51 protein-coding genes, 1 tRNA gene and 1 pseudogene (1 of these 53 only partly in view) are annotated in these 57285 nt (G+C 74.1%); 32 read left to right on the forward strand and 21 right to left on the reverse strand.

All coding sequences use genetic code 11. The annotated features are described in order from the left end of the window. Positions 1–4 precede the first annotated feature (4 nt). Positions 5–1261, reverse strand: coding sequence for a serine hydrolase domain-containing protein (locus RM425_RS15425; RefSeq protein WP_311346104.1), 1257 nt, complete (start codon positions 1259–1261; stop codon positions 5–7). A gap of 130 nt (positions 1262–1391) precedes the next feature. Beyond that, on the reverse strand, positions 1392–1679 hold the full coding sequence (locus RM425_RS15430) for an HU family DNA-binding protein (protein ID WP_311346105.1): 288 nt from the start codon (positions 1677–1679) through the stop codon (positions 1392–1394). A gap of 275 nt (positions 1680–1954) precedes the next feature. On the opposite strand from RM425_RS15430, the gene RM425_RS15435 reads away from it, so the two are divergent. Further along, positions 1955–2878 (forward strand): aldo/keto reductase, encoded by a 924-nt coding sequence (locus RM425_RS15435; protein ID WP_311346106.1) that lies wholly within the window; start codon positions 1955–1957, stop codon positions 2876–2878. Between the two features lie 95 nt (positions 2879–2973). Here the strand turns inward: RM425_RS15435 and RM425_RS15440 are convergent, their stop codons facing one another. Both RM425_RS15440 and RM425_RS15445 read right to left on the reverse strand, forming a co-directional pair. Then, positions 2974–3147, reverse strand: a complete 174-nt coding sequence (locus tag RM425_RS15440; protein WP_311346107.1) for a DUF1059 domain-containing protein — start codon at positions 3145–3147, stop codon at positions 2974–2976. Between the two features lie 95 nt (positions 3148–3242). After that, positions 3243–4340, reverse strand: coding sequence for an EAL domain-containing protein (locus RM425_RS15445; protein ID WP_311346108.1), 1098 nt, complete (start codon positions 4338–4340; stop codon positions 3243–3245). 181 nt (positions 4341–4521) lie between these two features. Between RM425_RS15445 and RM425_RS15450 the strand changes: the two genes are divergently transcribed. Further along, on the forward strand, positions 4522–7242 hold the full coding sequence (locus RM425_RS15450; protein WP_311346109.1) for a SpoIIE family protein phosphatase: 2721 nt from the start codon (positions 4522–4524) through the stop codon (positions 7240–7242). A gap of 96 nt (positions 7243–7338) precedes the next feature. Here RM425_RS15450 and RM425_RS15455 read toward each other — a convergent pair whose 3' ends face one another. Together RM425_RS15455 and RM425_RS15460 are read right to left on the reverse strand one after the other, a co-directional pair. Continuing rightward, positions 7339–9414, reverse strand: a complete 2076-nt coding sequence (locus RM425_RS15455) for an acyl-CoA dehydrogenase family protein (RefSeq protein ID WP_311346110.1) — start codon at positions 9412–9414, stop codon at positions 7339–7341. Beyond that, positions 9411–10049 carry a TetR family transcriptional regulator gene (locus RM425_RS15460; protein ID WP_311346111.1) on the reverse strand — a complete coding sequence of 213 codons (639 nt, stop codon included), beginning with the start codon at positions 10047–10049 and terminating at the stop codon, positions 9411–9413. The genes RM425_RS15455 and RM425_RS15460 overlap by 4 nt, the downstream gene beginning before the upstream one ends. A gap of 125 nt (positions 10050–10174) precedes the next feature. Here RM425_RS15460 and RM425_RS15465 point away from each other — a divergent pair, with 125 nt between their 5' ends. The 12 genes from RM425_RS15465 to RM425_RS15520 all read left to right on the forward strand — a co-directional run bounded on the left by RM425_RS15465 (position 10175) and on the right by RM425_RS15520 (position 24245). Next, positions 10175–11470 (forward strand): acetyl-CoA C-acetyltransferase, encoded by a 1296-nt coding sequence (locus tag RM425_RS15465; protein ID WP_311346112.1) that lies wholly within the window; start codon positions 10175–10177, stop codon positions 11468–11470. A gap of 83 nt (positions 11471–11553) precedes the next feature. Continuing rightward, positions 11554–12921 (forward strand): 3-oxoacyl-ACP reductase, encoded by a 1368-nt coding sequence (locus tag RM425_RS15470; RefSeq protein ID WP_311346113.1) that lies wholly within the window; start codon positions 11554–11556, stop codon positions 12919–12921. A 1-nt stretch (position 12922) separates the two neighbouring features. Continuing rightward, positions 12923–13786, forward strand: coding sequence for a MaoC family dehydratase (locus RM425_RS15475; RefSeq protein WP_311346114.1), 864 nt, complete (start codon positions 12923–12925; stop codon positions 13784–13786). A gap of 90 nt (positions 13787–13876) precedes the next feature. Then, positions 13877–15091 (forward strand): acyl-CoA dehydrogenase family protein, encoded by a 1215-nt coding sequence (locus tag RM425_RS15480; protein ID WP_311346115.1) that lies wholly within the window; start codon positions 13877–13879, stop codon positions 15089–15091. 341 nt (positions 15092–15432) lie between these two features. Beyond that, positions 15433–17097: a fibronectin type III domain-containing protein gene (locus RM425_RS15485; protein ID WP_311346116.1), complete on the forward strand. Its 1665-nt coding sequence runs from the start codon at positions 15433–15435 to the stop codon at positions 17095–17097. A 261-nt stretch (positions 17098–17358) separates the two neighbouring features. After that, complete coding sequence (locus tag RM425_RS15490) at positions 17359–18279, forward strand: class E sortase (RefSeq protein ID WP_311346117.1); 921 nt, start codon at positions 17359–17361, stop codon at positions 18277–18279. 14 nt (positions 18280–18293) lie between these two features. After that, positions 18294–18449: a hypothetical protein gene (locus RM425_RS15495; protein ID WP_311346118.1), complete on the forward strand. Its 156-nt coding sequence runs from the start codon at positions 18294–18296 to the stop codon at positions 18447–18449. A 215-nt stretch (positions 18450–18664) separates the two neighbouring features. Further along, complete coding sequence (locus tag RM425_RS15500) at positions 18665–20188, forward strand: ABC transporter substrate-binding protein (RefSeq protein WP_311346119.1); 1524 nt, start codon at positions 18665–18667, stop codon at positions 20186–20188. Next, positions 20185–21126 carry an ABC transporter permease gene (locus RM425_RS15505; protein ID WP_311346205.1) on the forward strand — a complete coding sequence of 314 codons (942 nt, stop codon included), beginning with the start codon at positions 20185–20187 and terminating at the stop codon, positions 21124–21126. The genes RM425_RS15500 and RM425_RS15505 overlap by 4 nt, the downstream gene beginning before the upstream one ends. A gap of 22 nt (positions 21127–21148) precedes the next feature. After that, on the forward strand, positions 21149–22141 hold the full coding sequence (locus RM425_RS15510; RefSeq protein ID WP_311346120.1) for an ABC transporter permease: 993 nt from the start codon (positions 21149–21151) through the stop codon (positions 22139–22141). Further along, complete coding sequence (locus tag RM425_RS15515; protein ID WP_311346121.1) at positions 22138–23217, forward strand: ABC transporter ATP-binding protein; 1080 nt, start codon at positions 22138–22140, stop codon at positions 23215–23217. Before RM425_RS15510 ends, RM425_RS15515 begins: the two co-directional genes overlap by 4 nt. Further along, positions 23214–24245, forward strand: a complete 1032-nt coding sequence (locus RM425_RS15520) for an ABC transporter ATP-binding protein (protein ID WP_311346122.1) — start codon at positions 23214–23216, stop codon at positions 24243–24245. The genes RM425_RS15515 and RM425_RS15520 overlap by 4 nt, the downstream gene beginning before the upstream one ends. Before the next feature lie 92 nt (positions 24246–24337). Here the strand turns inward: RM425_RS15520 and RM425_RS15525 are convergent, their stop codons facing one another. Next, a complete protein-coding gene (locus RM425_RS15525; RefSeq protein WP_311346123.1) occupies positions 24338–25561 on the reverse strand; it encodes an MFS transporter in 1224 nt (407 codons plus the stop codon). Positions 25562–25720: 159 nt separating this feature from the next. Between RM425_RS15525 and RM425_RS15530 the strand changes: the two genes are divergently transcribed. The 3 genes from RM425_RS15530 to RM425_RS15540 all read left to right on the forward strand — a co-directional run bounded on the left by RM425_RS15530 (position 25721) and on the right by RM425_RS15540 (position 29900). Further along, positions 25721–28363: a putative bifunctional diguanylate cyclase/phosphodiesterase gene (locus RM425_RS15530; RefSeq protein ID WP_311346124.1), complete on the forward strand. Its 2643-nt coding sequence runs from the start codon at positions 25721–25723 to the stop codon at positions 28361–28363. Positions 28364–28414: 51 nt separating this feature from the next. Beyond that, a tRNA-Ser gene (locus RM425_RS15535) sits at positions 28415–28501 on the forward strand. 565 nt (positions 28502–29066) lie between these two features. Further along, complete coding sequence (locus RM425_RS15540) at positions 29067–29900, forward strand: hypothetical protein (RefSeq protein WP_311346206.1); 834 nt, start codon at positions 29067–29069, stop codon at positions 29898–29900. A 62-nt stretch (positions 29901–29962) separates the two neighbouring features. On the opposite strand, the gene RM425_RS15545 is transcribed toward RM425_RS15540, so the two are convergent. Further along, a complete protein-coding gene (locus tag RM425_RS15545) occupies positions 29963–30226 on the reverse strand; it encodes an STAS domain-containing protein (protein ID WP_311346207.1) in 264 nt (87 codons plus the stop codon). Then, the gene (locus RM425_RS15550; protein ID WP_311346125.1) at positions 30226–30582 is read right to left on the reverse strand and encodes an STAS domain-containing protein; all 357 of its coding nucleotides are present in this window, start codon (positions 30580–30582) and stop codon (positions 30226–30228) included. Before RM425_RS15550 ends, RM425_RS15545 begins: the two co-directional genes overlap by 1 nt. A 131-nt stretch (positions 30583–30713) precedes the next feature. Here RM425_RS15550 and RM425_RS15555 point away from each other — a divergent pair, with 131 nt between their 5' ends. The 3 genes from RM425_RS15555 to RM425_RS15565 all read left to right on the forward strand — a co-directional run bounded on the left by RM425_RS15555 (position 30714) and on the right by RM425_RS15565 (position 33671). Next, positions 30714–31427, forward strand: coding sequence for a response regulator transcription factor (locus RM425_RS15555; RefSeq protein WP_311346126.1), 714 nt, complete (start codon positions 30714–30716; stop codon positions 31425–31427). 151 nt (positions 31428–31578) lie between these two features. Beyond that, a complete protein-coding gene (locus RM425_RS15560; RefSeq protein ID WP_311346127.1) occupies positions 31579–32952 on the forward strand; it encodes a sensor histidine kinase in 1374 nt (457 codons plus the stop codon). After that, positions 32949–33671 (forward strand): GerMN domain-containing protein, encoded by a 723-nt coding sequence (locus RM425_RS15565; protein WP_311346128.1) that lies wholly within the window; start codon positions 32949–32951, stop codon positions 33669–33671. Before RM425_RS15560 ends, RM425_RS15565 begins: the two co-directional genes overlap by 4 nt. A 728-nt stretch (positions 33672–34399) precedes the next feature. On the opposite strand, the gene RM425_RS21680 is transcribed toward RM425_RS15565, so the two are convergent. The 5 genes from RM425_RS21680 to RM425_RS15585 form a co-directional block, all read right to left on the reverse strand. After that, complete coding sequence (locus RM425_RS21680; protein WP_396137062.1) at positions 34400–34477, reverse strand: SHOCT domain-containing protein; 78 nt, start codon at positions 34475–34477, stop codon at positions 34400–34402. Positions 34478–34486: 9 nt separating this feature from the next. Beyond that, complete coding sequence (locus tag RM425_RS15570) at positions 34487–35299, reverse strand: PH domain-containing protein (protein WP_311346129.1); 813 nt, start codon at positions 35297–35299, stop codon at positions 34487–34489. Positions 35300–35380: 81 nt separating this feature from the next. After that, positions 35381–36496, reverse strand: coding sequence for an NAD(P)/FAD-dependent oxidoreductase (locus RM425_RS15575; protein WP_311346130.1), 1116 nt, complete (start codon positions 36494–36496; stop codon positions 35381–35383). A 51-nt stretch (positions 36497–36547) separates the two neighbouring features. Next, entirely contained in the window at positions 36548–37120 is a 573-nt protein-coding gene (locus tag RM425_RS15580; RefSeq protein ID WP_311346131.1) for an LOG family protein, read from the reverse strand. 58 nt (positions 37121–37178) lie between these two features. Next, positions 37179–37637 carry a MaoC family dehydratase gene (locus tag RM425_RS15585; RefSeq protein WP_311346132.1) on the reverse strand — a complete coding sequence of 153 codons (459 nt, stop codon included), beginning with the start codon at positions 37635–37637 and terminating at the stop codon, positions 37179–37181. 94 nt (positions 37638–37731) lie between these two features. Here RM425_RS15585 and RM425_RS15590 point away from each other — a divergent pair, with 94 nt between their 5' ends. The 5 genes from RM425_RS15590 to RM425_RS15610 all read left to right on the forward strand — a co-directional run bounded on the left by RM425_RS15590 (position 37732) and on the right by RM425_RS15610 (position 41234). Next, positions 37732–38238 (forward strand): NUDIX hydrolase, encoded by a 507-nt coding sequence (locus RM425_RS15590; RefSeq protein WP_311346133.1) that lies wholly within the window; start codon positions 37732–37734, stop codon positions 38236–38238. A gap of 62 nt (positions 38239–38300) precedes the next feature. After that, positions 38301–39212, forward strand: coding sequence for a hypothetical protein (locus RM425_RS15595; protein ID WP_311346134.1), 912 nt, complete (start codon positions 38301–38303; stop codon positions 39210–39212). Positions 39213–39255: 43 nt separating this feature from the next. Continuing rightward, positions 39256–40161, forward strand: a complete 906-nt coding sequence (locus tag RM425_RS15600) for a 1,4-dihydroxy-2-naphthoyl-CoA synthase (RefSeq protein WP_311346135.1) — start codon at positions 39256–39258, stop codon at positions 40159–40161. A 10-nt stretch (positions 40162–40171) separates the two neighbouring features. After that, the gene (locus RM425_RS15605; protein ID WP_311346136.1) at positions 40172–40504 is read left to right on the forward strand and encodes a hypothetical protein; all 333 of its coding nucleotides are present in this window, start codon (positions 40172–40174) and stop codon (positions 40502–40504) included. Positions 40505–40637: 133 nt separating this feature from the next. Continuing rightward, positions 40638–41234 (forward strand): TetR-like C-terminal domain-containing protein, encoded by a 597-nt coding sequence (locus RM425_RS15610; protein ID WP_311346137.1) that lies wholly within the window; start codon positions 40638–40640, stop codon positions 41232–41234. 16 nt (positions 41235–41250) lie between these two features. Here RM425_RS15610 and RM425_RS15615 read toward each other — a convergent pair whose 3' ends face one another. After that, entirely contained in the window at positions 41251–41955 is a 705-nt protein-coding gene (locus RM425_RS15615; RefSeq protein WP_311346138.1) for a TetR/AcrR family transcriptional regulator, read from the reverse strand. 10 nt (positions 41956–41965) lie between these two features. Continuing rightward, positions 41966–42463, reverse strand: a complete 498-nt coding sequence (locus RM425_RS15620; protein WP_311346139.1) for a DUF5946 family protein — start codon at positions 42461–42463, stop codon at positions 41966–41968. Positions 42464–42579: 116 nt separating this feature from the next. Between RM425_RS15620 and RM425_RS15625 the strand changes: the two genes are divergently transcribed. Beyond that, positions 42580–43689: an NDMA-dependent alcohol dehydrogenase gene (locus tag RM425_RS15625; protein ID WP_311346140.1), complete on the forward strand. Its 1110-nt coding sequence runs from the start codon at positions 42580–42582 to the stop codon at positions 43687–43689. Between the two features lie 29 nt (positions 43690–43718). Next, positions 43719–44384, forward strand: coding sequence for an HAD family hydrolase (locus tag RM425_RS15630; RefSeq protein ID WP_311346141.1), 666 nt, complete (start codon positions 43719–43721; stop codon positions 44382–44384). Between the two features lie 44 nt (positions 44385–44428). Here the strand turns inward: RM425_RS15630 and RM425_RS15635 are convergent, their stop codons facing one another. From RM425_RS15635 to RM425_RS15655, 5 genes are all read right to left on the reverse strand, one after another. After that, positions 44429–45271, reverse strand: coding sequence for a glycerophosphodiester phosphodiesterase (locus RM425_RS15635; protein WP_311346142.1), 843 nt, complete (start codon positions 45269–45271; stop codon positions 44429–44431). Between the two features lie 86 nt (positions 45272–45357). After that, on the reverse strand, positions 45358–46332 hold the full coding sequence (locus RM425_RS15640; RefSeq protein WP_311346143.1) for a glucosyl-3-phosphoglycerate synthase: 975 nt from the start codon (positions 46330–46332) through the stop codon (positions 45358–45360). A gap of 109 nt (positions 46333–46441) precedes the next feature. Beyond that, positions 46442–46900 carry a DUF5313 family protein gene (locus tag RM425_RS15645; protein WP_311346144.1) on the reverse strand — a complete coding sequence of 153 codons (459 nt, stop codon included), beginning with the start codon at positions 46898–46900 and terminating at the stop codon, positions 46442–46444. Between the two features lie 82 nt (positions 46901–46982). Next, the gene (locus RM425_RS15650; RefSeq protein ID WP_311346145.1) at positions 46983–49550 is read right to left on the reverse strand and encodes a diguanylate cyclase domain-containing protein; all 2568 of its coding nucleotides are present in this window, start codon (positions 49548–49550) and stop codon (positions 46983–46985) included. Next, positions 49547–51460 (reverse strand): putative bifunctional diguanylate cyclase/phosphodiesterase, encoded by a 1914-nt coding sequence (locus RM425_RS15655; RefSeq protein WP_311346146.1) that lies wholly within the window; start codon positions 51458–51460, stop codon positions 49547–49549. Before RM425_RS15655 ends, RM425_RS15650 begins: the two co-directional genes overlap by 4 nt. A 133-nt stretch (positions 51461–51593) precedes the next feature. Between RM425_RS15655 and RM425_RS15660 the strand changes: the two genes are divergently transcribed. The 5 genes and pseudogenes from RM425_RS15660 to fdh form a co-directional block, all read left to right on the forward strand. After that, positions 51594–52103 (forward strand): GNAT family N-acetyltransferase, encoded by a 510-nt coding sequence (locus tag RM425_RS15660; protein ID WP_311346147.1) that lies wholly within the window; start codon positions 51594–51596, stop codon positions 52101–52103. Positions 52104–52221: 118 nt separating this feature from the next. Further along, entirely contained in the window at positions 52222–52818 is a 597-nt protein-coding gene (locus RM425_RS15665; protein ID WP_311346148.1) for a hypothetical protein, read from the forward strand. Positions 52819–53017: 199 nt separating this feature from the next. Next, entirely contained in the window at positions 53018–53146 is a 129-nt protein-coding gene (locus RM425_RS15670; protein ID WP_311346149.1) for a hypothetical protein, read from the forward strand. A 136-nt stretch (positions 53147–53282) separates the two neighbouring features. Beyond that, a complete protein-coding gene (locus RM425_RS15675) occupies positions 53283–53501 on the forward strand; it encodes a hypothetical protein (RefSeq protein ID WP_311346150.1) in 219 nt (72 codons plus the stop codon). 805 nt (positions 53502–54306) lie between these two features. Further along, positions 54307–57285, forward strand: a pseudogene (gene fdh / locus RM425_RS15680) (formate dehydrogenase) (it continues 324 nt past the right edge of the window).

Below are 57285 nucleotides of genomic sequence, written 5' to 3' on the forward strand. Positions count from 1 at the left end.
GGGATCAGTCGACGAGGGCCTGGTTGACCAGCTGGCGCAGGTAGTTGCGGATCGGCAGCGTGCTCGAGGGCAGCAGCTGCGTGAAGAACTGCACCGTCACGTCCTCCACCGGGTCCACGTAGAACGCCGTGGACGCCGCGCCGCCCCAGCTGTAGTCGCCGGGGCTGGACAGCACGCCGTAGGCCGCCGGGTCCAGCACCATCGAGAAGCCCAGCCCGAAGCCGACCCCACGCATCGGCGTCTCGGCGAACAGCGGCCGGCCGTAGGTCACCAGGTCGACGTTGCCGGGCAGGTGGTTGGTCCGCATCTGCCGGATGGTGCGCGGGCTGAGCAGCCGGCCGCCGTCGTAGGAGCCGCCGCGGCGGAGCATCTCGACGAAGCGCAGGTAGTCACCGGCGGTGGAGACCAGCCCGCCGCCGCCGGAGAGGTACACCGGCTTCTTGTGCGCGCCGCGGTCCATGGCCTCGCCGAAGACCATGCCGGACGACGGGCCGCCGGGCTTGCCCGGCGTGGCGAGGTACAGGCGGGCCAGCGACTCCGGGTCGTCCTCGGGGCGCAGCCCGAACGAGGTGTCCCGCATGCCCAGCGGCGCGAAGATCCGCTGCTCGAAGAACTCGTCCAGCGTCTGCCCGGAGACGACCTCCACCAGCCGCCCCAGGACGTCGGTGGAGACGCCGTAGTTCCACTCCGAGCCGGGCTGGAAGACCAGCGGGGCCGAGGCCCAGTGCCGGCACGCCTCGGCCAGGTCGGCGTCGCGCGGGCTGCCCCACTCGTAGCCGAGGGCGCGGTAGATGGCGTCGACGGGGTGGGCGTGGTGGAAGCCGTAGGTCAGCCCGGAGGTGTGCGTCAGCAGGTGCCAGACGCGGATCGGCTCGATCTGCGGGACGGTCACCGGCTTCTGGGCCGAGCCCGCGACGTAGACCCGGGTCTCGGCGAACTCGGGCAGCCACTTGGTGATCGGGTCGGTGAGCTCGAAGGCGCCCTCCTCGTACAGCATCATCGCCGCGACCGAGGTGACGGGCTTGGTCATCGAGAAGACGCGCCAGCGGGTGTCGTCCTCGACGGGGAGGCCGGCGTCCATGTCGCGCAGGCCGCCGCGGCCGACGTGCACCAGCTTCCCGTGCCGGGCGACGGTGACCAGGAAGCCGGGGAGCTGCCCGTCGTCCACCCAGCGGGACAGCCGCCGGTCGAGCCGCTCCAGCCGGCCGGCGTCGAAGCCGACCTCCGCCGGATCGGTGCTGACGGTCAGATCACTGCCCACGTGGACCTCCGCTGCCCTGTGCGCCGTCCACCGTCGGGCGGCGCCTGCACCCGCATCCTGACCCATGGCACTGTGGCCCGGACCACACGGGTGCGGCGCGACGCCCGACGGCGACGTCAGAGCGCGTCGGTCAGCTGACCGGAACGGCGCTCGCGGCCTTCTTGAGGTTCGAGCCGGCGGTCACCTTGACGGTGTTCGCGGCCGCGATCTCGATCGTCTCGCCGGTCTGCGGGTTGCGGCCCGTGCGAGCGGAGCGCTGCGTGCGCTCGACGGTCAGCAGGCCGGAGACGGCGACCTTGTCGCCGCGGGTGATGGCGTCGACGAGCTCCTCCTGGAGACCGGCGAGGACGGCGTCCACGGTCGAGGCCGGCACGTCGGCGCGCTTGGCGATGGCGGAGACCAGTTCAGCCTTGTTCATCGAGCTTCCTTTCGTGAGGGACGGCGGGGTGCCCGGATTCGGCACCCCGGCCGGCGCCCCGGGCGCGATCTGCGCCGGGGGCGGACCGGATCCGCGCCACGGAGGCGCGGGAGTCCGTGTCCGGCAGACGAGAGCCGGACCGGGGGCACGGTGCCATGTCGGCCCGACAATCCGCCAGTGGGCGGCGTTTTCCGGCCGTCGGATGGCTCCCAGGTCACACCTGCCACAGCCCCGGCCGCGCGCAGGTGACGTCCGGCACCCCTAGCGTGGGGCCCATGCCACAGCTCCCCGGGACCGACCTGACCGTGAGCGATCTCTGCCTGGGCGGCAACGTGTTCGGCTGGACCGCCGACGCACCGACGTCCTTCGCCGTCCTCGACCGGTTCCTCGACGCCGTGAGCCCGCAGCCGGCGTTCATCGACACCGCGGAGATGTACGGCAACGGCGCCTCGGAGCAGATCCTCGGCGACTGGATGGCGACCCGGGGCGTGCGCGACCGGGTGGTGGTGGCCACGAAGGCGTCGCCGGGCACGAAGGAGCACCCGCTGGCGGCGGGGGAGATCCAGGCGGCGGCCGAGCGGTCCCTGCGGCTGCTGCAGACCGATCGCATCGACCTGTACTACGCCCACTACGACGACGCGACGACGCCGCTGGAGGAGACGCTCACGGCGTTCGACGCGCTCGTGCAGGCCGGGAAGGCGCGCCACGTCGCGGCGTCGAACTACTCGGCGGCGCGGCTGACCGAGGCCCGCGAGACGGCCCAGCGGCTGGGCATCGGCGGGTACGCGGCGCTGCAGACGCACTACAACCTGATGGAGCGCAGCGCCTTCGAGGGCGGGCTGCGCGACGTGGTGCAGGCGCAGGGGATGGGCACGCTGCCCTACTTCGGGCTGGCCAAGGGGTTCCTCACCGGCAAGTACCGGGCGGGCGAGCAGATCGACTCACCGCGCGCGAAGGGTGCGGCGGCGTACGTGGGGGAGCGCGGCGACCGGGTGCTCACCGCGCTGGGCGACGTCGCCCGCGAGCACGGCGCGCCCGTGCCGGCGGTGGCGCTGCGCTGGCTCGCCGACCAGCCCACCGTGGTGGCACCCATCGCGTCGGGCCGGACGGTCGAGCAGCTGGCCGACCTGCTGCCGATGCGCGACCTCGTGCTCACCGCGGAGCAGCACGAGCGGCTGGACGCGGCCAGCGCCCCCTAAGGCGCCGACGCCCGGGGCCGGACGCCGGAGCCCCGAAGGCCCTGTCCCGAGGCTCGGCCCGAGCGTACGAGGGCTGCGGGGGACGGGGTCCTTCTTCAGACGGTGGTGATGAGGCTGCGCACCGTCGCCCGCAGCTCCGGGGTCACCTCGGTCATGCCGTGCTCGGCGGCGCCGTGCGGCATGCACTGGGCGAAGATGCCCTCCTCGTCGGCGGCGGTGAAGGTGGCGTTGCAGCCGGGGATGACGTCGCCGCAGGCGAAGCGCTTCATGGGAGTTGCTCCTTCTCGGGGTGGGTGGGTTGTGCGGCTTCCCTGCAGGGCCCCGCCGCGAGCGTGCGAGTGGTGGGGGGCAGGGGGGTCCTTCTTCAGCGGCTCTTCCGGGCCGCGTTGATCAGGTCCTCGACGCGGAGGATCCCGAGGACGTGGCCGGTCGGGTCGGTGCACACCACCGGCTCCCACCGGTGGGCGGGCGCGCGGGTCAGGGCGCGCTCGAGGGCCTGCTGGACGTCGGTCGACGGGTGCACCCGCAGCGACACCGGTGCGGTGTAGACCTCCGCCGTCCGCGGATCGCTGAGCAGCAGCCGGGCCGGCTCGCCGTGCTGACCGACCAGCACCGCGGGTGGCATGCCCGGAACGGCCTCGTCGTGGGCGTACTGGCGCACCGGGCGCAGCAGGCTGGCCACGCTCTCGGTCAGCCGGGCGCGGGCCACCTGGGCACGCACCAGTTGCGTCACCTCCGGTGCCAGCGGGGCGAAGGTGGGGCCGGGGCGGCCCAGCAGCCAGCCCTGGGCCAGCGGGACGCCGAGCTGGGCGAAGGCGGCGAGCTCGGCCGGGGTCTCGACGCCTTCCGCGAGTAGCCACGCGTCGATGCGGCCGGCGAACTCGCCGACCATCTCGGCCAGGGCCATGCGGACGGGGTCGGCGTCGGCGTCGGCCACCAGCGCGCGGTCGAGCTTGACCAGCTGCGGGCGCAGGGCGGCCATCTGCTGCAGGCCCGAGTAGCCGCTGCCGGCGTCGTCGAGGGCGATGAGCGCGCCACGGGCCCGCAGTGCGTCGGTCTGGCCCCGCAGGGCGCCCAGGTCGTCCACGGGGGTGTGCTCGGTCAGCTCGACGACGACGCGGTGCAGGTCGGGGCGGGTGGCCAGCGCGTCCCGGACGGGCGCGGTGCCGAGCAGGTGGGGGCTGACGTTGACGGTGAGGAAGGTGTCGGCGGGCAGCTCCGGGACGGCGGCGAGCGCCTTGTGGATGGCCAGCGCCTCAAGCTCGGCGGCGATCCCCGCCTCGGCCGCGGCGGCGAACCAGACGCCGGGCCCGGCCGCGCCCGGGAAGCGGGCCAGCGCCTCGTAGCCGGCCACCGTGCCGGACTCGAGGGCGACGATCGGCTGGAAGGCCAGCGTCAGGTCGTCGGGGTCGGCCAGCAGCGGACGGCAGTCCGGCAGGCGGGCCGTGCGTGTGCCGAGCATGCCCTGTCATCGGACGGACGGGGCCGGTCCTTGACCGGGTGCGTGCTGCGTCACCCGTCGGGGGGTCCGCGCCCCGGGTCGTGGCGTGGGCCGGTCGTCCGGACGGTGTGCCCCCGGCGTGCAAGCATGATTCCGGCGCGCCCGTTCCGGTGCCGCCGGCCACGGCCAGGGGGGAGCGCGGGTGCCCGGCTCGCAGGTGACCGCCGCGGTCGAGGACGCCCTGACCGACCCGGTGCGCATCGCCGCCGCCCGCCGGCTGCTGGCGGAGGTCCCGGGGCCCGCCTCCTACGACCGGCTGTCCGGCCTGGCCGCGCGGCTGGTGGGGGCCGGCCACGCGAAGGTCACCCTGTTCACCGACCAGGACGTCGTCGTGGGCGGGCACGGTCTGCCGGCGGGCGTGGTCGGCGGTCCGGCGCTGCTCACCGGCCCCCTGTCGGTGATGGTCGTGGCCGGCGGCAGCCCGCTCGCCGTCCCCGATGCGCGGGCGGACGACCGCGTCGCCGGCCTTCCGGCGGTCACGTCGGGACAGGTGGGTGCCTACCTCGGGTCGCCGCTGACGACGGCGGCCGGGCACGTGGTCGGGGTGCTCGCGCTGTACGACGCCGAGCCGCGCCCGTGGACGGTCGACCAGGCGGAGCTGCTGCGGCAGCTGGCGAGCTCGGTGGTGGCCGAGCTGGAACTGGCGGCCGCCAACGCCGCCGTCACGTCGTCCACGCGGCGCCTCGGGATCGCCCTGGAGGCGAGCTCCGTCGGCATCTGGGAGGTGGACCTGCGGCGCGGCGAGATGGACTGGGACGAGCGCAGCGCCGCCATCTTCGGCCACCAGGGCGCGCTCCGTCTGCCCATGGACGTGCTCATGTCCCAGTACGTGCACCCCGACGACAGGGAGTCGGCCGAGCAGGTCATGCAGGAGGCCATCGAAGCCCGCGCGCAGTACACGGTGGAGCTGCGCGTCCTGCGGCGCGACGGCGGCGTGCGCTGGATCGTGTGCCGGGGCCGGGTGCTCTCCGACGCCGGCGGCGCACCCGAACGAATCCTCGGCACCGTCCTGGACGTGACCGACGCGCGGGACCAGGCGGAGTCGCGGCTCGTGGCGGTGCAGCGGGCGGCCGCGATCGCCGCCGTGGCGGCGGAGGTGGCCAACGCGACCGGTATCGGCGAGCTCGCCGACATCACCCTGCGCGGCGCGGAGGTGCTGGGGGCGGTGTCCGGCGGCGTCGCCGTCCGCGAGCCCGGTGCGGACGCGGCCCGGTTGTTCCTGGGGCGCCGGGTCCTGGACGTCTTCCGCGAGGGCGAGGCCGCGCTCCCCGAGGACGGCGTGCTCATCGCCTTCGACGACGCGCTGCCCACGCAGTACACGGCGCGCACGGGGGAGTCGGTCGTGCTGGCGGATCCGGACGAGGCCGTCGCCCGCTTCCCGGCCATGGCCCGGGTCATCGACCTGCTGGGGCTGCGCGCCCTGGCGGCGCTCCCGCTCCTGGTCGAGGGGCGGGTGCTGGGCAGCTTCGTCACCTACTGGACCACCGACCACCCGTTCGACACCGACGAGCTGCGCCTCCTCGAGGGGCTCACCGCGCAGATCGCGCTGAGCGTCTCCCGACTACGGGCCGACGCCGCCCGGGACAGCGCCGTGACCGCCATGACGGAGGCCAACCAGCGGCTCGAGCTGCTGGCCGAGGCCGGCAGCGTCCTGTCGGGCACGCTGGACATCGGCGAGCAACTCCAGCGGCTCGCCTCGCTGGTCGTCCCGCGGCTCGCCGACTGGTGCTGGATCGTGAGCACCGACGACCACGGCCGGCTGCAGGAGACTGCCAGCGCGCACCGTGACCCCGGTCGCGAGGCATTCGTCGCCGACTACGTGCAGCGGATGGTGCGCACGGTGACGCCGGAGGGGGCGCCGCGGCGCGTGTTCCGCACGGGTCAGCCGCTCGTCGTCCGGGACCTCTCCCCCGAGCGGATCGCCTCGGTCGTCAGCGACCCGCAGGCGAAGGAGATGCTCGTGTCGCTCGCGCCGTCCTCGGTCGCGGCCGTGCCGCTGAGCATCCGGGGCCAGACGGTCGGCATCCTCTGCCTGCTTAACGGTGCCGAGCGGGGCCCGCACTCACCGGCCGACGTCGAGACCGCGGTGGAGATCGGCCGGCGTGCCGGGATGGCGCTGCACCACGCGCGCCTCTACGGCCAGCAGCGCGCGCTCGCCGATGCGCTGCAGCGCAGCATGCTCACCGAGCCGCCCCGCATCCCGGACTGCGAGATCGTGGTGCGGTACGTGCCGGCGGCGGAGGGCGCCGAGATCGGCGGCGACTGGTACGACGCCTTCCAGCAGCCCTCCGGCACGACCGTGCTCGCGATCGGCGACGTCGTCGGGCACGACACCCGCGCCGCCGCGGCGATGGGCCAGGTCCGCGGCCTGCTGCGCGGCATCAGCTACTCCAGCGGTGGCTCGCCGGCCGGGGTGCTGACCGAGCTGGACCGCGCGCTCGCCGGCCTGTCGCTGGAGACGATGGCGACGGCGCTGGTGGCCCACCTGGAGCCGCAGGAGGCCGGCGGCATGCGGCTGCGCTGGTCCAGCGCCGGGCATCCCGCGCCCGTCCTGCTCGACGCCGACGGCGAGGTGCGCCTGCTCGACGTCGCGGAGGCCGACCTGCTGCTCGGTGTCCAGCCCGGCTTCGTCCGCGAGGACCGGGCCGTCGCACTCGACCCGGGGGCCACGGTCCTGCTGTACACCGACGGGCTGGTCGAGCGGCGCGACCGCGACATCGACGCGGGCACCGAGGAGCTGCTGGCGGTGCTGCGCGAGTGCGCGGGTCTGCCGCTGGACGAGGTGTGCGACCGGGTGCTGCGGCGGATGATCCTGCCCGACGCCGAGGACGACGTCGCCGTGCTCGCCGCCCGCCTCGGCTGACCCGACCCGGGCCCGCTGTTGATCATCGTCACGTGGCTGCCCGACACGCCGGTGGGGGCAGCCAGATGACGATGATCAACTCAAGGTGGCGCCTGCCTACTGGCCGGGCGGGACGTCGAGGTCGGTCGCGGTCGCTCCCGGCCCTCCCTCCCTCCCGCCCTCGGCGTTCTGCGCGCGCAGCTCGGCGTCCCGCGCGGCCATGGCCTCCTGGCGCTCGGGCTCCTCGACCAGGATCGCCGCGGCCTTCCACCCGTCCGGGATGGCGAAGCCGTCGACCAGCGTGATCAGGTGCGGGCGCAGCTCCTTGAGCAACTGGTTCACCGTGGCCGTGAGCGTCTTGGCCCGGGCCGGGGTGAGCTGGCCGTGCTCGAGGAACCACGCCTTGTCGGCCTCGATGGTCGAGAGCGCGTAGAGGTCGCAGACGCTGTCCAGGAGCTGCCTCGCGGCGGGGTCCGTCGTACGGTCCACGCCCTCGACGAAGGCCTCGAGCACCACCCGGTCGATGTGCGTCTGGGCCGACCTCAGCACGTGGTCCTGGACGTCGTTGAACATGTCGAACGGGGTCATCGGGTGGGTGGGGTGTGACTCCATCGTCGAGTTCTTGCGGAGCCGCCGGATCGCGCCCTCCAGCGAGTGCTTCTCGCGGAACTCCAGCATCTTCAGCTGCCAGCCGCGCTCGAGCATCGGGACGTCATCCACGCCGGGGACGGCGTCCACGAGGCGGGCGATCAGCGCGCGGGCCGCCGTCCGCTCCAGCACCGTCTCGCGGACCATGTCGGCGACGAAGCCGACCTTCCCCCAGCCCTCCAGCGAGCCGAAGTTGTCCCGGTAGCCGGTGAGCAGACCCTTGGCCACGAGCTGCAGCAGGACGGTGTTGTCGCCCTCGAAGGTGGTGAAGACGTCGGTGTCGGCCTTGAGGTGCGGGAGCCGGTTCTCCTGCAGGTAGCCCGCACCCCCGCAGGCCTCGCGGCACATCTGGATCGTGGCGGTGGCGTGCGCGGTCTGGGCCACCTTGAGCCCGGCGGCGCGGGACTCCAGCTCGCGCTGGGCCTGCTCGTCGATCTCCTGGCCGTGCACGTGCACCGCGGTCTGGACGTCGTGCATCGTCGAGACGAGCTCGCCCTGCGCGAAGTGCAGCGCGTAGGTCGTGGCCAGCGCCGGCAGGAGCTTGCGCTGGTGCACGAGGTAGTCGTTGATGACGATCTCGCGGTCCTCGCCGGGAGCGGCGAACTGGCGGCGCACGTCGCCGTAGCGGACGGCGATGTCGAGGGCCAGCTTGGTCGCCGAGCCGGCGGAGCCGCCGACGCTGACCCGGCCGCGCACCAGCGTGCCGAGCATGGTGAAGAAGCGCCGGGTCTCGTTCTCGATGGAGCTGGTGTAGGTGCCGTCCTCGGCGACCTGCCCGTAGCGGTCCAGCAGCATGTCGCGCGGCACGGTCACGTGGTCGAAGCTCAGCCGGCCGTTGTCCACGCCCGCGAGACCGGCCTTCGGGCCGTCGTCCCCGATGGTGACGCCGGGGCAGGGCGTGCCGTCCTCGTCGCGGATCGGCACCAGCCAGGCGTGCACGCCGTGGTTCTTCCCCTGGGTGATCAGCTGGGCGAAGACGACCGCCATCCGGCCGTCCTTCGCCGCGTTGCCGATGTAGTCCTTGCGCGCGGCCTCGTGCGGGGTGTGCAGGTCGAACGTCTGCGTCTGCGGGTCGTAGGTGCACGTGGTGCGCAGCTGCTGGACGTCGGAGCCGTGGCCGGTCTCGGTCATGGCGAAGCAGCCGGGCAGCTCGAAGCTCATGACGTCGCGCAGGTACGTCTCGTGGTGACGGCGGGTACCCAGCAGCTGCAGCGCGCCGCCGAACAGGCCCCACTGGACGCCGGTCTTCACCATGATCGAGAGATCCTTGAACGCGACCATCTCGATCGAGGTGACCGAGCCGCCGGAGTCGTCCTGGCCGCCGTACTCCTTCGGGAAGCCCAGGACGACGCGTCCGGAGTCGGCCAGCTTCTTCGCCGCGCGGGTCACCCGCTCGCGGGCCTCGTCCATCGACTCGCCGTAGACGGGCAGGAAGTCGGGGTCGTGGAGGTGCTCCCGGGCGTCGCGGCGCACGTGTGCCCAGCGGCCGTCCAGGACCTCGCGCAGGACCATCGGGTCGACCGAGGCGTTCGGGGTGCTGCTCACGTCTCCTCCAAGCGGTGCGGTGCGGGTGCCACGACGCCGGAGAGTCCGGCCCAGGCGAGATCGGTCAGGTGTGCGGCCAGTTGTGTGCGGAGCATCGGGCGCCCGGCGCGGAGCCACCAGTCGGCCGCCGAGCGGACCATCCCCACCAGGCCGTGGCCCCAGGCGTCGGCGGGTCCGGGGTCGCGCCCGGCCTGCTCGAGGGCGAGCGCCATGAGGGCCGCGGCCTGGTCGCCGACGAGGTCGGCCAGGTTGGCGATGGGGTCGGCGTCCTCGGCCGGGTGCTGGGAGACGACGAAGCGGTAGACCTCCGGCTCGGCCTCCAGGAAGGCGAGGTAGGTCCCGATGGCGGCGGCGGTCATCCCGCGCGGGTCGGAGCTGCTGCGCATCGCCGTCCGTAGCTCGGCGAGCAGCCGCTCGGCGACCTCGGTGCAGACCGCGACGTAGAGCTGCGAGCGGTCGGCGAAGTGCCGGTAGACGACGGTCTTGCTGGTGCCGGCGGCGGCGGCGATCTCGTCCATGCCGACGCCGGCGCCGTGCCGGGCGACGGCGGTGAGCGTCGCCTGGACGAGTTCTTCCCGGCGCGCGCGGCGGTGCTCGTCCCACCTCGAGTCGCGCCGGTCGCGCGCCTGCGTCACATTTCCGGGGTCCCGCGGGGTGGCTCCACGGGACTGCGAGGAGCGTCTCACCGCCTCGGCTTTCATGTGTTCGACGGTACCGCGTACTCTCAGTACCGGCCACTCACCCGACCCCGGAGGTCCCCATGGCTGACACCGCGAAGCCGGCGACCCGCAAGGCGGCGATCGTCGGCGGGAACCGCATCCCGTTCGCCCGATCCAACTCCGCGTACGCGCAGGCGTCCAACCAGGACATGTTCACCGCGACCCTGGACGGGCTGGTCGCCCGGTTCGGGCTGCAGGGGGAGCAGGTGGGCGAGGTCGTCGCCGGCGCCGTCCTCAAGCACGCGCGTGACTTCAACCTGACCCGCGAGTCGGTGCTCGGCTCGACGCTGTCGGCGACGACGCCGGCCTACGACGTCCAACAGGCGTGCGGCACCGGGCTCGAGGCCGCGATCCTCGTGGCCAACAAGATCGCCCTCGGGCAGATCGAGGCCGGCATCGCCGGCGGCGTCGACACCACTTCCGACGCCCCGCTGGCCGTGGGCGACGACCTGCGCCGCGTGCTCATCTCGCTGAACAACGCGAAGACGCTCCAGCAGCGGCTCAAGGCGCTGGCGAGGATCCGCCCCGGCCAGCTCGTGCCGGACATGCCGCGCAACGCCGAGCCGCGCACCGGCCTGGCGATGGGCGACCACGCCGCGATCACCGCCGGGGAGTGGGCGATCGGCCGCGAGGAGCAGGACGAGCTCGCCGTCCGCTCGCACCACAACATGGCCGCCGCCTACGACCGCGGCTTCTTCGACGACCTGGTGACGCCGTTCCTGGGCCTGACCCGGGACAACAACCTGCGCCCCGACTCCAGCGTCGAGAAGCTGGCGAAGCTCAAGCCGGTCTTCGGCAAGGGTGAGGGCGCCACGATGACGGCGGGCAACTCGACCCCGCTGACCGACGGCGCCTCCGCGGTGCTGCTCGCCTCCGACGAGTGGGCCGAGGCCAAGGGTCTGCCGGTGCTCGCGCACCTGGTCGACGCGCAGACCGCCGCCGTCGACTACGTGCACGGTGGCGAGGGGCTGCTGATGGCCCCGGTCTACGCGATGCCGGTGATGCTGGCCCGCAACGGCCTGTCGCTGCAGGACTTCGACTTCTACGAGATCCACGAGGCGTTCGCGTCCACGGTGCTGTCGACGATGAAGGCCTGGGAGGACCCGGAGTTCTGCAAGGGCAAGCTCGGCCTGGACGCCCCGCTGGGCTCGATCGACCGCTCGAAGCTGAACGTCCACGGCTCGTCGCTGGCCGCCGGGCACCCGTTCGCCGCGACCGGCGGCCGGATCGTCGCCCAGCTCGCCAAGACGCTGCACGAGGCGGGCCCGGGCAAGCGCGGCCTGATCTCGATCTGCGCCGCCGGCGGCCAGGGCGTCGTCGCCATCCTCGAGTCCTGAACCCACCCCTCGTCCCTGCTCTTCCGCGGTGGAGCCGTCTGCTCCACCGCGGAGGAGCAGGATCTCCATCGGAAGGACCCCTCGTGGCTGACTGGTACACCACCTTCGCGAACTCCGGCGTCGGCACCACCCTCACCAAGCAGCTCGGCCTGCCCCGGCCCGGCGTGCTCCGCCGCTACGAGCCCGGCGACCCACTGCTCGAGGGCCCGGCGGTCGTCGGCTCGGCCGGGCAGGGCCGGCTGCGCGACACCGTCACGGGCGTCCTCCGCGACGCCGGCGTGACGGTGCTGTCGCCCGTCGTCGCCGACGGCGACGCGAGCGGCGAGAGGCTCGGCGCGGTGGTCCTCGACGCCACCGGCGTGACGGGCCCGGCCGATCTCGCCGCGGTGCACGACTTCCTCGCCCCGGCGGTCAAGCGGCTGCGCGCCAACGGCCGCGTGGTGATCCTGACCGACCCGCCGGCGGACGCCGACTCCCCGGCGCAGGCCGCCGCCCGGCAGGCCGTCGACGGGCTGACCCGCTCGATCGGCAAGGAGCTGCGCGACGGCTCGACGGCCAACGCGATCTACGTGCCCGAGGGTGCCGAGGCCGGCGTCGCCGGCCCGCTGGCGTTCTTCCTCTCCGGCCGCTCGGCCTACGTCGACGGCCAGGGCGTCACGCTGTCGGCTGCCGACGTGCCCGCCGGTCAGGACGCCGAGAAGCCGCTGGCCGGCAAGGTCGCGGTCGTCACCGGCGCGGCGCGCGGCATCGGCGCCTCGATCGCCGACGTCATGGCCCGCGACGGCGCGCACGTCGTGGCCGTCGACATCCCCGCGGCCGGCGACAGCCTGGCCGCGGTGGCCAACCGCATCGGCGGGACGGCGCTGCAGCTGGACATCACCGCTCCCGACGCCGCCCAGCGCCTCGTGGAGCACCTGCGCGAGCGGCACTCCGCGGACGGGAAGGGCGGCGTGGACGTCATCGTGCACAACGCCGGGATCACCCGCGACAAGCTGCTGGTCAACATGGACGCCGCCCGCTGGAACTCGGTCATGGCGGTGAACCTGCAGGCGCAGCTGGACATCACCCGGGCCCTGCTGGACGGCGACGTCCTCGACGCCGGGGCCCGCGTCGTCTGCGTCTCCTCGCAGTCGGGCATCGCCGGCAACCGCGGGCAGACCAACTACGCGGCGTCCAAGGCCGGTGTGATCGGCATGGTGCGCGCGTGGGCGCCCGCCTTCGCCGAGCGCGGCGCGACCATCAACGCCGTCGCCCCGGGCTTCATCGTCACCGAGATGACCGCGAAGATGCCGTTCGGCACCCGCGAGGTCGGGGCCCGGCTGAACTCGCTGCAGCAGGGTGGGCTGCCGGTCGACGTCGCGGAGACGATCGCCTGGCTGTCGCAGCCGGCCAGCGCCGGGGTCAACGGCCAGACCGTGCGGGTGTGCGGCCAGTCGCTCCTGGGCGCCTGACGTGGCCGATCCCGAGGTGACGGTGCTGGACGCCACCCCGAGCCTGGCGTCCCTGTACGCCAAGGCCGCGCTGACGTCGCGCGGCCGCGGCGGCGAGCTGCCGGACACGCACCTGGCGCGGCACGGCGTGACGGTCGACCGCGACCACCTGGCCGCCTACGCGCGGGTCTGCCGCATGCCGCTGACCGACGTGCTGCCGGCCACCTACCCGCACATGCTCACCTTCCCGCTGCAGATGGCGCTGATGACCGACCGCGCCTTCCCGCTGGGGATGGTCGGGCTGGTGCACGTGCGCAATCGCATCGAGGTGCTGCGCGCGGTCCGCGCCGACGAGGCGCTGGCCCTCGAGGTGTGGGCCGAGCGCTTCGCCACGCACCGCAGCGGCGCGACGGTCGACCTGTGCGCCACTGCGACGGCCGGCGGGCAGGAGGTCTGGCGCTCCCGCTCGACCTACCTGTCGCGGGGGGCGAAGGCGCCGGCGGGCGCGCCGGAGGCCGACGTCGACGTCGCCGTCGGGGCGCTGGAGCGCCCGGCGGCGACCTGGCGGGTGCCCGACGACGCCGGACGCCGCTATGCCAAGGTCTCCGGTGACGTGAACCCGATCCACCTGTCGGGTCTGACCGCGAAGGCGCTGGGCTTCAAGCGGGCCATCGCGCACGGCATGTGGGTGAAGTCCCGGGTGCTGGGCGGGCTGGCCGGCCGGCTGCCCGAGGCGCTGGACGTCGACGTCGCCTTCCGGAAGCCGCTGTTCCTGCCCTCGACCGTCACCCTGTCCACCGCCGAGGTCGCCGGGGGCTGGGACGTCGCCGTCCGGAGTGCGACCAGCGGCACCGAGCACCTGGTCGGAACGATCCGCGCACTGTGAAGGACTGACGGACCCGCATTTCCCCATCCCTCGCGGGGCGGGGTCCTGGACGGGGCCGGCAGACATACCGGAAGAGAGAGGTACCGCCAGATGGCCGTGTCGTTCGGGCTCACCGAGGACCAGATCGAGCTGCAGAAGTGGGTGCACCAGTTCGCCGAGGACGTGGTGCGCCCCGCGGCGCACGAGTACGACGAGCGCGAGGAGACCCCGTGGGAGGTCATCCAGGAGGCCGCGAAGATCGGGCTCTACTCGATCGACTTCTTCGCCACGCAGTCCTTCGAGGAGTCCGGTCTCGGCATCCCCATCGCCATGGAGGAGCTCTTCTGGGGTGACGCCGGCATCGGCCTGGCGATCGTGGGCACCAGCCTGGCCGCGGCGTCGGTGAGCGCGAACGGCACACCGGAGCAGGTCGGCCAGTGGGTCCCGGCCATGTTCGGCACGGAGAGCGAGCCGAAGGTCGCGGCGTTCTGCTCGTCCGAGCCCGACGCCGGGTCCGACGTCGGCGCGATGCGCACCCGCGCGGTCTACGACGAGAAGACCGACGAGTGGGTGCTCAACGGCACCAAGACGTGGGCGACCAACGGCGGCATCGCCGACATCCACGTCGTCACCGCCGTCGTCGACCCCGAGCTCAAGGCCCGCGGGCACGCCAGCTTCGTCGTCCCGCCGGGGACGCCGGGCCTCACGCAGGGGCAGAAGTTCCTCAAGCACGGCATCCGCGCCTCGCACACGGCCGAGGTCGTCCTCGAGGACTGCCGCATCCCCGCCGACTGCCTGCTGGGCGGCCGGGAGAAGCTCGACGAGCGCCTCGCCCGCGCCCGCGAGGGAGCGCGGACCGGCCGTACCCAGCCGTCGATGGCGACCTTCGAGCGCACCCGCCCGGCGGTGGGCGCCCAGGCCATCGGCGTCGCCCGCGCCGCCTACGACTACGCGCTGGAGTACGCCAAGCAGCGTGAGCAGTTCGGCCGCGCGATCATCGAGAACCAGTCGATCGCCTTCATGCTCGCCGACATGAAGACCAGCATCGACGCCGCCCGGCTGCTGGTGTGGCGCGCTGCGTGGATGGCCCGTAACGGCCAGCAGTTCACCGCTGCCGAGGGCTCGATGTCCAAGCTCGTCGCGGGCGAGACCGCCGTCCGGGTCACCGAGCAGGCGATGCAGATCCTCGGTGGAAACGGCTACACGCGTGACTACCCGGTCGAGCGGATGGCCCGCGACGCCAAGATCTACACGATCTTCGAGGGCACCTCGGAGATCCAGCGGTTGGTCATCGCCCGCACGATCTCGGGCGTGCACGTCCGCTGACCCTGCGCCTCCCCGGCCACGCCGTGGAGTCGCCGTCCCCGCCGGAGACGGCGCGGGCGGTGGCTGCGCGGCGTGGTCCGTTGCGGGGCCCGATCGCTGGTGAGTGAGGCGTCAGCGACGGTTGTGCACAACAACCAGTACCGCATGTTGTCGCATCTCGCCGCGATTCCGCCCGGCGCTGACCTGCTCTTTTGTCGCCAGATCACGATCAGGTCACGGGGCGCACCAGTGGTGCGGGCGCGCGTGGCGGCACGAGTTCGGCCGCTCCCTGCGTGGTCTGGTGCGCCGTCCGGATCGCCGGGCCACCGCCCCGGCGATCCGGGACCCACCAGGGAGCGAACGTGCAGCTCACGTCCTCACCTCGTCGCGCGCTCGGCCTCCTGGCCCTGAGTGCGGTCGGGATGTCCACCACCGTCCTGAGCCTCGGCGGTGTCGCCCAGGCGGCCGCCGTGGAGACGACGGACCCGTTCGCCGTCACCTACGACCACGACGGCGCCACCGACACCTGGACGGTGCCGGCCGGCTACTGCTCCGTCGACTGGCTCCTCGAGGGCGCCGAGGGCGGCGCCGGTGACCAGGGCGGGCCCGGCGCGTCCGGCGGAACCCTGAAGCTGACGACCTACTTCGACGACATCGCGGTCCCCACGACGTTCACGCTGGCGCCCGGCGCGGTCGGTGGCGACGCGACCACGGGCGTCGCTGGAGCCGGTGGCGTGAGCCCGCTCGACCCCGATGTCAACGGCGGCGCGGGGGCGGTCGGCAGCGACACCATCGCCGCGGGCGGCGGCGGCGGGGCCGCCACGGTCGTCACCGGTTCCGACAACTCCGAGCTGATCGCGTCCGGGGGCCGCGGCGGAAGTGGCGTCGGCGAGCTGGGCGGCATCGGCGGCAACGGCGAGGTCAACTACTACTGGGCGATGACCAGCGATCCCGGGGTCGACGGGGTGGGCGACGGCGGCGCGGGCTCCATCTCCGCCACGGCCAACCTCTGTGCGCCGGCGACGCCCTCCGCCTGGCTGGTGGGCGACGACGGCAAGCTGTCCGTCCACCTCTCCGAAGGTGTGGGCGGCGAGGCCCCGACCACCGGCTACCAGTACACCCGCGACGACGGCGACAACTGGCTCGCCCTGCCGACGACCACCGTGGACGGCCGGCTCGTGGGCACGATCTCCGGGCTGACCAACGGCACCAGCTACACGGTCCAGGTCCGCGCGATCGCCGGGAACGGCGCCCACAGCGAGGCGACCGCCCCCCAGACGGCGATGGCGTACAAGCCGATCGGCGCACCGACCGACGTCGTCGCCACCGCGGGCCCGTCCTCGATCGTCATCACCTGGGACGCCCCGACGACGGCCGGTTCCTTCGAGCTGGCCGGGTACGTCGTCGGTGGCGACGCCAGCTCCGCGGACGGCACCGACGGCGCCAGCGGCATCGCCTGCGAGACGGCGGCCGACGTGCGTCGCTGCGTCCTGGTGGCCGAGCCGGGGTGGACCCACACGTTCGGTGTCACCCCCGTCGACAGCGCCGGTAACCCGGGCGTGCACTCGGCGTCCGTCACCGTGACCGACGTCCCGCGTTCGGTGGTCTCCCCGACCCTGCCCGAGGCCGACGGCGCGCTGACCAGCAGCGCCACCGACGGCAAGGTCGTCGCCGGCTCGGAGATCACCGTCTCCGGCGCGGGTTTCCTGCCCGGCTCCACCGTCGCGCTCGTCGTCTACTCCACCCCCGTCGAGCTCGGTGACGTCGTCGTCCTGGCCGACGGCACGTTCAGCGCCACGGTCACCCTGCCCGCGGACCTGACCGACGGCGTCCACCACGTGGTGGCCTCCGGTGTCGACGCCGACGGCAACGTCCGCAACCTGGTGGTCGAGGTGACCGTCTCGGGCGGCACCGCCGTCCTGGCCAACACCGGCTTCTCCGCCCTGCCGGTCCTCGGTGCCGGCGGCCTGGCCCTGCTCGCCGGTGGTGGCCTGCTGGTCGCCGCGCGTCGCCGCACGGCTGCCTGAACCGCACACCGCACCCCCGGGAACCCGGGCCACTCCGCGAGGAGTGGCCCGGGTTCCTGCGTTCCCGGCCGCGGACCCCGCGCGCCGTGGCTGCCGGGGCGGTCGGGCCCGCCGGGGCGGGCGGTGCCTGCTCCGGCGAGGGGCCCGGGATCCGGGTGGCGGCTCCGGCGAGGGGACCCGGGCTCCGGGTGCCGGCTCACCTAGCATCGGCGGGTCGGCGGACCAGCCACCGAGCAGCACGGACGGGACCGGGGGAGCGGCATGGCGGACCCGGACGGGGACCGGCGCGGGGACCGCACGGAGCGCTGGGACCGCGTTCCCGAGCTCGGCGGGCCGCCGCTGCGGGGCCGCCCACCCGTACCCGCCCGCGTCGGGCTCGTGGACGCCCCGCCGCCCGTCGACGACCCGGCAGAGGACGACGTCGACCAGGACAACGCCGCTCCCCGCCGGCGGGATCCGCTCTGGCGCACCGCCGCCCGGGGGGTCGGCGAGCTGCTGGTCACCGCGGGCATGGTGCTGCTGCTGTTCGTCGTCTACGAGGTCTACGTCACCGACCTGCTGACGGCGCAGCGGCAGGACGAGCTGAGCGAGGACCTGCGCGAGCAGTGGGCGTCCGAGTCGCCCGCCGCGCGGCGGGCGCTCACCCAGGTCGAGATCGGCGACGCCTTCGGGGTGCTGCGCATCCCGCGGCTGGGCGAGGACTACACCCGGGTCGTCCTCGAGGGCACGGAGGAGGAGCAGCTCTCGCAGGGCCCGGGCCACTACGTGGACTCGGCGATGCCCGGCGAGGAGGGCAACCTCGCGCTGGCCGGCCACCGGGTCGGCAAGGGCTCGCCGTTCCTCGAGCTGGACACCATGCGGCCCGGTGACCCGATCGTCGTGGAGACCGCCGACAGCTGGTTCGTCTACCGGGTGCTCGGCGACCCGGCGACCGGCGACGTCGACGCCGACCCGTCGGGCATCCCCGGGATGCACGTCGTCAGCCCGGCCGCGGTCGAGGTCGTCTCGCCGACGCCGAACGCGGCCGCGGGCGCGGCGCCCTCCGGCGCCTACCTGACGCTCACCACCTGCCATCCCCGCTACTCCGCGCGGCAGCGGCTGATCATCCACGCGCGTCTCGACGGCGGTGCGCTGAGCAAGACGCAGTACCCCGACGGCCCCGACGCCCTGTACGAACGCTGACCGGGGAGCCCCGCATGTACAGCTGGATCTGGCGCCATCTGCCCGGCGGCACCGGGAGCAAGGCGGTGCTCTCGCTGGTCCTGGTGGCCGCGGTGGCCGCGCTGCTGCTGTTCGTCGTCTTCCCGTGGGTGGAGCCCCGGCTGCCGTTCAACGACGTCACCGTCGACTGATCGCTCCCCATCTGCGGGGAACGAGGGCTCGGGACGGCGCCGGTAGGGCCTTCTTCCCCGCACATGGGTCCGAGGCGTGCGCGTGAGAAGGGCGACGGCGTCAAGGTTGCGAGACCGCAACGATCGCCGGAAGCGCCGTCCTCGGGTGGCCGACCTGCGCGGACGGGTGAAGGGTCGAGGGCGGACGACGACCCTCGATGCACCTGGAGGCCCCCGTGCGCGCCATCCGACCCCTCGCGCTGGCTGCGACCGGCGCCCTCGCGCTGAGCGCCTGCGGTGGCGGCGAGTCCGTGGACACCGGCGGCGGCGGGGGCGGTGGTGACAACACGCTGGTCGCCGCCGTCAGCGCCCAGCCCGACCAGTTCGACCCGCACGTCACCAGCGCCTACGCCAGCTTCCAGGTCCTGGAGAACGTCTACGACACCCTCGTCGTCCCGAATCCCGAGGACCTGACGATGGAACCGAGCCTCGCCACCGACTGGGAGACCAGCGAGGACGGGCTCACCTGGACGTTCAACCTGCGTGACGACGTCACCTTCCACGACGGCAGCGAGTTCGACGCCGCCGACGTCGTCTACTCCTTCAACCGGATCATCGACGAGGAGCTGCAGAACGCCTACCGCTTCGAGAACGTCGAGTCGGTCGAGGCCGTCGATCCGCAGACCGTCGAGATCACCGTCAGCCAGCCCACTCCGAACCTGCCGGCGCTGATCGGTGGCTTCAAGGGGACCGCGATCATCCCGGAGGGCGCGGCCGAGGAGTACGACCTCCAGACCGAGGCGGTCGGCACGGGGCCGTTCACGCTGGGGAGCTCGGACGCCAGCACCACCGAGCTCGCCGCCTACGAGGACTACTGGGGTGGCGCCCCGAGCATCGACGGCGTCGAGTTCCGCTACGTCACCGAGCCGGCCGCCGCGCTCACCGCGCTGGAGACCGGCGAGGTGCAGTGGACCGACAACGTGCCGCCACAGCAGATCGAGGCCCTGCAGGGCAACGCGGACGTCGAGCTGGCGAGCATCCCGAGCGTCGACTACTGGTACATGTCGATGAACTACGCCCGGGAGCCGTTCGGCAACCCCGCGGTGCGCCAGGCGATCGCGACGGCCATCGACCGGGAGGCGGTCACCGAGGCGGCGCGCTTCGGCGCGGCCCAGGCCAACCAGACGGCCATCCCGGAGGGCAACTTCTTCGCGTCGGACTACGCGCCGTTCGATGCCGACCAGGAAGCGGCGCGCCGGTTGCTGGAGCAGTCCGGCGTGCCGCTGCCCATCGAGATGGGGCTGATGGTCACCGACGAGTACCCCGAGACGGTGACCGCAGCTCAGGTGATCGCCAGCCAGCTCCAGCCGATCGGGATCGACGTCGAGGTCCAGACCGTGGACTTCGCGACCTGGCTGGACCGGCAGAGCGAGGGCGACTTCGACGCCTTCATGCTGGGCTGGCTGGGCAACCTGGACCCGTTCGACTACTACCACTCGCAGCACATCACCGGTGGGGTGAACAACTACCAGGGCTACAGCAACCCCGAGGTCGACCGGCTCCTGCAGGCGGCGTCCAGCGAGACCGACCGCGAGGCCCGCAAGGACCTCTACGACGAGGCCGTCCGCATGATCGTCGACGACGTCTCGTACCTGTACCTCTACAACCCCAACGTGGTGCAGGCCTGGGAGCCCGACCTCAGCGGCTACACCATCCGACCCGACCGCGCCATCAACTTCGAGGACGTGGAGCTGCCCTGACCGGTTACGTCGTCCGGCGGGTCGGCCAGTCGGTGGTCGTGCTCGCCGGTGTGAGCGTGGTGGTGTTCGCCCTGGTGCACCTCGTCCCGGGCGATCCGGTCCGGCTCGCCCTGGGCACGCGCTTCTCCCAGGAGAGCTACGACGCGCTGCGCGAGCGCTCGGGCCTCGACCAGCCACTGATCGAGCAGTTCTTCACCTGGCTGGGCGGGGCGGTCACCGGCGACCTCGGGGTGAGCTTCCGCAGCGGGGACACCGTCACCTCGCTGATCGCCGAACGGCTGCCGGCCACGCTGACGCTGGCGTTCGCCTCCATCCTGGTGGCGCTGCTGATCGCGATCCCGCTGGGGACGGTCTCCGCGCTGCGGCCCCGGTCGGTCGTCGACCGCGTCGCCACCGTGATCAGCCAGTTCGGCATCTCGGTGCCGGACTTCTGGATGGGGATCGTGCTCATCCTGGTCTTCGCCGGGACGCTGGGCTGGCTGCCGTCCGGCGGGTACGTGCCGCTGAGCGAGGATCCGCTGGCCTGGCTGCAGCGCCTGATCATGCCGGCGGTGGTGACCGGCGTGGTGTCCGGCTCGGTCATCACCCGGTTCGTGCGCTCCAGCGTCCTGGAGGCGCTGGGGTCCGACCACGTCCGGACGGCGCAGGCCAAGGGGCTCGCCACCCGGCAGGTGTTCACCTGGCACGTGCTGCGCAACGCCCTGCTGCCCCTGGTCACCGTCACCGGCGTGCAGCTGGCCTACCTGCTCTCCGGCGTCGTCGTCGTGGAGATCGTGTTCTCCTGGCCGGGCCTGGGGCAGCTGGCGCTGCAGGCGGTCCAAGCCCGCGACTACCCGGTGCTCCAGGGTGCGATCCTGCTGTTCGCGGTGGTCTTCCTGGTGATCAACCTGGTGGTGGACCTGCTCTACACCGCCATCGACCCGCGGATCCGCCGATGACGCACAGCCGGGTCCTGCTGCCATGACCGGCGCACCCGTCCCCGAACCGGGCAACTCGCCGGACACCCCGGCGGGGGCGCCCGGTGCCTCCCCGGCCGCCACGCTGCGGCCGGCCCGACCGCGCTGGCGCGAGACGCTCGGCCTGCTCGCGCGCAACCCGACGGCGCTGGTCGCCGCGCTGGTGCTGCTGCTCATCGTCGTGGTGGCGGTCTTCGACGACACGTTCGCGACGCAGGGCGCCAACGAGATCTCGGTCGAGGACCGGCTGCAGTCGCCGAGCTGGGAGCACCCGTTCGGCACCGATGACCTGGGGCGCGACATCCTCAGCCGGGTGATCCTGGGGGCCTCGGTGTCGCTGAAGGTCGGCTTCCTGGCCGTCGGGTTCGCCCTGGTGGTCGGCAGCCTCATCGGCCTGCTCGCCGGCTACTACGGCCGGTGGGTCGACGACGTGCTCATGCGGTTCATGGACGTCCTGTTCGCCTTCCCCGCCGTGCTGCTGGCCATCGCCGTGCTCGCCGTGCGCGGGCCCGGTTCGGGCAACACCGCCCTGGCGATCGGCATCGTCTACACGCCGATCTTCGCCCGCGTCACCCGGGCCAGCGTGCTGGGTGTCCGGGAGGAGGTCTACGTCCGGGCCTCCCGTTCGGTGGGCGCCTCCGACCTGCGCATCCTCACCCGGCACATCCTGCCCAACGCCGCGCCACCGATCATCGTGCAGACCTCGATCAGCCTGGCCTTCGCCGTCCTGGCGGAGGCGGCGCTCTCCTTCCTCGGCCTGGGCACCCAGCCGCCGAACCCCTCGTGGGGGTTGATGCTCGCCGAGGGCCGCGGCTTCATCGACCTGGCCTGGTGGCTGGCCTTCTTCCCGGGGATGGCGATCTTCCTGACCGTGCTCTGCTTCAACCTGCTCGGCGACGGGCTGCGCGACGTCCTCGACCCGAGGCAGCGGACGCTCATGGGCTCCGGAGCGGGCGGTATGGCCGCCGGGGCCGCCGACACCGGAGGGCCGTCGTGACGGCGGCGCCGGGCCCCGCGCAGCCGGTGCTGGAGGTCGAGGACCTGCGGGTGCGGCTGCGCACCCCGCGCGGTCCGGCCGACGTGGTGAACGGGCTCTCCTACAGCGTCGGCCCCGGCGAGACCGTGGCCGTGGTGGGGGAGTCGGGCAGCGGCAAGAGCGTGTCGGTGCTGGCCCTGCTGGGGCTCCTGCCGGCGCGGGTGGCGACGGTCACCGGGCGGGCGCTGCTGCAGGGCGAGGACCTGCTCACCATGAAGCCGGAGCGGCTGCGGCAGGTCCGCGGGCCGGGTGCCGGCATGGTGTTCCAGGACCCGATGACCTCGCTCAACCCGGTCCTCACCGTCGGCCGGCAGCTGGTCGAGGGCATCCGTGCGCACAGCGACATGGACAAGGCAGCCGCCCGGCGCCGGGCGGCTGCCCTGCTCGGTGAGGTGGGGCTGCCCGACCCCGTCGGTGCGCTGGACCGCTACCCGCACGAGCTCTCCGGCGGCATGCGGCAGCGGGTCATCATCGCGATCGCGCTGTCGAACTCGCCGGCGCTGCTCATCGCCGACGAGGCGACGACGGCGCTGGACGTCACCGTGCAGGCGCAGATCATCGACCTGGTCGCCAAGCTGCAGGCCGAGCACGGCACCGGGGTCATCTGGATCACCCACGACCTGGGCGTGGTGGCGGGCATCGCCGACCGGGTGCTGGTGATGTACGGCGGGCGGTGCGTCGAGGACGGCACGGTCGACGACGTCCTGGAGAACCCGTCGCACCCCTACACGCGGGGGCTGCTGGGCGCGCTGCCCGACCTGGCGCAGCCGGCCGTCGACGGCGTCGTCCCGGACCTGGTGACGGTGCCCGGCGTGCCGCCGGCGCCGACCGACCTGCCGGAGGGCTGCGTGTTCTGGCCGCGCTGCCCGGTGCGCGGCGACGCCCGCTGCGAGACCGAGCAGCCACCGCTGACGGTCATCGGGTCGGCGGACGTGGCCCTGCCGCACCGTGCCGCCACTTGGTGCACGGAGGCCGCGCCCGGCTCCGGGAGCACGGCCACTCCCGTGGCTCCGCACGCCGGAGGAGGCTCCCGATGAGCGACGACGTCCTCGTCTCCGCCCGCGGGCTGGAGGTGCACTTCCCGGTCGGCGGGCGCGGGTTCCGCAAGACGCCGACGGGCGTGCTGCGCGCCGTGGACGGCGTCGATCTGGACATCCTGCGCGGGGAGACGCTGGGCCTGGTCGGCGAGTCCGGCTGCGGGAAGTCGACGCTGGGCAACGCGCTGCTGCGCCTGGTGCCCTCGACCGGCGGGACCATCAGCTTCGACGGCACCGACCTCACCGGGCTGCAGGGCCGCAAGCTCAAGGAGCTGCGTCGCCGCGCCGGCATGGTGTTCCAGGACCCGTTCGCCTCCCTGGACCCCCGCCGCACGGTCGCCCAGACGGTGAGCGAGCCGCTGGAGGTCCACGGGCTGCGCACGGGCCGGGACAAGGCCGCCCGCGTGGCCGAGCTGCTCGAGCTGGTGGGGCTGGACCCGGCCGTCGCGGGCCGCTACCCGCACGAGTTCTCCGGCGGTCAGCGCCAGCGGGTGGGCATCGCCCGGGCGCTGGCCGGAGAGCCGGACTTCCTGGTCTGCGACGAGGCGATCGCCTCCCTGGACGTGAGCGTGCAGGCGCAGGTGCTCAATCTGCTGCGCCGGCTGCAGCGGCAGCTCGGGCTCACGCTGCTGTTCATCTCGCACGACCTCTCGGCGGTGCGGCACATCTCCGACCGGATCGCGGTCATGTACCTGGGCCGGGTCGTGGAGATCGGCCCGGCGGACGCGGTCGGCACGGATCCGCAGATGCCCTACACACAGGCGCTGCTCTCCGCGGTGCCGCTGCCGCACCCGAAGCTCGAGCGACAGCGCAAGCGGATCGTGCTCACCGGCGACGTCCCCTCACCGGCCGCCGTCCCCAGTGGCTGCCGTTTCCGGACCCGGTGCCCGTACGTGTTCGAGCCCTGTGACGACGTCGATCCCGCGCTGCAGCCGGTCGGGGCGCCCGGCCAGCAGGCGGCGTGCCACCTGCACGGCGTCGTCGGCACCCCGGCGACCGCCCCGGAGGGCGTCACCGCCCAGCCGTGACGAAGCGTCCTCCCTCACCGCCGAGCGTCCTCCCTCATCGCCCACAGCGAGGGAGGAAGCGCCGCGATCAGGTCACCTGATCCTGGCCGCGATCAGGCGGCGTGGTTCACCAGCCGGGGCCGGGCGGCGGCGAGCCCGACGACCAGCTGGAGGACGACGGCGGTGAGCATGAGCGCCAGGCCCGGCCCCCACGCCCCGGTGGCGTCGTGCAGCAGCCCCACGCCCAGCGGGCCGGTCGCGGCGAGCAGGTAGCCGACGCTCTGCGCGGTCGCCGACAGCCGGCCGGTCTGCGCGACGTCGCGGCTCCGGGCGACGATCAGCATCATCGACAGCGGGAACGCCGTGCCGCTGCCGATCCCGTAGAGCACCGCCCACAGCAGCGGCGCCGAGCCCGGGGCGACGAGCAGCCCGACGATCGCGACCACCACGGGCAGGGTGCCCAGCAGCACCCACGGCTGCTGGCCGGGGCGGCGACCGGCCAGTCCCGGGACGACGAGGGCCAGCGGCACCGCCAGCCCGGTGGCGACGGCGAGCAGCCCGCCGGCCGCGACGGCGGAGACGCCGGCCTCCGCCTCCAGCACCTCGGCCAGCCAGGTGAGCATCGCGTAGAACGACAGCGACTGGAACCCGAAGAACAGGGTGACCGCCAGCGCCACGGGGTCGCGCAGCATCCCGGTCCGGGCGCCGGACGGGGCGGCCCCGGGCCGCGGGACGCCGCGTCGCGCACGGGCCAGCGCCACCATCGCCAGCAGTGCGACCAGCACCAGCACGCCCCACAGCAGCAGGCCTGCCGTCGCGCTGCCCGCCGCGGTGGTCAGCGGCCGGGCGAGCCCGGCGCCGATGCTGGCCGAGCCGGACATCGCGGCGGTGATCAGCCCGAGGACGACGGCGGCCCGGGCGCCGTACTCGGCCCGGGCGACGGCGGGCAGCAGCACGTTGCCCACGGCGATGCCGCCGCTGAGCAGCACGGTGCCGGCGAACAACCCCGGCGCCCCGGCGACCCGCAGCAGCACTCCCGCCGCGATCAGCGCCACCCCGGCGAGCACGGCGCCGTGCACCCCCCACCGGGCGGCCAGTGCCGGCGCGAACGGCGACACCAGCCCGAAGCAGACCAGCGGCAGCGCGGTGACGACGGCCAGGGAGCCGGTGGACAGGCCGAGCTCGTCCCCCAGCTCGCCGAGCAGCGGGCCGACGGCGGCGAAGGGCGCGCGCAGGCACAGCGCGACCAGGACGAGCGCCACGGCCGGCGCGACGATCCACCACCGGCGCCTCGACGTCCCCACCTGGCCGGCCTCCGCCGAGAGCCCCTGCGACACGTTCCCCCCGCTCCGCCGCACGGCGCGCGGCGTCCCGTCATTGTCGGTGGCCCGCGGGCGCGACCGTCGGGCGGCTCGAAACCGGCCACCGGGAGCGCCTGCCCCGGAGGGGGGAGGCCGCCGCTCAAGGACCGGCTACCGCGCGCCGACCCAAGGTCCATGCGGATCAAGGGCTTCGCCCGGCGTCGGCACGGCACCCCGTTGTGGCTCTACCTGACGGCTCTGGTGCTCGTGCCGCTGGTCGGCGTGGTGGCGCTGACCTACGCGCTCGTCCGCATCGCGGTGCAGGAGGCCGACAGCGCAGCCCGCTCGGAGGCCGCGGTCGGCACCCTGGCCCGGCTGCACGCCGCCCGCAGCGCCGTCGTGCGCGAGATCGTGCCCACCCTCTCCCTCGTCATCATCGACAGCCCGGCCAGCACCACGCTGCTGGGCCCGGGCAGCGACATGGTGTCCGGGCTGCGCGGGCCGGCGATCGACCTGCTGAAGCAGAGCCGCGCCTCGACCGATGCGGCACTCGCCGAGATCGACGCCGGGTCCATCGCCGCGCCCGAGGCGGCAGCCGTCGCACGTCGCATCGCATGGGTGCGGGCGGCCGCCGACGCCGGCCGCGGCGAGCCCGCCGATCTCTACGACGACTTCCTGGCGGTGGCCGACGGCCTGGAGGCCGCCCAGGCGCGGGCTGCCGCGGCCAGCAGGGCGGACCAGGCGCCGGTCGCGACGACGGCGGCCGTTCACGACGTGCAGCTCATCGCGGACGTCGCGATGGTGGCCAGCCGGTTGGTGCCGGAGTTCATCGGCAGCCAGGTGGTCGGCCTGGGCAGCGGCGACGAGACGGAGTGGGCCGCCGACTGGGGCACGTACCAGCACGCCGTCGAGGACCTGGCCGAGCTGTCGCAGGACTCCCTCGCGACGCAGTGGCGGGCGGTCGCGTCGACACCGGAGATGGTGGGCGTCGACGACATCCTGGTCCGTCTTTCGGGCGACCGATCCAGCGGGCTCTCCGTGCCGGAGCTGATCGCGCTCGTGACGCAGGCAGGTGCTCGCGACGTGCTGCTGACCGATCTCCTCGACACCGCCGTGCAGCGGGCCCAGGAGCTCTCCACCGCCGACCGCGAGGCGGCCACCGGCCGGCGGGACCGGATGCTGGCCGCCGCCGTCCTGCTGGTGCTGGCCTCGCTGGCCGGCGCCGTGCTCGTCGGCCGCACCGTGTCCAGGGCCCTCCGCCTGCTCGCCGACGAGGCCGAGCAGATCAGCCAGGGTCAGCTCGTCGACATCACCCGTACCGGGCCCCGCGAGGCGCGCACCGTCTCCGCGGCCCTGACGACCACCGTGGCGGGGCTCCGCCGCATCCAGGACCAGGCCGCCGCCGTCACCCGCGGGGACCTCTCCGCGCCGGTGCTCGCCGAGCCGCTCCCCGGACCGCTGGGGGAGCTGCTGCACGCCTCGGTGGAGCAGCTGGTGGACTCCGTCCGCGAGCGGGAGGAGCTGCAGGTCGCACTGGAGCACCAGGCCGCCCACGACCCGCTCACCGATCTGCCCAACCGCACGCAGGCCCGGACCCTCACCACCGCCGCGCTGCACCGTGGCCGGCGGGCCGGCACCATGACCGGTCTGCTCTTCGTCGACCTCGACGGGTTCAAGGCGGTCAACGACCGGCACGGTCACGCCACGGGCGACACGGTGCTGCGCGTGATCGCCGACCGGCTGCGCGCGACGCTGCGCCCGGGGGACGTCGTCTGCCGGCTGGGTGGCGACGAGTTCGTGGTCCTGGTCGAGTCCGTCTCCGGGGAACGGGACCTCGTGGAGCTCGCCGAGCGGCTGATCACCACGGTCAGCCGGCCGATCCGCCGGTCGGGCCAGGAACTGCGGGTGGGTGCGAGCGTGGGCATCGCGGTCACCCAGGACGCCGGCATCGACGCCGACGCACTGTTCGCCGAGGCCGACGCCGCGGTCTACCGCGCGAAGGCGCACGGCCGGGGGCGGGTGGAGCTGTTCGACGAGGTGCTCCGCACGCAGCTGTCCGCGCACGCCGAGATGGAGGAGGCGCTCTCCGCCGGCCTGGCCGCGGGCGAGTTCGAGGTGCACTACCAGCCCGTCATGGCCCTGGGCTCCGGCCGGCTGGACGGCTACGAGGCCCTCGTCCGCTGGAACCGCCCCGGCGTCGGCATGGTGCCGCCCAACGATTTCATCCCGGTGGCCGAGACCAGCAAGCTGATCTGCGATCTGGACCGGTGGGTGCTGCACGAGGCGACCCGTCAGGTCGCCGAGTGGCGGGCCGAGGACCGCGCGGCCGCGGGGCTCACCGTCGCGGTGAACGTCTCCGGCCGCCACCTCTCGGACCCGCGTGTGGTCCGCGACGTCACCGACGCCCTGCTGGCATCCGGGCTGCCCCCCGAGCTGCTCGTCGTCGAGGTCACCGAGACGGTGCTGGTCAACGAGCCGGCCGCGTTCGGCCATCTCGTCGCGCTCCGCGAGCTGGGGGTCGCCGTCGCCATCGACGACTTCGGCACCGGCTACACCTCCATCGGCCAGCTCGCCGGCATGCCGGTGGACACGCTGAAGATCGACCGCAGCTTCATCGCCTCGACGGACTCCGGCCACGCCGAGCTCGTCGCCCTGATGATCCGCGCCGCGCACACCTTCGGGCTGACCGTGGTCGCCGAGGGCGTGGAGGACGACGCCCAGCTGGAGTGGCTGCAGGAGCAGCGGTGCGACTACGTGCAGGGCTACCTGCTCTCCCGCCCGCTGCCCGCAGCGGCCGCGGCGGAGGCGTGGCGGGCGGCCCTCGCGCCGACGTCCTGACGCCGACGTCGTGAGGCCGATCGGGGGCACCGGCTAGCCTCGGTGCCGCCAGGAGGGCTCGCCTAGTGGCCGATGGCGGCGGTCTTGAAAACCGCTATGGGGTAACACCCATCGTGGGTTCGAATCCCACGCCCTCCGCTCCAGCGGACGGCCGACGATGTGCGCTCAGGGCCGGTTCCGGGCCGGACAGCGGCCACCGGCGCACATCGTCGCCCGCCTCACCCCTCGTCGCACTCGAGGTCGAGCACCGACTCGGGGAAGTGGTGTTCCCCTCTCCTATGAGCCCCGCCCTGGGGCTGTCATAGGGAGCGGGTGCACGCGCTCCTGCCGTCGTGGGTCACGGGGCCACGCCAGCGCCGGTCGACCGGGTGCGCCGATGCGCCGTTCCCGGGGCGAGAACGGCGCATCCGCGCGCCAGGTCGCGTCGGACGAGATCTCCGACACGCCACGTGCCACGTGCGTCCCTGCGTCACCGAGCTCTCGCACAGGCTTTTCACGCTGGTCAGGCGGCTGTTTGTCGACAAGACGGTGCGCCGGACGTGGGGTCACCGCACCCCGGGAGGGGCCCTCGCAACGATCCGGTGACGGGGCGGTCACATGCGAGCCGCGGACCGCCGATGGAGAAGCCGGAGAGCCCTAGCGTCTGCCCTGTCCGCGGCACTTCCCCGCCGCGGCATAGGCGCTGAGGAGTACCCGCGTGACCATGGGCGCGACGCTGGTCTGGCCGGCAGTTGTGGTGCTGGGCTTCCTGCTCTTCACCGGGTTGGTGGTGGTTCTCGGAACGAGCTCCACGGCCAGGTACGAGTTCGAGCGGAACGGTGCGCAGCAGCCCGCGCGGGCGGCCACCCCGCGGTCGGCGAACCACCCCGCCGGCCGTCGTGCCCCCGCGCGTTCCGGTGACGCGGCAGCAGCCCCGGCCCGGGGTGGCTCCGGCCGGTCGGGCAGCGTCGCGGTCCGCCCCGCGCCGGCAGCGGTCGCCGAGGGCGGTCCCACCTGGTGGCTGGTCGGGGAGTCCGCCCAGGTGCTGGCCGGCCCGTTCTCCGACCGGGTCGACGCCGACTGGGCCGCCTTCGCCGGTGAGCTCCCCGCCGTGGCGGTCTTCGGCACGCGGCGCACCGACGGCACGGTCAAGCCCAAGCCCTCACCGGAGGAGCGCGCCTGGCTCGGCGAGCTGGGCCGGCACCTGGACCGGCTGCCCGCGGAGTGGGACGACCTGCTCACCGACACCGACCCGCTGACCACCCTCGTCGTCGAGGTCGCGGCGGCCCTGGTCGAGGCGGGGCTGCCGCTGCACGACCCGGGAGACGGGCAGGCGGGCGGCGGCGTCTGTCTGGTCCCGGATCAGGACGCGGGCGGGCTCCTGGTCAGCTGGCGCCCGCACGACCGGATGAGCCTGCAGCACTCGCGGGGCGCCACCGCCGACGAGGCCGTGCAGCGGCTGATGAACGCGGCGATCCTCGACGTGCTGGAGCAGCTCGGCTTCGTCGTGGAGCCGGCCGGGGCCACCGCGTGCGCGCTGGTGACGGCACTGCGTTGACCGACCGGGTCGGCCCGCTCCGCGCCGGGCTGACCCGGACGGAGGTCTTCCGGAGCGTTCGCTCAGACAGGCTCGGGGCTGAGCCGGCCGGCGTGCTGCAGGACGAGCTCGCCGCCGTCCTCGGCGAAGTCGATACGCAGACGGCGCAGCACGTCCAGCCCGGCGTCGTCGGCGGCCTGCACCCCGGCGAGGTCGAGGACGACGCGACGGTGCCCGCCCTCGCGCAGCGAGTCGGCGGTGCCCCGCAGCAGGTCTGCGCCCTGGGCGGTGAGGTGCCCGCTGGCCCGGATGAGCCCGATCCGCAGGTCGACGGTCTCGGACAGCATCACGCCGCGCTCCTCTCGCGGGCGGTCTCCAGCCGGAGCACGCGCCACAGCCCGGTCCGCCGCAGCAGGTCGACGGTGCGCCGGTTGGCGCCGCGCAGGACCACCGTGCCGCCGCGCGCACGGCAGATGCGGTGGGCCCACAGGAAGCTGGCCACCGCGGTGCTCGACAGGTTCTGCACGCGCGTCAGGTCGACGACCAGCCGCCGGGCGCCGGCCAGCAGCGCGTCGTGCAGCAGCCACCGGACGTCGGCCAGACCGTCTTCGAACAGCGAGTCGTCGAGCTGGATGGTCACCTCGTCGCCGGACGCGTCGACCCGGCCGGCGGCCGCAGGGCGGGCAGCAGCGGTGGTGGTCATGCGACATCTCCTCGACGCCGGGGGCGGGAGACTCAGCGTCGCCGAGCGTTGTTGCGATCCGCTGGGACGGTGCTTTGCGATCGCATGACGCTGCCCACCGCCTGGGCGGCCGGTCCCACGGCGGTGGCAGCATGTCGGCCGTGCCCCTCCGTCTGCTGGTCGTCGAGGACGACGACTCGATCCGCACCGCCCTGCGGTGGGCGCTGGAGGACGAGGGCTACGACGTCGCCGAGGCGGCATCGGGCGAGGACGCCGTGCGGGCGGTCGCCATGGCCGCACCCGACCTGATGGTCGTGGACCTGATGCTGGGCTCCATGGACGGGTACGCCGTCATCCGCGACGTCCGGCGCGATCACGACCTGCCGATCATCGTGGTCAGCGCCCGGGCCGACACGCACGACATCGTCGCGGCCCTGGAGGCCGGCGCCGACGACTACGTGACGAAACCGTTCGAGGTCAAGGAGATCACCGCGCGGCTGCGGGCGCTGCGGCGGCGGGCCGGGGGCGCCAGCTCCGAGCGGCCGCCCGAGGCGGTCGTGCTCGACTCCGATCCGGCCGCGCCGCTGGTGCTCAACGAAGGCCGCGGCACCGTGCACCGCGGCGAGGAGCAGCTGCCGCTGACGCTCACCGAATTCCGGCTGCTGTGCGAGCTCGCCGGCTCGCCGGGCCGGGTGTTCAGCCGTCAGGCGCTGCTGGAGCGGGTCTGGGAGCACGGGTTCTTCGGCGACGAGCGCATCGTCGACGTCCACGTCCGCCGGCTGCGCACGAAGGTCGAGAGCGATCCGAGCGCGCCACGTCTGGTGGTCACCGTTCGGGGGCTGGGTTACCGGCTGGATCCCCAGTGAGCGACAGGGACATGAGCATCGCAGCGAGGCGGCCGCCGACAGGGAGGGAGCATCGCAGCGAGGAACGAGCGAGGAGCGGATCGACCGCGGAGGCGGCCTGGGCGCCGGAGCGAGGAGCGGAGCGGCCCGCCGGAGCCACTGCGGAAGCATCGTGAGGCTCGCGCTCGGGCCGCGCGGGCTCCGGGCGCGCATCGTCCTCGGGTTCGCCGCGGTCACCCTGCTGGTGTCGGTCGTGCTGGTGACCACCACGTTCCTGCTGGCCCGCAGCTACCTGCTCGACCAGCGGGAGGCGTCGCTCACGCGCCAGGCCTTCGCCGACGCGAACGTGCTCAACAGCCGGCTGGCCACCGCCGGCACCGACGTCGGCGAGCTGCTGACCGAGCTGGTGCCCTCGGGGGGAGCCGACGTCGTCCTGCGCAGCGGTGACTCCTGGTACTCCTCCACCCTCGACGTGGGCGCCCGCGACGTCCCCACGGAGCTGCAGGACATCGTGGCCGGTGGCGCCGCCGGGACCGTGCGCATCGACGCGCCCGACGGGCCGGCGCTCGTGGTCGGGGTGCCGCTGCGCTCCGTGGGCGTGGAGTTCTACGCCGTCGGCCGGCTCACCGAGCTGCGGCAGGTGCTCGCGACGCTGTCGGCGGTGCTGGCCGCGTCGGCGGTCGCGGCCACCGCGGCGGGCGCGGGCGTCGGCGTGTGGGCCAGCCGGCGGGCCGTGCAGCCGCTCGAGCAGGTCGCCGTCGCGGCCACGCGGATCGCCGGGGGTGAGCTGGCCACCCGGCTGCCGCCCACCGACGATCCCGACCTGGTCGCCATCGTGGCGGGGTTCAACAGCATGGTCGACGCGCTGAGCGCCCGCATCGAGCGCGACGCGCGCTTCGTCGGCGACGTCAGCCACGAGCTGCGCAGCCCGCTCACCAGCCTGGTCACCAGCGTCGAGGTGCTCGGCGCCCGCCGCGAGGAGCTGTCGCAACGAGCAGGGCAGGCCCTGACGCTGGTGGAGGGGGAGCTGCGCCGGTTCCGCCGGATGCTCGACGACCTGCTGGAGCTGGCCCGCCTGGACGGCGACGCGATCGTCGAGTCCAGCCGGCCGGTGTCCATGACCGCACTGGCCCGTGAGGTGCTCGCGGTCACCGGCCGGCCCCCCGAGCTGCTCGACGGCGACCCCGACGAGGAGACGGTGGTGCGAGGCAACAAGAACAGCCTGGAGCGGGCCCTGCGCAACCTGCTCGACAACGCCGACCGGCATGCCGGCGGATCGCGCCGGCTGACCGTCCAGCGGCTGGACGGCACCGTCGTGGTGTCCGTGGACGACGCCGGGCCGGGCGTACCGGTGGAGGACCGGGAACGGATCTTCGAGCGGTTCGCCCGCGGGGCGGGGGCCGCGCGCCGCTCGCTGCCGGGCGCGGGTCTGGGACTGGCCATCGTGTCGGAGACCGCGGTGCGGCACGGCGGCGCCGCCTGGGTCGCCGACGGTCCGGAGGGTGGGGCGCGCTTCTGCCTCTCGCTGCCGGGGGAGCCCACGTGACCGGCCGGCGTGCGGGCTGGGCGGCAGCGGCAGCCGGGCTGGTGGTCGCCGTCGCCGCGGGGTGCGGCGTTCCGACGGGCGGCCCGCCGTCGACGATCGCTCCGACGGACGTGCCCTACGGACTGGCCGCACCCAGCCCGACGGCCACGCCCACGGCACCCCCCGAGGCGAAGGTCGACACGTCGCGGGTGCACTGGCTGACCACGGAGGGCACCCTCGTGCCCCGCGTGCGCGAGGTGAGCGGGACGTCGCGCCGCGAGCGGCTGGCCTACCTCCTCGATCAGCTGGCCGCCGGGCCGACCCCGAGCGAGCGGGACGAGCAGCTGTCCACGTCGCTGCCGCCGGAGGTCCGGCTCAGCGTGTCCGGCCTGGAGGGCGGCACGGCGACGATCGACCTGGACTCGTTCGCGCAGGCGCCGGCCGGGGTCGCCGGGCGGCGGGCCGTCGCCCAGCTCGTCCTGACCGCGACCAGCGTCCCGGGCGTGGAGTCGGTGCTGCTCGAGCTGGCCGGCGAGCCGATCGAGGCCCCCTTGCCCGCAGGGGAGCTGACCGCCGGACCGCTGACCGCCGAGGACTACGCGGCCTTCCGGACTCCCGCGGCGGTTCCCGAATCCGCGGAGGCCCAGCCGGAGGTGCCGGCGACCCTGGACGCACCGGGCGCCGACGCACCGCCCGCCGACGCACCGCCCGGAGGCGAACCGGCCGCTCCGCCGTCCTGACCGGCCGGGCCCGCGGCGACGGGCGCCAGCAGCCAGGCCTCGATGACCAGGCCGCGCAGCGCCGCCACCTCGTCGAGCCGCCGGGGTAGCCGGCGCAGCGGACCGTCGGCCGTCCGGCAGGTCACGGTGACGGGGCAGCGCACCTGGCTGCCGTCGGGTGGCGGAGCTGCCGCGCCCGGGAAGGGCAGCACCCGGTCGGCGAGCTCCGCCCAGCCGGGGAGGGCGCGCGGCACCGAGGTGAGCACGGCGAGGTCGCCGAGCCAGCCGGCGTCGTGCCCGGTCACCAGCGACCCACCCGTGCGTGGCCACGGGACGGGCGAGGGGACGACGCGCACGCGGGCGCCGAGGGCGGTGAGCACGCGGGCGGCGGTGCACATCTGCAGGCGCTGCCGCCGGCGCGCGCCGGTGCGGACGAGCACCCCTTCGGCGGTGGCGCCGGCGACGACGACGGCGAGGGAGAGGAGACGGGTGGACCTCGGGACCTCGACCTGGGTCACGCCGGAAGCCTGTCGCCGCGCGAGAACCGGCGGCGGGTGTCCCGTCGACCGGTCGGGGAACGGTCGGTGAACAGTGGTGGGAAGGCCGTCACCAGCGCCCGCCACGCTCGATGGTCGGTACGTGACCACTGCCCGGATCACGGGCCGGCCATGACGGGACCGCCCGAATGTCGGCGTCCACCGCTGCCCCGCTGAGCGTGCACCCGGCCGGGCGGGCCCACGCCCGAGGCATCAGCCGGCCAGCAGCTTAGCCTTCTGGGCGGCGAACTCCTCGTCGGTCAGGATGCCGGCGTCGCGCAGCTCGCCCAGCTTCTTGAGCTACTCGACCATGTCGATCTGCGGCGGCGGAGCGGGGGCCGGGGCGGCTTGTGAAGCCGTCGCCCCGTACGGCACACCCGGCGTCATGTTGTGCACGTAGGTCGACTGCCGCTCCATCGTCTTCTTCGACCGCGCCTCGCTCACCAGCGGCGCCAGCAGGTCGAGCACCGCGTACGGGCCCTCGACGTCGTCCAGCACGACCTGGCCGGTCGTCGTCCCCTCCACGTTCCTGCTCAGGTCGAACATGTCGGTGCTCGCTCCGTAGGCGGCGTCCTCCAGGACCAGGACGACGTCACCGATGTCGTTGCCGCGCTGCCAGACTGCCTGGCGGACGTCCATGTCCTTGATCGACCACAGCGGCACGCTCTCGGTGCGGGTGCCGAGCAGGCCGCTCTCGATCCAGACCCGGTCCTTGGTGATCCGGTAGCGGGCCTTGGCGACGCCGGTCGCGCTGGTGGCGGCGTTCCTGCTCTCGCCGAACCAGAGCGTGGTCGGGTCGTTGGCCCACTGCTCGGTGCGCTTGGCGTTCTGCTCGGCCAGCTTCTGCTTGCCCTGCTCAACCATCGCCTTGCCCTGGTCGGCGACCTGCTTCAGGCGGTCCTTCCACCCCAGCTTCAGGCCCGGGGACGCCGCTGCGGGGGGAGGGGGCACGGGTGGCGGAGCCATCGCGGCGGCCGGTGCGGGCAGCTCCGACGGAGGCGGGTCCTGTCCCTGCGTCCCCTGGTCGGACACGTGCTCGGTCCAGGCCGAGCCGTTCCAGTAGCGCAGCTCGTGGGCGCCGGCGGGGTCGGGCAGCCAGGCGGCGTCGGCCATGGTCGTCTCCTGTCGTCACGGACGGGCGGCGACAGGATGCCAGCGCGGTGGCCTGCGTGGAGCCCCTCCGGGCGCGGGAGGTCAGCGGAGGCGGCGGGCGGCGGCGCTGAGCGTGCGCGCGGTCAACCGGCCGTCAGCCAGCCCCAGGTCGACGACGTCGTCGAAGACGCCCTGGTCGGTCGCGGCGGCCCGGAAGGCGGCGTCCATGATCCGCGGCCACCGGCTCACCAGGGAGGCCGCCGAGGAGTGCCGCAGGTGCCGGCCCAGCCGCCGGTGCAGCGCCTGCCGGTAGGCCCGCCCGGCCGCGGGCCCGGACACCGCGGCCGCGCCGGCGAGCGCGCCCGAGAGGACGGCGTAGAAGATCCCCTCGCCGGTCAGCGGATTGATCAGCGACGCCGCGTCGCCGGCCAGCAGCACCCGCCCGTCGGGTTGCCGCGGCCGCTGGGTGGACAGCGGCAGACGATGCGCGCGCAGCCCCTCGGGCTCGACCCCGGGCAGCAGCCGGTGCAGGCCCTCGACCAGCGCGGTCCGGCTCGCGCCGGCGGAGACGAGCTCCCCGTAGCCGACGTTGGCCCGGCCGTCGCCGAGTGGGAACGACCACGCGTAGGCCGGCCAGCGCTGCTCCGTGGTGGCGATGACCTGCACGCCGCGCTGCCCGGGGAGCTCCGGTGCGTAGCCACGCAGGGCCACCGCCATCCGGTCGGGCCGGTTGGGTGCCAGCCCCAGCCCCCTGCGGACGACGGACTCCGCGCCGTCGGCACCGATCACCACGCCCGCGGTGCACACGTCGTCGACCTCGACGCGGTCCGGGTGCACCGTCAGCCGCCGCACCTGGTGCCGGCCCAGCTCCGCACCGCCGGCGACGGCGGCGTCGAGGATCCGGGCGTCCAGCACCTTCCGCGGCACCACGTGCGCGGGACGGCGCATCGCCCGCTCCACGGCGGCCCCGCCGGGGGAGCGCAGCCGGAGCCGGGGCACGGGGGCGAAGCCGTCGGTGAGCGCGGCCGGCTCCACGCCGAGGCGCTGCAGCACGTCGAGCGCCTCGGGGGCGATGCCGTCGCCGCACACCTTGTCGCGCGGGAAGTCCGCCCGGTCCAGGAGCAGCACGCGGGTGGCGGGAGCGGCCCGCCGGGCGGCCAGTGCCGCGGCCGCGCCCGCCGGCCCGGCGCCCACGACGACGACGTCCCAGTGCTCCACGGCACCGACGCTAGGCAGTCGGCGCGGTCACCGCCCGGCCGGGGTCCGTGGTCAGGACGACGACGGGGCGGTCCACTTGCGCGCCGGGTGCTCGTAGCCCTCGACGAACCGCAGCAGCTCCGCGGCGTCGTGCACCACGCCGAGCGCGTCCAGCCGGGCGGCGTCGAGGTAGCCGTCGTCGACCATCCGGCGCAGCTGGTCCACCAGGGGCTGCCAGAACCCGTCGACGTCGACCAGCGCCGTCGGCTTGGCGTGCAGCCCGAGCATGCCCCAGGTCCAGGCCTCGAACAGCTCCTCGAGGGTGCCCGCGGCGCCGGGCAGCGCGACGAACGCATCCGACAGCCCGGCCATGACCGCCTTGCGCTCGTGCATCGTCTGCACGATCTCCAGCCGCGGCAGGCCGGCGTGCGCGACCTCGTCGTCCACCAGGTGCTGCGGGATCACGCCGATGACCTCGCCACCGGCGGCCAGGGCGGCATCGGCGACGACGCCCATCAGCCCGACGTTGCCGCCGCCGTAGACGATGCCGACCCCGGCGCGTGCCAGGTCGGTGGCGAAGGCGGCCGCCGCGTCGGCGTGCGCCGCCGGTCCGGTGTGCGAGCCGGTGAAGACGGCGACGCGCATGGGGTCGGGCTCCTTCGTGTCGCCGTCGACCCCGTCCCGAGGGGGACGGGGTCCTTCCTCAGCCGCCGTAGTAGCGGTACACCGGCTCCGCGATGCAGACCGGCTTGTCACCGCCCTCGCGCTCGATGACGCAGGAGAAGGTGAGCTGCTTGCCGCCGGCGATGTCCTCGATGCCGGCCAGCGTCGCGGTCAGGCGCACCTTGGCGCCCACCGGGACCGGGGAGGGGAAGCGGACCTTGTTCAGCCCGTAGTTCACGCCCATCACCGTGTCGGTCACCCGCAGCACCCCGCCGAACAGCGGCACCAGCAGCGACAGCGTCAGGTAGCCGTGGGCGATCGGGCCGCCGAAGGGGCTCTCCTTCGTGGCGCGCTCCGGGTCGACGTGGATCCACTGGTGGTCGCCGGTGGCGTCGGCGAAGAGGTTCACGTGCTCCTGCGTCACCTCGTACCACTCGCTGGTGCCCAGCTCCGTGCCGACGAGTCCGGGCAGCTCGGCCATGGTCGTGGTGGTGCTCATCGAGAGGTCCTCCGTCGGGGGCGCGCGGGCGTTGTCCCCCTGGAACCTACGTGTTCACCCGGAGCGGCCCGGCGCGGTGGGGTTCACTGGGCTCGTGTTCTCGTCCACCGACGGCTGGACCTCCTGCGCCCTGGGGCACAAGCACTGGGGCCGGGCGGGCGCGGCCGGTCTGTTCCTGCACCGCGACGGCGCTGCCGGCCCGGAGGTGCTGCTGCAGCACCGCGCCCTGTGGTCGCACCACGGCGGCACCTGGGGCACGCCCGGCGGCGCGCTGCACGCCGGCGAGCCGGCGCACGTCGGCGCGCTGCGCGAGGTGCAGGAGGAGCTGGGGCTGACTCCCGACGACGTCGTCCTGGGCGCCCGGTCGGTCGACGACCACGGCGGCTGGGCCTACACCACCGTCCTGGCGCGCCCGGCGCGGCCGATCGACCCGCGCGAGCTGCGCCTGGACGGCGAGAGCGACGGCGTGGCCTGGTGGCCGGTCGCCGAGCTGTCCGCCGTCGACCTGCATCCGGGACTGGCGGCGTCGCTGGACCGGCTGCGCCCGCTGCTGGTCGCGGCGGTACCGCATCCCGGGGGAACACGCCGGACGGAGGAGTAGGGCGGGGAAGGTGTGGGCAGGTGCCCCGCAGGCCCCCGTCCCGCATTCCCCAGGAGCCGTCCTTGTCGCGCCACGCCGCACCCGAGCCCGCGCCGCCGGTCGCGCGCGCCGCCGGCGCCACGGCCTCCTCCGGCGGCAGGTCGAGGAGGGCCTACGCCCGGGCCCTGCTGCTGCTCTCGTTGCTGTGCGCCGCGCTGCTGGTCGCGGCGCCTGTGGCCATCGTGCGGTCCACCACCTCGCCGGAGAGCGCCGGCCAGGAGGCCGAGGTCTTCACCGGTCCCGACACCGATCCCGGCACGGGCGCGGGCGGCACCGGCTCCGGGTCCGGTGGGGACGGGAACCCGGCGGACGCGTCGGACGGCACCGGCGACGGCGACGGTGACGGCGACGGTGGCGCCGCCCCGGTCGCCGGCACGGCTCCGGACGGACCGGTCCCCTCCGCTCCCGAGGTGCCGGCGCTGGACCCGGCGGCCGCCGTCGGTGCCCCGCGGGAAGCCGCCTCGCGCCCCGGCTCGTCGGGTGGCGCTCCGGGATCCGCGGGGGGCGGGAACGGCGGGGCGGGCTGGACCGCGGGCACGAACGGCGGCACGCCGGGCGCCGCCCCGCCTGCGGGCCGTCCCGCGCCGCAGGCGGGCCGTCCGGCGGAGCAGCCCGGCACCCGGCCGATCGAGGTCCTGCCGAGCAAGCCCGCGCCGGCGCCGAACCGGCCGGCGGCGAACCCGCCGCCCAGCAACCAGCCCAGCAACCCGCCGCCCAGCAACCCGGCGCCCGGCAACCCCCCGCCGAGCAAGCCGGCGCCGCCCCCGCCCCCACCGGTCCAGGAGCAGCCGCAGCCCAAGCCGCAGCCGCAGCAGCCCGCGCCGAAGCCGACCGAGCCCGCGACCGACGCCGAGGGCGCCTCCTGCCCCTGCACGGTCGTCGACGGCGTGCTGGTGAGCCTGTCGCGCCTCGTGGGCGGGCTGCTCGGCCGGTGAGGCGCCCGTTCGCGCCGGTGCGGCGCCGGGTTAGGTTCGCTGCATGAGCGCCCGCGACGACGTCTCCGAGACCTTCGACAGCTCCGCGTGGCGGCCGGTCGACGGGTTCGACTTCGCCGACATCACCTACCACCGGGCCGTCGACGCCGGCGTCGTCCGCATCGCCTTCGACCGGCCCGAGGTGCGCAACGCCTTCCGCCCGCAGTCGGTCGACGAGCTGATCACCGCGCTCGAGCACGCCCGGCTGTCCACCGACGTCGGCTGCGTGCTCCTCACCGGCAACGGCCCCAGCCCCAAGGACGGCGGCTGGGCGTTCTGCTCCGGCGGTGATCAGCGGGTGCGCGGCAAGTACGGCTACGAGCACGCGGGAGGGGATGGCGCGGGCGGGGGAGGACTGGGGCGGCTGCACATCCTCGAGGCGCAGCGGCTGATCCGGTTCATGCCCAAGGTCGTCATCTGCGTCGTCCCCGGCTGGGCGGCCGGCGGCGGGCACAGCCTGCACGTGGTGTCCGACCTGACCCTGGCCAGTGCCGAGCACGCCCGGTTCAAGCAGACCGACGCCGACGTCGGCAGCTTCGACGGCGGGTTCGGCTCGGCCTACCTCGCCCGGCAGGTCGGGCAGAAGTTCGCCCGCGAGATCTTCTTCCTCGGCGAGGAGTACTCGGCCGCTGACGCGCACGCCATGGGCATGGTGAACCGCGTCGTCCCCCACGCGGAACTGGAGGCCACCGCCCTGGAGTGGGGGAAGAAGATCGTCGCCAAGAGCCCCACCGCCCAGCGGATGCTCAAGTACTCGTTCAACCTGATCGACGACGGGCTGGTCGGCCAGCAGCTGTTCGCCGGCGAGACCACCCGGCTGGCCTACATGGCCGAGGAGGCCGTCGAGGGCCGGGACGCCTTCCTGGAGAAGCGCGACCCGGACTTCACCCGGTTCCCCTGGCACGTCTGAGGAGGAGAACATGATCGTCGAGGTGGTCACGGGCGCCGACGAGCGCCCCGAGGCGCGGGTGGTCGACATCGACGACCTGAGCCGGTGCGTCCTGGCGCTGGGTCAGGTCACCGACGAGGAGGCCGCCGAGGTCCTGGAGCGCTCCGGTCTCGGCCGGATGCAGGACGCCGGCACCGCGCAGCTGGATGCCGCGGCCCTGCGCGCCGCCGCCGAGCCGCGGGCCACCGCGGCCGACTGGACCGCGCAGTGGGACGAGATGGTCGCGCGGGCCCGGAGCGAGGGCCGGCTGTCCGACGACGGCGCGAGCATCCGCGTGCAGGTGCAGCCCGCCGCCGGCGCCTGACGCGGGGCGTGGGCCGGCCGCGGTGGCGGGACCGAAACGGCCGGTAAGAGGCGCGCTCGAGGTCATTGTGGTGATTCCACCGACGGGGCCAGTATGTCGCGGTGCAGACGATCAGCCACCGCGGAGGCCTCACGTGACCGGTACCCCGGGGCGCCCGCTGAGCGCCGAGTTGTCCGAGCAGCTCCTGGCGGTGGCCGTCGAGATCCTGGCCGAGGAGGGCTGGGGCCGGCTGAACAGCGACCGCGTCGCGGCCCGCGCCCACGCCGGCAAGGCCGGCATCTACCGCCGTTGGCCGACGATGGCCGCGCTGGCCCACGCGGCGGTGGGCCGCTTCCGCCTGGTCGCGACGCCGGAGGGCACCGGCTCGATGCGCGGCGACCTGCGGGCGCTCGCCGACCGGTGGACGACCCCGCTGGACCGCGAGGAGCGCGCCGCGGCCAGCATCGTGGGCGCCGCACGCTACGACTCGCAGCTGCGCGCGGGCCTGGAGGAGGCGCTGGTGCAGCCGCTGGCCCAGGCGGTGACCGCCATCGGCGAGCGGGCGGAGGCGCGGGGCGAGCAGATCGACGCCGACCGGCTGGCCCTGCTCTACTCGGTGCTCGAGGCGTTCTGGTGGCAGCGCTTCACCGCTGCGGGTGACGGCGCGATGCTCGCCGAGCAGGTGGAACGGGTGGTCGACGAGGTGCTCTGCCCGCTGGTGGAGCCCGAGGACCTGCGCGTCGCCGTCTGACGCCCGGGCCGGCCGGTCAGCCGGCCTGACGGTCCCCGGGCAGCTCCCGGGCCGGCGTGATCATCCCGTGGAAGGTGCCGGAGCCGGCCTGCATGTGGGCCAGCAGCCGGTCGCCCAGCACCTCGACGGTGGCGGCGACCTCGGCCGGCGCCATCCCCTGGGCCACGCGTACCCGGTTCTCCACGATGAGCACGCGCACCGCGGCCAGCCAGATCGCGGCGGTCAGCGGAGCAGAGATCACCGGGTCCAGCGGCGCGCGCTCGCCGCCGTCCTCGGGGTCCTGCCAGGCGGCCAGCAGGGCGTCGGACAGCCGGTGCTCGGCCTCGAAGACCAGCTTCCGCTCGAAGGTGCGCAGCGTGTCCGAGGCGTCGAGGGTGGCCCGGTAGCAGCGCTCCTCGGGGCCGTCGAGCGAGCTGAGCTGGCCGGCCATGAACTCCAGCAGGTGGGCGCGCAGGGCCGACAGCGGGCCGACGCCGGGCGCGCGGTGGCGCACCGCGTCCGCCACGCCCTCCACCCACGGCACGCGGCCGTCGAAGAAGAGGTCTTCCTTGCTGGCGAAGTGGTTGAACACCGTCTGGACGGCGACGTCGGCCTCGCGTGCGACGTCGGCGATGGTGACGGCGTCGAACCCCCGCGAGGCGAACAGGCGGTGCGCGGTGGTGCGGACCAGCTCCCGCGTCAGGGCCTTCTTCTGCGCGCGACGGTCGACAAGATCACTCACTGTGTCAATGCTAGCCACCGAAAGTACTCGGCGCATCGTTACCGAGGCGATCCGTATCTCTTTCCGGCGCACCTGCTGCGGCCCAGTCCGCGAACACGGCCCGCGCCCACGAGTCGACCAGCACGTCCAGGTCGATGACGTCCAGGTCGGCGGCGACATCGGCGATCGTCGTCGTCCACGCGGAGGGTGGCCCGGACGGGCGGGTGGGGGCGGCCGCGCCCAGCGCGGTGCCCAGCTGCGCCAGCGCGGCCGACAGCCGTGCCGGTTCGGCGGCGACCGGGTGCTGGGCGTCGTAGGCGGCATCGGCGAGCCGGGCCGTCGCCACCGCACCGGCGTCGGCGGAGGCCTCCTCGCGCGGGCCCCGCAGGGTCACGTCGAACAGCCGGGTGCACGACGGCGAGGCGCCGGGGTGCGCCGCGACGTCGCCGTCCACCGGTGCCAGGACGGCGCCGCAGCCGGGGCACGCCTCGGTCGCGGGGGCGGGCTCGGGGAGCGGAGCGGCGGGCACCCGCGCGATGGTGCCGTACCGGGGAGCCGTGCGCGGTACGGACGGGGTCCGGCGAGGGGGACGCCGTGCGTGCAGGATGGGCGCCACGTGCGAGGCGGGACCCGAGGAGTGGTGGAGTGCGGACCAGAGCAGCGGTGATGCGGGAGCCGGAGGCCGACTGGGAGATCGTCGAGCTGGACCTGGTCGACCCCGGTCCGGGCGAGGTGCTGGTCGAGATGGCCTTCGCCGGCATGTGCCACTCCGACGAGCACCTCCGCCACGGCCCCGGGGTGCGCCCCATCGTCGGCGGGCACGAGGGCTCCGGCGTCGTGCAGGCCGTGGGGGCGGGCGTCACCTCCGTGGCGCCGGGCGACCACGTGATCACCAGCTTCCTGCCGGCCTGCGGGCACTGCCGGTACTGCGCCCGCGGGAAGTCCAACCTGTGCGACAAGGGCGCCACCATCGGCACCGGGCAGCTCCCGTCGGGGACGTTCCCCTTCCGGCTGGACGGCGAGCCGCTGGGCGGCTTCTGCATGGTCGGGGCCTTCGCCCGGCACTCCGTGCTCAGCGAGTTCTCCTGCGTGCGGATCGACCCCTCGGTGGCGCTGGACACCGCGGCGCTGCTCGCCTGCAGCGTGCCCACCGGATGGGGTTCGGCCGTCTACTCGGGCGGGGTGCGGCCCGGGGACACCGTCGTCGTGGTCGGGCTCGGTGGCGTGGGCGTCAACGCGGTGCAGGGCGCGGTGCACGCCGGCGCGCTGCACGTCATCGGCGTCGACCCGGTGGCCATGAAGCGCGAGTTCGCCGAGTCCCTCGGGGCGACCCGCACGGTGGCCGGCGCCGACGAGGCAGCCGACCTCGCCCGCAGCCTGTCCCGCGGCACGGGTGCCGACGTCGTCGTCCTCACCGTCGGGAAGCTGACCCCCGAGTCCTACGCCGGGGCCATGTCGTGCCTGGGCAAGGCCGGGACGCTGGTGCTCACCGCGCTGCCCGACGAGAACAAGGACGGCAGGCTCGCCCTCAACGGGCCGATGGCCACGGTGTACGAGCAGCGGATCCAGGGTTCGCTGTACGGCTCGTGCAACCCGCGCACCGACATCCCCCGGCTGCTCCAGATGCACGAGGAGGGCCGGCTGGAGCTCGACCGGCTCATCACCCGCCGGTACTCCCTCGACGAGCTCAACCAGGGGTACCGCGACCAGGCGGCCGGCGAGATCGTCCGCGGCCTGCTCGTGCACGCCGACTGAAAGCGGCGCCGGCTGGGCAGCCCGGGCGCATGAGTTCTCCGCGCATCGCCGTCCTCGACGTCGACGGCACCCTCGTCGACACCAACTACCAGCACGCGCTCGCCTGGTACCGGGCCTTCCGGTCGCAGGGGGAGACGTTCCCGATCTGGCGCATCCACCGGCTGATCGGGATGGGCGGTGACCAGCTCGTGGCCGCGCTCGGCGGGGACGACGTCGAGCGCCGGATCGGCGAGGCCGCCCGCGAGCGCTGGGTCGAGGAGGTCGACCCGATGATGGGTGAGACGGCGCTGCTGCCGGGCGCCCGGGAGCTGATCGTGGCGCTCAAGGACCGAGGGCACCGCGTCGTGCTGGCCAGCTCGGGCAAGCCGCACCACGTCGACCGCGCGCTGGACCTGCTGGAGGCACGCGACCTGGCCGACGCGTGGACCACCAGCGACGACGTCGAGAACACCAAGCCCGCGCCGGACCTGCTGCAGGTGGCGCTGACGAAGCTGGGGGAGCCGGTGGACGCCCCGAGCGTCGTCGTCGGCGATTCGGTCTACGACGTCGAGGCGGCGAAGAACGCGGGGATGCCGGCGGTCGTCGTCCGCTCGGGCGGCTTCGGCGACGACGAGCTGCGCGACGCCGGCGCCGTCGCCGTGTACGACACCCCGGCCGATCTCGTGGCAGCCCTGGACGACCTCGACCTGCGCTGAGCCGCCCGGCACGGGCCCGGCGGCCCCGACCCGGCCGGCCCGGCTCAGGAGGCGGCGGAGTTCCCGCGGCCGAGACGACGCAGCAGCTCGTCGGGGTGGTCGGTGATGACGGCGTCCACCCCGAGCCGGTGCACCAGGTCCATGTCGCCGGGCCGGTTCACCGTCCAGACGTGGATCTCCTTGCCGGCCGCGTGCGCGTCGGCCACGAAGCCGGGGTCCGCGCGGATCAGCCCGATCCCCGGGCCCATCGCCGTCGCGTTGCCCAGCAGCAGCTCCCGCCGGACGGCCCGCAGCCGCTTGCCGATCAGCTGCACCGTGGGCACGCCGGGCGCGAGCTCGGTCATCCGGCGGACGGCGAGCTGGGAGAAGCTCATCATCCGGACGGCGGGGCGGCCGGCCCACTCGACCGGGCGCCCGTTGCCGAGCAGCCCGTACCGGCGCAGGGACCCGACCAGCGCCTCCTCGACCTTGCGGCTGTGCCGGGTCGGGTGCTTGGTCTCGATGGCCAGCCGCAGGGAGCCCGGCGTCGCGGTGATGTACTCGAGCAGCCGGTCCAGGGTGAGCACCAGCCCGTTCTCGACGTCCGGCTCGTCGGTCACCGACACGATCTCGTCGTCGGCCCAGCGCTGCCGGCCCCGGGGGCGGCGGGCACCGAACTGGAACTGCTCGAGCTCGGCCAGGTGCAGGGCCGAGACGATGCCGCGCCCGTTGGAGGTGCGGCGCACCCGCCGGTCGTGCACGCAGACGAGCACGCCGTCACGGGTCAGGCGGACGTCGCACTCGACGGCGTCGGCACCGACGGCGGCCGCCTGGCGGTAGGCCGCGAGCGTGTGCTCGGGGGCTTCGGCGGTCGCGCCGCGGTGGGCGACGACCTCGACGGCGGTCACCGGGGCGGGGCGGGAGGAGCGACGAGCACCGGGGAATCCTCCCTCGGCCGCCGCCGCTCCCGCGACAGGAGCGCCGATGGCGCAGGTCAGCCGGCCAGGATGGCGGCGCGGGCCTGGTACTCGGGGACGGTCGCCATCGGCGGCCGCTCGTCCAGGGCCACGGCCGTGCTGCGGGGCACGAACCCCGCGCCGTCGTGCCGGAACTGGGTGAGCAGCCCACCGGCGGCCGGCGCGGACCCGGCCCGGGCGAGCACCGTGGAGACGACCTGCCCGGCCATCGCACCGAGCGCCTCCTGGCTCTGCGAGGTGTGCCGGCGGACGCCGAGGTCGACCTGGGCGAGCCCGCCGAGCCCCACCAGCTCCAGCAGGTCGACCAGCAGCCCGATCTCGACGCCGTAGGCGCCGGCGAAGGGCACCTGCTCCAGCGCGGACCGCCGGCCGGCGTACTCGCCGCCCAGCGGCTGCACGAAGCCGGCGAGCTCGGGCCACAGGGCGTTGAGCAGCGGCCGCGCGGTCAGCTCGGTCACCCGGCCACCGCCGGACGGGACGCTGACCCCGTCGATCTCCAGCGGCCGGGTGTAGCAGCCCTTCACGTACTGCACGTGCGGATCGGTCAGCAGCGGCCCGAGCAGCCCGGGGACGTAGTGGCTGACGTCGCCCTTAAGGTCGGAGTCGAGGAAGACGACGAGGTCGCCGGTGGTGACCGCCAGGGACTTCCACAGCGCCTCGCCCTTGCCGGGCCGGGTGCCGTGCGAGATGAGCACGTCGGTGGTGGCGACGACCTCGGCGCCGGCGGCCCGGGCGACGGCGGCGGTCGCGTCGGTGGAGTCCGAGTCGACGACCACGAGCTCGTCGACCAGCCGGGTGCGGTGCATCCAGCGCTCGGCGATGTCGGAGACCAGCAGCCCCACCGTCGCCTGCTCGTTGCGGGCGGGGAGGACGACGCTGACGCGCGAGCCGCTGCGCCGCTTGGCGGAGATCAGCCCGTCGACGTCGATGGCGTCGAGGGAGGGCGCGGACGTGGTGCGGCCGCGGAACCAGGCTCGGGCATCGGGTCGCATCGCCTCACTGTCGACGACGATCCCGGTTCGCACCACTGCCCTGTGAGGGTGTTCACCCGCCGGTCCCGGGCCCGTCGCCGCGGCGTCACCGCATTACGGCGTCCGGGGCTCAGTGGCCCTGGCGCTCCCGGTAGCGGGCGGCGCGCCGGGCCGCGGCCGCCCGGCGGCGGACGCTGTCCTCCGCGTGGCGCGTGCGGGCGGCTTCCTCGCGCACCGCCGTGGCGGTGCCCACGGAGTAGCCGGCCTGCTTGACCCGGTGCTCGGCGGCCTCGGGCATGTAGGCGACCGAGTAGAACATCCCGAGCAGGAGCCCGCCGAACGCGGCCATCCCGCGGATCCAGAACTCGCCGGGCAGGAGGAGTAGCACCAGCCCGATCGGCACCATCATCTGCACGAACGCGCGGGCCATGTGCCGCACGACCCAGGAGCGCGTCGTCGTGTCGTGCAGGACCCAGGGGCTGAACCGCTCCGGCAGTCTGCCGCCCAGCGCGTACCAGAGCCACCACAGCGGACCGGGCCGGCGCAGCGCCGCACCGGCACTGCCGGTTCCTGCTCGATCCTCGGCCACGGTCGCCTGCCTCTCCGGTCCCGCTCATTGTGACCACCCGGCGGTCGGGCGCCCGCGAGGGCCGGAACGGCGTCCCGGCGGGTCAGACGGCGGCGGCGAGCAGGTCGGCGACGTCCTCGGGACCGAGGTCGTGCGGCAGCGCCCGCCCCTGCAGCAGTCGGACGCCCGCGGTGGTCGCGGCCTCGTGCATCTCCGGGGAGCTGATGCCGCCGGCGACGACGTCGATCCCGAAGCCGTCGGTCGTCCGCACGATCGCGGCGAGCACCTGCCGCGCGTGGCCGAGGTCCTGGGCGGCGGCGAGCCGGCCCAGGTCCACGCGGACCAGGTCGAGGGAGATGCGGGCGAGCTGGGCGTAGAGGCTGTAGCCCATGCCGTAGTCGTCCAGGCAGAGCCGGACGCCGCTCGCGCGGATCGCCTCGAGCTCGCCGACCAGGGCGGCCGGCGCGGTCAGCAGCGTCTCCTCGGTGAAGGAGACGACCAGCCGGGCGGGCTCCAGCCCGCTGTCGGCGAGGGCGGCGGCCACCTCGGCGGCGAGCCCGTCGACGGTCACGTGCCCGGCGGGCAGGCTGACGACGACGCCGACGCGCGGGTCGGGCAGCTCGGCGGCGGCGGCGCAGGCGTGCTGGATCACCCATCGCTGCAGGTCGGCGCTGCGGCCGTGCCGCTCGGAGGAGGTCCAGATGTCGGCCCCGTCCAGGGTGCCGAGCTCCGCGTGCGACCACGCGGGCAGCGCGTGCACGAGCTCGAGGCGGTGGTCGGGCCCGAAGGCGCCGTCCAGCCGCAGCCGCATCGCGCCCTCCGCCCGGCGCTCGTAGTAGTCCGCCACCGGGACGCGGTTCTCCTCGCGGTCGGCGCCGGCGATCCGGATGCAGCCCTTGCCGGCGGCCTTGGCGGCACGCAGCGCGGCGTCGGCCTCGCGGAAGGCGAGCTGCCCACCGCCGGATCCGAGGACGCCGATGCCCACGCTGGCGCCGACGGCGAAGACGGCGCCGTCGACGCGGTAGGGCAGAGCCATCACCTGCACGATGCGGGTGGCCACGTCCTCGGCGTCGGCGAGGGTGCCGGTCACCACGACGGCGAACTCGTCGCCACCGAGGCGGGTGACCAGGTCGGTGTCGCGGACCACGGTGTGCAGCCGGCGGGCGACCTCGACGAGGAGCTGGTCACCGGCCTCGTGGCCGGCGCGGTCGTTGACCGCCTTGAAGCCGTCCATGTCCAGCACCAGCAGGCAGCGCTCCGCCGAGGTGGTGGCGCCGAGCTCCTGGAACAGCACGGCGCGGTTGGGCAGCCGGGTCAGGTGGTCGGTGTAGGCCATCCGCTCCAGCTCGCGCTCGCGGCGACGGCGGGAGGTGACGTCGCGCAGGTACAGCACGCGCCGTCCGCTGCCGGGCCGCTCGGAGCAGGTGGCCTCCAGCTCGCGCGGTTCGCCGTCGGCACCCAGGACGCCCAGGAGCAGCGGGGAGCGGGTACCGGCGGGGGAGTCCTCCGTCGCAGCGCGGAGTGCGGTCCGATCCTCGAGCCGGACGAGCTCCATCAGGGTGACGTCCTCGGCGCCCTCGCGGCCGCCGTCGATGCCCAGGAGGGTGCGGGCGGCGGGGGAGGTGAACAGCAGCCGGTAGTTCCCGTCCATGATCGCGATGCCGTCGGAGCTGGCCTCGATCAGCTCGCGGAAGTCCTCCTCGGCGCGCACGAGGTCCTCGGTCAGCCGGCGGTCCTCGCGGATGCGCAGCACCAGCCGCAGCGCCATGAGCGCGAACACGGCGCAGCAGCCGAGCGCGGCGGCTCCCGACAGCGGCTGGTCAGCGGCCAGCGCCAGGCCCAGGGCCACCGGCAGGCCGGCCATCGCGAGGACCACGAGCGCCACGCCGGCGGTGCCGACCACGGGGGCCGAGGCGCGGGCGGTGCGGTCGGCCGTCCGCAGGGGGGCCCGGTGGACCGCCAGCGCGGAGAGCAGCAGGGCGGCGGCGACGGCGAGGTCGGAACCCGCGGTCCACAGCGGGGAGGGGGCCACGATCCCCATGGCCTCGCAGGCCGACCCCGTCGCCTGGGCGGCGACCGCGCCGATCATGGTGGTCGCAGCGGAGCGCAGCGCCTGGGTGGAGACGGCGCACAGCGCGCCCGCACCGCCGAGCAGAACGGCCGTGCAGCCGCCGTGGACGAGCACGAGCGCGCGCAGGTCCCCGGGCGTGCCGGCCGGGTCCAGCAGCGGCGTCCGCAGCAGCTCGGTGATGACCAGCAGCGCGGTCGTGGTGAGCAGGCCGTCGACGATCAGCGCCGACCACCGGGTGCGGATGACCCGCCGGGCCAGCAGGGCGCAGGTGATCAGCGGCGTGGTGGCGCCGGCGAGGAAGACGACGTCGTCGGCCCCGAACCCGTCGAACGCCGGCCCCGGGAAGAGGCCGGCGAGGAACTGGGCGACGGCGACGCACAGGGCGCCGACCACCGGCGGCCACCAGGGGCGCGCGGCGACGCGGTCCATGAGCCGGATGCGTCGGAACGCCATCCACGCGCTGCCGAGGGCGATCGAGCCCAGCACGAGCGCGTCCCACTGCATGCCCGTGCCGTCCGGAGCGCTGTACGGCACGGCGAACGCCAGCCCGACCAGCCCGAGCGCCAGGGTCCACCCGAGCCCGCGGGGCAGGCCGCTCACGGCAGGACGACCGGACCGCGGGCCCGCAGCGCGCTCGCGGCGAGCTCCAGGCCGTCGGCGAGCTGTGCGGTCTCCAGCGGGCGGGACAGCAGGAAGCCCTGCAGGTAGCGGTGCCCCATGTCGCGCAGCAGCGCCAGGGTGGCCGGGGTGTTGACGCCCTCGACGATGACGGGCAGCCCCAGGCTGGACCCGAGCTGCAGCACGGCCCGGCACATGGCGCGGCGGGCCGGGTCGTGCTCGACGTCGGCGAGGAAGTACTGGTCCATCTTGAGGACGTCGACGGGCATCCCGACCAGGTAGGCCAGCGAGGACCACCCGGTGCCGAAGTCGTCGACGGCGATGCGGACGCCGAGCCGGCGCAGGGCGGCGAGGTCCTCGATGACGTGCGCGTCGTCGAGCAGCACGGACTCGGTGATCTCCACGAGCAGCCGGGAGGGGTGCAGGCCGCTATCCGCGAGCGCGGCGAGCACGTCGGGGACCAGTTCGCCGCTGCGCACCTGGCGGGCGGAGACGTTGACCGCGACGTTGAGCGCGTCGGCCCCCGGCTGCCCGCCGTCCAGTGCGGCGACGGTGCGGCAGGCGTCGAGCAGCACCCAGCGGCCGACGGCGGTGATGAGCGCGGACTCCTCGGCCAGCGGCACGAACTCCACGGGGGAGATGTCGCCGAGCAGGGGGTGCCGCCAGCGCAGCAGCGCCTCGACGGTGACGGTGCGGTGCAGGACGGCGTCGACCACGGGCTGGAACACCAGCCGCAGCTCGCCGCGCTCCAGAGCGCCGTCCAGGTCGGCGCGCAGCGTGCTGCGCCGGTCCTGCTCGGTGCGCAGGGCGTCGTCGTACCGGTGCACGGAGCCGCTGCCGGCGCGGCGGGCGCTGCGCAGGGCGAGGTCGGCGCGGCGCAGGGCCTCGGCGGGCTCGAGGTCGGCGGAGAGCCGGCTGACGCCGGCCACCGCGGTAAGGGGCAGGGTGCCGGTCGTCGTGGCCAGCGGGCCGACCGTGGCGATCAACCGCTGCGCCACGGCCTCGGCGTCGGAGATGCTGCCCTGGACCAGGACGACGAAGTCGCCGTCGGTGCTGCGGGCCAGCCAGTCCTCGCCGCGCAGGGCGCGGGAGATCCGCGAGGTGAGCGCGCGCAGCAGCGTCGCCTCCTCGCCCGGGGAGAGCTCCTCGGTGCGGTCGACGCCGATCACCGCGATGGCGGCGCTGCGGTTGCGCGGCCCGCGCTGGACCGCGCTCAGGCGCCGCATCAGCGCGGTGCGGTTGGGCAGGCCGGTGACCGGGTCGGTGAGGGAGAGCTCGAGCAGCTCGGAGTCGGCGCCGGGGGCAGGGGCGCTGGGACTCACGTCGCGGCAGTGCAGGACGAGCGCACCGATCTCCGGGTCGCCGCGCAGGTCGCGCACGGTGGCCTGGACCAGCCGCCAGCGGCCGTCGCCCTGGCGGACGCGCGCGGTGCGGACGGCGGACTCGCCGTCGCCGTCGAGGGCGCCGAACAGGGCCGAGCGGTCGTCGGGGTGGACGGTGTCGCCGATGTGCACGCCGACGAGGTCGGGGATGCCGAGGCCGAGCAGCTCGCCGGCGGCGTCGGAGGCGAAGGTGATGCGCAGCGAGTCGTCGAGGATCACGACCGGGTCGACGCTGCTGCGCACCAGCGTGCGCAGCGAGCTCTGGCTGCGTTGCAGGGCGCCGGAGAGCCGGTGCTGGCGCCGCCACAGCAGGAGCTGGACGGTCAGCAGGGCGAGCAGTCCGCCGACGGCGACGACGACGCCGGACGGGGCGTCCAGGGCGAGCAGAGCGGCGACTCCCGGGGCGATCGCGAGCGCGGCTCCGGGCACCGCGAGGGCCCCGGTGCGTCCGCTGCGGGGCGGCGCTGGGGAGTGGACCGGGGACTGCCCCGGGCCGGACGCGGTGGTCACCCCTCAGTTCTCGGGAGCCGGCCGGCCCGGCTGCAGCCCGCCCGCACGTGTGCTCACCCCTTGGGGTCAGGGCGGCGCGGGACGGGGACGGCGGAAAAGACCGGCGGCGGGAGTGCGCCTAGGGTGCTGCGCCGTGGAGACGACGCCTGGGCCCATCCGCCCGGCCACGGCGGACGACGCGGCGGCGATCGCCGCGATCTACGCCCACTACGTGGAGCACAGCGTGGCCACCTTCGACCTGACGGCGCCCGAGCCGGGCTGGTGGACGGCGAAGCTCACGGATCTGGCGGCCGCCGGCTGGCCGTTCCTGGTCGCCGAGGACTCCGACGGGCTGGCCGGCTTCGGCTACGTGGCCCCGTGGCGGGGAAAGCCCGCCTACCGGCAGACCGTGGAGGACACGATCTACCTGGCGCCCGGGCGCACCGGGCGCGGTGCCGGCCGGGCGCTGCTCAGCGCCGTGCTGGACCGGGCGCGGGCGGCGGGTGCGCGGCAGGTGATCGCGGTGGTCGCCGACGGCGGCGATCCGTCGTCGGTCCGGCTGCACGCCGCGCTCGGCTTCGTCGAGGTCGGCCGGCTGCGCGCGGTCGGGTTCAAGCACGGGCGTTGGCTGGACACCCTGCTGCTGCAGGCGGACCTGACCTGACCGCTGGGATCTTGCGGATCCCTTGCGGAACCCTCCGGTCACCCATGCGCATGGGGCCCCAGGGTCGACGGCGAGACAGGAGCGGAACAGCCGCTCTGCGAGCCCGGGGAGTCCGAGCATGAGCACCACCACCAGCACCGCGAAGGTCGCCGGGTCGGTCGTCGTGGTCGGCGTCGCCGTGGCGGTGGCCGGTCTGAGCAGCTTCGGTCAGTTCACCGGCAGCACCGAGGCGGTCGACGCCGGCGTGGACACCGGGGTGCTCTCCATCGACGTGTCGGCTGCCGGCACCTCTGCACCGGTGCCCGTCACGACCGCCACGCTGATGCCGGGCGACGTGGGCTACTTCCCCATGGACCTGCGCAACGGTGGCACCGTCGACCTGTCATCGGTCACCCTGGTCTCGTCGGCCGCCGTCTCGAGCCGGCTCGACAGCGACCCGGTGCACGGGCTGCAGCTGGAGGTGGACACGTGCGAGACGGCATGGGTGCGTTCGGGTGCCGCCTGGTCGTGCGCCGCCGGGGCCGACCCGCTCTACGCCGGGCCGATCGCCGCCAGCGCCGAGCTGCTCGGCGCCCACAGCCTGGCGGCCGGTGCGACCGACCATCTGCTGGCCACCGTCTCCTTCCCGACCACCGGCGGCGACGCGATGCAGAACCAGAAGAGCACGCTCGAGTTCGTGTTCACCGCCGCCCAGCGCGACGGCGGCAGCCGCTGATCTCGGTGGAGCGCCGGCCGGGGGACCGGCGCTCCACCGGCTCCATTCCGGCAGTTCCCATCGGGGCGACCACGGGGTGCCCCGATGGGAACTGTGACGGGTCGGGCGCGGTGCGCACCTCCCGTCACATCCGTCCCATCCCTCAGTCGTTCCCCCTGCACGGCCCGTAGCTTCGGCCCCTGCGACGAAGGGGGACGCCATGGAACACGGGCTGCAGCACCAGCCGGCCGAGGCCGTGCGGCGGTACCTCAGCATCGGGTTCTGGCTCGTGGCTGCCGGCGCCGCCGCCGCCCTCGGGCTGGACCTCGACGGCGACGTGCTGGTGTGAGCACGCCGACGAGAAGCCGAGCGGCCGCTCAGTCCTGGCCCGCCGTTCACCCGGAGGCCACGCCGGCGCGCTAGCCAGGGCGCATGACGCTCGCGCTCGTCGACTCCCCGCCGGCCCGCTCCGTTACGGTCGAGGGGTGCTTCGCTGGCTGTCCCTTGCGGTCGTTGCCGGTGTGCTGACGGGCTTCACGCTGCTGCTGGTGACGGGCGAATACATCAATGACGGCCCCGTGCTGATCCGCATGAGTGCCACGCGCGGACTTCATGTCGGAGACGCCTTCGTGCTCCTCGGATGGGCCGCATCCATGCTGGCCCTGGGTCGGCTGGTGACTCTGCCGGGGCAGCGCCACCGCTGACGGCCCTTCGAGCGGGCGTCTATCCGCGCGGTCGGGTAGGACTCAGGTATGGCCGCCGAGGAGCGAAGCCGGAGGACCCTCGGCACGAACCGAGAGGTCTGCAGCATCTGCGGGCACCAGGGCTTGGACATGGTTGAGTCGCGCCGGGTGCGCCGCGGCCGCCAGCTGATGCAGCCAGGTTGGGATCCCGATGTGCGCCGCTACAACCAGTGCCCAGGATGCGGTTCCAGGCAGGGCCTGGAGGGCGGTCGACACCGCGCCTGACGACGCATCCCAAACCGCTTCTCGGTGCGAGCATCAGGCATGGAGTGGTGGATGTGGGCGCTCGGGTGGGCTGCGGCGGCGGTGGCCCCGGGGTCCAGATCGGCCGCGGGGCCCGCAGAGCGGAGCGCAACGACTGGGCGCGGCGCGGCCGGCCCGAACGGCGCGGCCAGCGTCGGCCTCCTCCGGTGGACCCCCAGGACTGAGCGCCCCTCGCGAACTGCACGCGAAGGCCATAGAGCTTGTGCCCACGCGTCTCACCCAGCGCCACGCTCATGCTCTCGCTGTTGCAGCGAACCGGGTACCAGGCCGGCTAGGTGAAGATGACCAGAAAGCTCAGTCTCGGCACTGGGCGGACGTCGTCTTCTGCCTATCCATCTGGGTCCCGCGCGGTGCGGCAGGGCGCCGCCTGGCTCAATCCCCGGTGGAACGCGTCGCCGCGCACGCACGACCTGTGCCGGGATGGCGGGGCCAAGCACCGGACGGAGGGCGGCCGGCGGATCTGACCGCCGTCGCCGGGCCGGATCCCGGAGCCGGTGGCAGCATGAGCCGGGTGAAGACCTGGCTCGACAGCTGGCCGGTGTACCGGCAGCTCACCGGCTCGGACCCGTTCGGGCGCGGCAAGGCGGCGCGCAGCAAGGGCACCGAGGCGACGGTGTCGCGCACGGCCACCGCGGACAGGGTCGTGAAGAGCGTCTGCCCGTACTGCGCCGTCGGCTGCGCGCAGAACGTGTACGTGAAGGACGAGAAGATCGTCCAGATCGAGGGCAACCCCGACTCGCCGGTCAACCGCGGGCGGCTCTGCCCCAAGGGCAGCGCCAGCAAGCAGCTGGTCACCAGCCCGACCCGGGTCACCACGGTCAAGTACCGCCGTCCGTTCGGGACGGAGTGGGAGGACCTCGACCTCGACACGGCGATGGAGATGATCGCCGACCGCGTCCTGGAGGCCCGGAAGAAGGGCTGGCAGGACGAGGACGGCGGCAAGCGCGTCAACCGCACCATGGGGATAGCGAGCCTCGGAGGGGCGACCCTCGACAACGAGGAGAACTACCTCATGAAGAAGCTCTACAGCGCCATGGGCGCCATCCAGATCGAGAACCAGGCGCGCATATAGCACTCCTCCACGGTGCCCGGTCTGGGTGCCTCGTTCGGTCGTGGTGGCGCCACGAACACCCAGCAGGACCTCGCGAACGCCGACTGCATCGTCATCGAGGGCTCGAACATGGCCGAGTGCCACCCGGTGGGCTTCCAGTGGGTGGCCGAGGCCAAGGCGCGCGGCGCGAAGGTCATCCACATCGACCCGCGGTTCACCCGGACCAGCGCGATCGCCGACCTGCACGTGCCGCTGCGGATGGGCAGCGACATCGCCTTCCTCGGCGGTCTGATCAGGTACGTGCTCGACAACGAGCTGTACTTCGAGGAGTACGTCACCGCCTACACGAACGCCGCGGCGCTGATCGGTGAGGAGTTCGTCGACGCGGAGGACCTCGGCGGCCTGTTCTCCGGCTTCGACCCGGAGACCAGCACCTACGACGAGACCAGCTGGCAGTACGACCTCGAGGAGCCGCCGCAGTCGGACGCCGACGACCCGGCCGAGGCCGCGGAGCAGGACCGGACCGACGATGCGCCGTCGGTCACCAGGTCAGACCGCGCGCAGGCAGCCGGCAGTGGCGGGCCGCCGATCCCGGGCAAGCCCAAACGCGACGAGACGCTGCAGCACCCGCGCTCGGTCTTCCAGATCCTCAAGCGGCACTACGCCCGCTACACGCCGGAGATGGTGTCCGAGGTCTGCGGCATCGAGCCCGAGGTGTTCGAGCAGGTCGCGAAGTGGGTCACCGAGAACAGCGGCCGCGACCGGACGACGGCGTGGGTCTACTCGGTGGGCTGGACGCAGCACAGCGTCGGCGCGCAGTACATCCGCACCTGCTCGATCCTGCAGCTCCTGCTCGGCAACATCGGCCGTCCCGGCGGCGGGATCATGGCGCTGCGCGGCCACGCCAGCATCCAGGGGTCGACCGACATCCCGACGCTGTACAACATCCTGCCGGGCTACCTGCCGATGCCGCACGCACTGCAGCACGACGACCTCGACGACTACGTCGCCGACGCCGCCGGCAAGGCGGGCTTCTGGGGCCACAAGCGCGCCTACATGGTCAGCCTGCTCAAGGCCTGGTGGGGCGACGCGGCGACGGCGGAGAACGACTTCGCCTTCGACTACCTGCCCAGGATCAACGGCGACCACAGCTCCTACCGCACGATCGCCGACATGATCGAGGGGAAGGTCTCGGGCTACTTCCTGGTCGGGGAGAACCCCGTGGTGGGGCACCCGAACGGCCGGATGAACCGGTTCGGCCTGGCCAACCTCGACTGGCTGGTCGTCCGTGACCTGCAGATGATCGAGTCGGCGACCTTCTGGCACCAGGCGCCGGAGATCGAGACCGGCGAGCTGTCCCCCGACTCGATCGGCACCGAGGTCTTCTTCATGCCCGCGGCGACGCACGTGGAGAAGGAGGGCACCTTCACCCAGACCCAGCGGATGCTGCAGTGGCGGGACAAGGCGGTCGAGCCGCCGGACGACGCGCGCAGTGACCTCTGGTTCTACTTCCACCTGGGCCGCATCCTCCGCGAGCGGCTGAAGGACTCCACCGACCCGCGCGACCGCCCGCTGCTGGACCTCACCTGGGGCTATCCGGTGCACGGCGAGCGGAACGAGCCGGACGCCGACGCGGTGCTGCGCGAGATCAACGGCACCGGCCCCGACGGTCAGCTGCTGAACTCCTACATGCAGATGAAGGACGACGGCTCGACCAGCGGCGGCTGCTGGATCTACACCGGCGTCTACGCCGACGGCGTCAACCAGGCCCGTCGCCGCATGCCGGCGGCCGAGCAGGGCCCCGCGGCACCGGAGTGGGGCTGGGCCTGGCCGCTCAACCGCCGCATCCTCTACAACCGCGCCTCGGCCGATCCCGACGGCAAGCCGTGGAGCGAGCGTAAGCAGTACGTGTGGTGGGACGAGGACGCCGGCGAGTGGACCGGACTGGACGTCCCTGACTTCGAGAAGAACAAGCGTCCCGACTACGTGCCGCCCGACGATGCGCGGGCGCAGGACGCGCTGCGCGGCGACGACCCGTTCGTCATGCAGGGCGACGGCAAGGGCTGGCTCTACGCGCCCGCCGGACTGGTGGACGGGCCGCTGCCGACCCACTACGAGCCGGCCGAGTCCGTCGTCGAGAACGCGCTGTACGAGGTGCAGGCGAACCCGACGATCGAACGCATCCCCGGCCCGTGGAACCGGGAGAACCCCTCGCGCAGCGACGTCTTCCCGTTCCAGGTGACCACCTACCGGCTCACCGAGCACCACACCGCGGGGGCGATGAGCCGCACGCTGCCCTATCTGGCCGAGCTCCAGCCGGAGTTCTTCGTCGAGGTGAGCCCGGAGCTCGCCCGCCTGCGCGGCCTGACCAACGGCGAGTACGCCACGCTGGTCAGCGCCCGGACGGCGATCGAGGCGAAGGTGCTGGTC

It is taken from the genome of Blastococcus goldschmidtiae (assembly GCF_031845325.1).
GTDB classification, from domain to species: domain Bacteria; phylum Actinomycetota; class Actinomycetes; order Mycobacteriales; family Geodermatophilaceae; genus Blastococcus; species Blastococcus goldschmidtiae.

Coding starts and splice junctions, on each gene's coding strand:
- RM425_RS15430 (WP_311346105.1), bottom strand. CDS start 1,679: ATGAACAAGGCTGAACTGGTCTCCGCCATCGCCAAGCGCGCCGACGTG.
- RM425_RS15435 (WP_311346106.1), top strand. CDS start 1,955: ATGCCACAGCTCCCCGGGACCGACCTGACCGTGAGCGATCTCTGCCTG.
- RM425_RS15440 (WP_311346107.1), bottom strand. CDS start 3,147: ATGAAGCGCTTCGCCTGCGGCGACGTCATCCCCGGCTGCAACGCCACC.
- RM425_RS15445 (WP_311346108.1), bottom strand. CDS start 4,340: ATGCTCGGCACACGCACGGCCCGCCTGCCGGACTGCCGTCCGCTGCTG.
- RM425_RS15465 (WP_311346112.1), top strand. CDS start 10,175: ATGGCTGACACCGCGAAGCCGGCGACCCGCAAGGCGGCGATCGTCGGC.
- RM425_RS15480 (WP_311346115.1), top strand. CDS start 13,877: ATGGCCGTGTCGTTCGGGCTCACCGAGGACCAGATCGAGCTGCAGAAG.
- RM425_RS15490 (WP_311346117.1), top strand. CDS start 17,359: ATGGCGGACCCGGACGGGGACCGGCGCGGGGACCGCACGGAGCGCTGG.
- RM425_RS15495 (WP_311346118.1), top strand. CDS start 18,294: ATGTACAGCTGGATCTGGCGCCATCTGCCCGGCGGCACCGGGAGCAAG.
- RM425_RS15510 (WP_311346120.1), top strand. CDS start 21,149: ATGACCGGCGCACCCGTCCCCGAACCGGGCAACTCGCCGGACACCCCG.
- RM425_RS15520 (WP_311346122.1), top strand. CDS start 23,214: ATGAGCGACGACGTCCTCGTCTCCGCCCGCGGGCTGGAGGTGCACTTC.
- RM425_RS15530 (WP_311346124.1), top strand. CDS start 25,721: ATGCGGATCAAGGGCTTCGCCCGGCGTCGGCACGGCACCCCGTTGTGG.
- RM425_RS15540 (WP_311346206.1), top strand. CDS start 29,067: ATGGGCGCGACGCTGGTCTGGCCGGCAGTTGTGGTGCTGGGCTTCCTG.
- RM425_RS15545 (WP_311346207.1), bottom strand. CDS start 30,226: ATGCTGTCCGAGACCGTCGACCTGCGGATCGGGCTCATCCGGGCCAGC.
- RM425_RS15550 (WP_311346125.1), bottom strand. CDS start 30,582: ATGACCACCACCGCTGCTGCCCGCCCTGCGGCCGCCGGCCGGGTCGAC.
- RM425_RS15555 (WP_311346126.1), top strand. CDS start 30,714: ATGTCGGCCGTGCCCCTCCGTCTGCTGGTCGTCGAGGACGACGACTCG.
- RM425_RS15570 (WP_311346129.1), bottom strand. CDS start 35,299: ATGGCCGACGCCGCCTGGCTGCCCGACCCCGCCGGCGCCCACGAGCTG.
- RM425_RS15580 (WP_311346131.1), bottom strand. CDS start 37,120: ATGCGCGTCGCCGTCTTCACCGGCTCGCACACCGGACCGGCGGCGCAC.
- RM425_RS15585 (WP_311346132.1), bottom strand. CDS start 37,637: ATGAGCACCACCACGACCATGGCCGAGCTGCCCGGACTCGTCGGCACG.
- RM425_RS15600 (WP_311346135.1), top strand. CDS start 39,256: ATGAGCGCCCGCGACGACGTCTCCGAGACCTTCGACAGCTCCGCGTGG.
- RM425_RS15605 (WP_311346136.1), top strand. CDS start 40,172: ATGATCGTCGAGGTGGTCACGGGCGCCGACGAGCGCCCCGAGGCGCGG.
- RM425_RS15630 (WP_311346141.1), top strand. CDS start 43,719: ATGAGTTCTCCGCGCATCGCCGTCCTCGACGTCGACGGCACCCTCGTC.
- RM425_RS15640 (WP_311346143.1), bottom strand. CDS start 46,332: ATGCGACCCGATGCCCGAGCCTGGTTCCGCGGCCGCACCACGTCCGCG.
- RM425_RS15665 (WP_311346148.1), top strand. CDS start 52,222: ATGAGCACCACCACCAGCACCGCGAAGGTCGCCGGGTCGGTCGTCGTG.
- RM425_RS15670 (WP_311346149.1), top strand. CDS start 53,018: ATGGAACACGGGCTGCAGCACCAGCCGGCCGAGGCCGTGCGGCGGTAC.